The sequence below is a fragment of the Bradyrhizobium sp. AUGA SZCCT0177 genome (assembly GCF_018130125.1).
Lineage (GTDB): Bacteria > Pseudomonadota > Alphaproteobacteria > Rhizobiales > Xanthobacteraceae > Bradyrhizobium.
In genome coordinates this window covers 1-57,671 of record NZ_JAFCMA010000037.1, presented here as the reverse complement: position 1 = coordinate 57,671, position 57,671 = coordinate 1, and the positions used below count along the sequence as shown (strand labels likewise).

Here is a 57,671-nt window from a genome sequence, read left to right as displayed (position 1 = left end):
CACCGAACGATAGTCGCTGGCGATGGTATGCCCAGTGTTCGGCAGCACAGCGAACATTTCGGCATGGCTGTTCCGGCCATCGGCTGTAAGCCGCAACCCGCCTTCGATCGCGACATAGATGTTGAACGCACCCGAGCAGCGTTCCCGCGGCCGGCCGAGCAGGCCCGCGTAGAACACGCGTTCCGGAGTGATCAGCATCAGATGGCCCGATTTCCGGCCCATGTCATCCAAGGCGTCGTCCATGGTGCATCCTCCTCGCGCGGCTCTCTGGCCGCTGCGATAGGGGCAACCATAGCGGAAAATGGGGGTCTGTCACCGACAGAACCACCGTCATTCCGGGGCGATGCGAAGCATCGAACCCGGAATCTCGAGATTCCCCGATGCGCAATTGCGCATCTGAGGTTCGCTTCGCGCCCCGGAATGACCGCTCAATCAATTCCGTATCCGCGGCGCCACATTCTGTTCGATGCCCGCCTTTTGCTCGGCGGCCACCGCCCGCTTATAACCGTCACGCGCCTGCAACCGCGCCCAATAGGCTGCGACATTGGGCCCGAAATCCTTGGCCAGGCCGATATTTCCGGCCAGCCGCAGCGCATAGCCGTTGGCGATATCGGCGGCGGTAAAGCGGTCCGCGCACAGCGTTTCCGCCGTTGCGGTGGCGGCTTCCACGGCCCGCAGCCGGCCCAGGAACCATTTGGCATAGTCCCCCGCAACCTGCGGATTCCGGCGCTCCTCCGGCTCGAGCTGGCTGTATCTCAGCACCAGCGTTTGCGGAAAGGTCAGCGTGGCGTCGGAAAAGTACATCCAGTTCAGGAATGCGCCGTAGGCCGGCTCGTCGGGCCCGACCACCAGCGGCGTCGGGCCATATTTGGTGCCGATGTAGTGGCAGATGCCGGACGATTCCGTCATTTTGGTCTGGCCATCGACCATGAAGGGAATGGTGCCGAGCGGATTGATCGCGAGATATTCCTTGGCGAACACGCGCGGCGGAAACGGCAGCATCTTGAGCTCATAGGGCAGCCCGAGCTCTTCCAGCATCCAGAGCGGACGGAACGAACGTGCCCCGTCGCAGTGATATAGCGTGATCATCAGGCGTTCCCTTTGGTTCCCGGCAGCGTGCCCATCATCTTGCACAATACCGTCAGCATCACCTCATCGGCGCCGCCGCCGATCGAGGTCAAGCGGCTGTCGCGATAGGCGCGGCTGACGTGTGTCTCGTTCATAAAGCCCATGCCGCCCCAGAATTGCAAACAGGCATCGGTGAGTTCGCGTCCCAGCCGTCCGGCCTTGAGCTTTGCCATGGTCGCAAGACGCGTGACGTCCTCGCCCGCGATCAGCGCCTCGGCGGCGCGGTAGATCAGCGCGCGAAGCATCTCGACTTCGGTCTGCATCTCCGCGAGCTTGAAATGGACGATCTGATTATCGAGGATGGTCTTGCCGAACGCTTTTCGGTTGCGCGTGTATTCGATGGTCTCGGCGATGATGTACTCGTGCGCCTTCAGGCACGCCGCGGCGCCCCACAGCCGTTCCTCTTGGAACTGGACCATCTGATACGTAAAACCCATGCCCTCCTCGCCGATGCGATTGCGCCTCGGCACCCGCACATTGTCGAAGAAAATCTGCGCGGTGTCGGAGGAGCGCATGCCCATCTTGTCGAGTTTTCGCGCGACCTCGACGCCCTTGCTTTTCATCGGCACGCAGATCAGCGACTTGTTGCGATGCACCTGCCCGTCGCTGGTATTGGCGAGCAGGCAGATCCAGTCCGCCTTTACGCCATTGGTGATCCACATCTTGCCGCCATTGATGACGTAATCATCGCCATCTGAGCGGGCATTGGTCTTGATCGAGGCGACGTCGGAGCCGGCGCCCGGCTCCGACACGCCGATGCAGGCCACCGCATCGCCCGCGATCGCCGGCGCCAGAAATTCGCGGCGCACTTCATCGGAGCCGAACCGCGCCAGCGCTGGGGTGGCCATATCGGTCTGCACCCCGATTGCCATCGGCACGCCGCCGCAATGGATGGCGCCGAGCTCTTCGGCCATCATCAGCGCGTAGCTGTAATCGAGGCCCTGCCCGCCGAATTCGACGGGCTTGTTGAGGCCGAGGAAGCCGAGATCGCCGAGCTTCTTGAACAGGTCATGCGAGGGAAACTGTCCGACCTCCTCCCATTCATCGACGAACGGATTGATCTCGGCGGCGATGAATTTCTGCAGGATACGGCGCGGTTCGTCGTGGTCGGCGGTGAAGAGCATGATTTGTAGTCCGGTTTTAATTTCGAAAGTGGGTGGCCCTTCTCTTACCCTCCCCTGGAGGGGGAGGGTCGGCTCACATAGAGCGCAGCGATATGTGAGACGGGGTGGGGTGATCTCTCAACACGGGCACTGTTCGAGTGGAGAGACCGTCACCCCACCCCGCCGCTTCGCGTCGACCCTCCCCCTCCAGGGGAGGGTAAGGGCGAACGTCACAACCCCATCTGCCTACTCGCCAGATCCTTCATGATCTCCTCCGTGCCGCCGCCGATCGCGTTGACCTTTACCTCGCGGTAGATGCGCTCGACCTTGATGCCGCGCATGAAGCCGGCGCCGCCGAAGATCTGCACCGCTTCGCTAGCGCAGAACGCCATGGTCTGCGTCGCCTGGTTTTTCATCATGCAGATTTCGGCGACCGGGCTTTCGCCCTGGCCGAGCCGCCATGCCAGCATTTCCAGCATAGCCTGCGAGGCCGCGACCTTCTGCGCCATGTCGACCAGTTTGTGACGGATCACCTGGTGCTGCGCGATCGGTTTGCCAAAGGTCTGGCGCTCCTTGGCGTAGGCGATCGCGTCCTCGACGCAGACGCGCGCGTAAGCCGTGCAGCTCGCCGCCATGCCCATCCGCTCGCTGTTGAAGTTGTGCATGATCAGCTTGAACCCCTGGCCTTCCTCGCCGAGCAGGTTTTCGACCGGAACACGGCATTCGTCGAAATGCAGCGTTGCGGTATCCGACGCCCACCAGCCCATCTTCTTGAGTTTGGTGCGGGAAAGCCCCGGCGTATCGCCCTCGATCAGGAGCAAGCTGACGCCGCCGGCGCCCTCACCGCCGGTGCGCACGGCGACCGTGAGATAATCGGCGCGCATGCCCGAGGTGATGAACGTCTTTTCGCCGCCGACGACATAATGATCGCCGTCACGGCGCGCCTTGGTGCGGAGATTGGCGACATCGGAGCCGCCGCTCGGTTCGGTGATCGCCAGCGCCGAAATTTTCTTGCCCGATAGCACCTCGGGCAGCACCCGCGCTCTTATCTCGGAGCGGGCGGCGCGCGCGATCGGCGGCGAGCCGATGGTGTGGCTCATCAGGCTGGAGCTGACACCGCCGGCGCCGGCACGCGCGAGTTCCTGCGAGGCCACGATTTTCATGAACTGGTCGGCAGCGACGCCGCCATATTCCTCGGGGAAACCGAGCCCCAGCAAGCCGATCTCGGCGGCCTTGGCGTACAGCGCGCGCGGAAACTCGCCGGCTTCGTCCCATTCATGGGCATAGGGCTCGATCTCGCGCGTCACAAAGCGCCGCATCACGTCGCGAAACGCTTCGTGATCCGCGTTGTAAAACGGGCTGTTCGCCTTTGTCCGCTCCAGCATGCTGTCCTCCCGACGGAATCACGATGCCCTGAATCGGCCGGCCTAAACTTGCGTTGAGCGGCTGACGGGCCCCCTCGCCAGCAACTCAACGCAAGACCGGTTCCCCGGCCATGCCCTAACCTTCTGCAAAAAAGCAATAACACAAAATCGGCAAAACGCCGGGGAGATGAAGCATGATCCGTTGGAGCCAATCTGTCCCGGCCATTTTCCTCGCGCTGTCCCTCGCCGCATCGTCAGCTGCCTTCGCGCAACACCCCGGCATCACGCCTACCGAAATAAAGTTCGGCAACATCATGCCGTATAGCGGCCCGGCCTCGGCGCTCAGCGTCGTCGGCAAGGCCTTTGCCGGCTATTTCGACTTGATCAACGAAAAGGGCGGCGTCAACGGGCGCAAGCTCAACATGGTCTCGCTTGACGACGGCTTCTCGCCGCCGAAGACGGTCGAGGCGACGCGGCGGCTGGTCGAAAGCGACAACGTCGCCTTCATGTTCGGCACCATGGGCACCGCGCCGAGTTCGGCGACCGCGAAATACCTCAACAGCGCCAAGGTGCCGCATCTGTTCCTGATCTCGTCCGCGTCGAAATGGAACGATCCGGTCAACCAGCCCTGGCTGATGGCGCTGCCCTGGGCGCCGAATTATGTCGAGGAAGCCGGCATCGACGTGCGCTATGCGCGCGCCAAAAATCCCAACGCACGCTTTGCGATCCTTTACCAGAACGACGACGCCGGGAAGGATTACCTGCGCGGCGTGAAAGAGGCGCTTGGGGCCGACGCCGACAAGGCGATCGCGCTGGCATCGAGCTTCGAAGTCGCCGATCCCAGTGTGGATTCGCAGATCCTGACGCTTGCCAATACCAAGGCCGACGTTTTCCTGATTTACAGCGTGACGCCGCGCGCCTGCGCGCAGGCGATCCGCAAGGCCTATGAGACCGGCTGGCGGCCGATCCGATTCATCTCCTCGGGCTGCGCCAACAAGGAGACGGTCATGGTGCCGGCGGGCCTCGAAGCCGCGAGTGGCATCATGTCGGTCGGATCGCTGAAGCCCTATTCGGCCGACTCCAAAGATCCTGACCTGGTCGCCTACCGCGAATTCATGAAGGCGCGGGTGCCGAATGTCGATCCGGCGAATTTCGCCGCCGGCTATGGCTACATGGTCGCCCAGGCGCTGGTGGTGGTGCTGGAGCAGTGCAAGAACGATCTGAGCCGCGAGAACATCATGGCGCAGGCCGCCAACCTCACGGATGTGCAACTCCCGCTGCTGATGCCGGGCGTCAAGCTCAACACCTCACCGAAAGACTATCGGCCCATCAAGGACGGCTACATGGTCGAGTTTCGCGACGGCCAGTTCAATGTGATCAGCGAACTGCTGCGGGGTTCGTGAGTTCGAGACGCGGACCAAATGTGTGGCGACCCGAACGGCGACAGCCGTCAGATCTCCTGGAGGGTAACGGGCCGGGGCCGAACGCCTCTACCTTGTCAGGCGGTCTTTGATCATGTGAAGCGTGACGATGACGCCCTCCGCACTCCAATCGCACGAAATCGAGCCGCCAAGCTGGATCGTCATGCTGCGATTGAGCAGCTTGCTTCCATACCCGCTTTCACCAGTCGGCGCCGCGACCGGCGGGCCACCGCGCTCAGTCCATACTACGACCACTTCCGTATCGTGGGTGGCGCAGGATATATCCAGCGTACCGGTTGGGGAGGATAACGCGCCATACTTGAGTGAATTGGTGGCTAGTTCATGGACAACGAGCGCTAGCGTTGTAGCTGCTTGCTCGCCGACGCCCATGCGGGGGACTGAGACGCGGACGCGACCGCTAAATGCTCCCAGATCATCATAAGGCGCCAGCAGTACTGTCAAAAGGTCACCTAAGAGCGCAGCTTTTCCACCCTGCCCCGGAAGTGGACGGACAAGATCATGGGCGCGACCCAGCGCCGCCAGCCGCAGCGTAAGTTCCTTCGCCATGTCAGCAGTCGTCTTGGCGGACCGCGAGGTGATGGCTGTGAGACCGGATGCAATCGCTAACAGGTTCTTCACCCGGTGGCTCATTTCGCCCGCCAGCAACTCATGGCCTTCCTCGGCTTGCTTGCGTCCCGTCACGTCGATGAAAATTCCGTGCATGATGCGACCAACAATGCCCGCATCATTTCCTTGGCCGCGGGCCGAAACCCACCTGACCTCCTCGCCAACCATTATGCGGAAATCAATTTCATACGGACCGATGATCGCACGCGTGGCGGCAAACGCAGCTTTTACGCGATCACGGTCGGCCGGATGGATGTGTGACGACAGATCATCGAACGACACGTATTCATTCAGCGGCACGCCCCAAAGATCGAAAGCTCTCTCGTCCATCGTAAATCGATTGGTGTCGACGTTCCACGACCAGAGCGCGACCCCCGCCGCCGAAATAGCCAGACGCAGCTGTTCCGCATCCCAAACTGGCGGGCCCGCCTTCTCTGCCGGGTCCGCGGAAAGCTTCGGGACAGGCACCGATTCAGCGACGCCAACACCTTGCGCTTCCATGTTTTTCCTCAGCATTGGTGAACCTTATCTGGCGCAGTCGATTAGATCAGCAACAACGCCAGGCAGAACATGCCGTAAGAAACCTTGGGTGGAGACCTGCGAATTGCAGCTATGGATACCAACTCCATGGGCCATGAAAGGTTCAAGTCGGTTCCTGACCATAAAAGGCTTGCGACGCCAAATACTCAGTTAGTTGAAAAGATTGACCGATGATTTCAGTAGCGAAACGAGCGGTCATCCTTGTTGTTGAAGATGACGTGTTGATCCGGATGGACGCGGCTGAAATGATTGCGGCAGGCGAGTTCGATGTGATCGAAGCAGCGAATGCGGATGAAGCCATTGATATTCTCGAAACCCGGTTAGACATCACGGTCGTCTTTACCGACATTCAAATGCCCGGCAGTATGGACGGTCTAAGACTGGCTGCCGCGGTCAGGGATCGCTGGCCTCCGATCAAGATCGTTGCCACTTCCGGCCAGGTCACGATCGGTCGTGACGATCTGCCCGACGGCGGGTGCTTTTTGGCGAAGCCCTACAGCCCTGCTCAAATCCTGAAAACACTTCGTGAATTGACGGCGCCCTGACTCGGCGCCGACGCGGAGAGAGCTAAGGGCGTCATCCCGCTTGGTTGTCCAATGCATCATGAGTCCCAGCCGGCGCCCACGCTGGCTTGTGTTCTGATTTTCCGAATTATCGCTTGACGCCGACCCCGACTCAGCAATATATCGATCTGGTCCCGTCCCGGTACGAGGGGCGTTTCGCGATCGTCATAAGCGCGGGATGGGATGCGGTGGACGCCGATGTTGCGACTGACGATCGTGACGGAAGCGTACGGCGAAGTCGTGTGGTCCTGACGCCCCGTATGCTGGCGTCAAGCTCCCGAAGGGCTAACGCTCCAAGGGGGTGACGGTGACAACGAGCCCGGCCCGACCGGGGAGAGCACGATATAAGCCGTAAAGCCATTGCGCAGGGAATGTCGGATGCCTCCGCTGCCCTGTATGCTCATGTGCGCACTTTTTTGCACAGTTTGCACACGAGACCGCGGGTGCAGCGCGCACCCGGCATTCCCTGCACCCTCTGTTTGGAGGGTTAAGGAAATTCGATAGCAAGCCTCGGTCGCTTCGCGACGCGAGATCGCGAAGGTGTCTTCCGTCATTGCGTGCGAAGCGAAGCAATCCATTCTTCCTTTGCGCGGCGAGATGGATTGCTTCGTCGCTACGCTCCTCGCAATGACGGTGGATGGAGCCCGTCGCCCGCCCGAATCGCCCCACCCCAGCCACTCCACGCAAGACAACATCCCCTATGACCGCTCATCTGCTAAACAGAATGCCATCAAGCAAAACCAGCGGCGCAAGAACCGCGGGACGTCAGGAGGAAACCTTGTCCGTCCGCTATTATGACTGGATCGCCCATTTCGGCCGCCGCACGCCGGATAAAATCGCGGCGATCGACCTCGCCAGCCAGCGCCGGCTTTCCTATGCGGAGTTTGATGCGCGAGTCTCGCTGCTCGCCACGCATCTGCGCGACAAACTCAAGATCGCGCGCGGCGACCGGGTCGCGGTGCTGGCGCTGAACACGACCGATACGCTGGAGGTGCAGTTCGCCTGCTTCCGGATCGGCGCCGTGTTCCTGCCGCTCAACACCCGCCTCACCGTTCCCGAGCTGCAGTTCATTGTCGGCGATGCCTCGCCAAAAGTCATGATCCACGACACCGATCTTGCCGAGGTCGCGCTATCGGTCGCCAAACTCTGCAACGTTTCATCGGCACTGCTGCTCGGTCCTGGTGGCTCCTATGAGGCGGCGATCGCGGCGTCAAAACCACTCGATCGCGCGGAGATGGTCACGCTCGATGACATCTCGACCATCATGTACACCTCGGGCACCACGGGCCAGCCGAAGGGCGCGATCATCACCCACGGCATGACGTTCTGGAATTGCGTCAATCTCGGCGGTCCCGCGTACATCTCGCCGTCGTCGGTGCTGCTCACGGTGCTGCCGCTGTTCCACACCGGCGGGCTGAATTGCTACACCAATCCCGTGCTGCACGCCGGCGGCACCGTGCTGATCATGCGCGCGTTCGATCCTGCGCTCGCGCTGCAATTGATCAGCGATCCCTCCCAAGGCATCAACCAGTTCTTCGGCGTACCTGCGATCTACCAGTTCATGTCGCAGCATCCGTCGTTTGCTGCAGCCGATTTCAGCCGGCTCGTGATCGGCGGTGTCGGCGGCGCGCCGATGCCAGTGCCGCTGTTGAAAATATGGGAAGCCCGCGGCGTCGCCCTGCAGCAGGGTTACGGCATGACCGAGACCAGCCCCGCGGTGCTGACGCTCGACAAGGAGGACGCCGCGCGCAAGGCCGGCTCCTCCGGCAAGCCGGTGCTGCATACGGAAGTCCGGATCGTTCGTCCTGATGGGTCGGACGCCGATGTCGGCGAACTCGGTGAACTCTGGGTCAAGGGACCGAACGTCACGCCCGGATACTGGAACCGGCCGGACGCCAACCAATCATCCTTCACCGACGGCTGGCTGCACACCGGTGACGCCACGCGCGTCGACGAAGAGGGTTTCTACTACATCGTCGACCGCTGGAAGGACATGTACATCTCCGGCGGCGAGAACGTCTATCCGGCCGAGGTCGAGAGCGTGCTGCATCAACTGACGGCCATTGCCGAAGCCGCCGTGATCGGCATCCCGAACGAGCAATGGGGCGAGGTCGGCATGGCGATCGTCGCGATCAAGCCCGGCCATACGCTTTCAGCCGACGAAATCCACGCGCATTGCCAGGCCAATCTGGCGCGGTTCAAATGCCCGCGGCTGATCGAGTTCGTCGATGCCCTGCCGCGCAACGCGACGGGAAAGATTCACAAGCCGACGCTGCGAAAGAATTTCAGCGTTTCGAAGCCGACCGACAAGGCCATTGCCTCGTGATCGCGCCGACAAACGAAAAGCCCGCAGGTTCATCACCGGCGGGCTCTTGTCTCAGAGGCTGATTAGAGGATCCCAGTACATCCGTGGTAATCCGTAATCAGCAGCAACCTTCAAAGCGTTTTCAAGCGAAGCGGATACCCGGTTCGCATAGCAATCAAGTTTACGCAGATTGCGTAGACTTATCTGCGGCAGAAAACGCGTCAAAAATATCTTTAGTCGACGCGAAGGTTCTCAGCGCTGGTCTTGCCGCGCATCGGGTCCTTCTTCGCTTCGAACGAGATCTTCTGACCTTCGTTGAGCGAGCTCAGGCCTGCGCGTTCGACAGCCGAGATGTGAACGAACACGTCCGTTCCGCCATCGTCGGGCTGAATGAAGCCAAAACCCTTGGTCGCGTTAAACCACTTAACTGTTCCGGTAGCCATGTAACTATCTCCAAGATGCGCAAATGCGCTTTGCTCACACGACCTCCGCGTGAGCTTGATCCGATTTCAACGATGTCTTGGGGATGGGCCGGTGTCGGCGTAGTCAACAAGGCAAACGACAATTCGAATAGACCGGATATAGGCGACGATTGCGGCAAATACAAGGGCGCAACAGTTAACCGGGTAAAAACATGGCAAACGGCTCGTCGATCGTCCGCCGCAGACGCTCGCTATACAGCGCATAATTGACATTATCGGACGAAATGCGCCCAAAACTCGGGTTTGCGACCATCTTGATCGGCACATAGGCGATCGGAGCAGCAATCGGCGTCAGCATGGAACCGCGCCCCGCCAGCAGCGTGGTGATGATACCGTACATTTCGCCAGATATGGCCACGCGCGCCACCGTGATCAGGCGATGCTGACCGTTCCGGTTGGTGACGAGATAGATGTGGCCGGACTGGTTCGGCACCGCGACTTCGCCGAATTGGGTGTACAAGGCATCCTGCCGCTCGCCTTCGTGGAACACGAGCGACGAGGCCGCATCACTCCAAACAATCTCGGTACGGTAGGCGAAGATCGCGTCCTTGTCGCCGAACGACGGCCGTATCGTGACATAGGCGCCTTCAATCCACGCCACCGCGCGGCGCGAATAGGCGCCCAACCCATCCGGCGCGATGTCGCCATTGACCGGCGCGGCCGGCGCCGGCGCGTCAGGCGTCTTGCGCAGGGATACGCCGAGCGCCTGTTCGAGCCGGACCGTGGTCGCGAGCGTGAACGGACGGCGGCCCCCGAGCACCTTCTCCAGCGTCGAAAGACTGAGTTTTGCGAGCTCGGCCAGCGACTGGCGGGAGATGCGGCGGCGGGCGATCTCTTCCCGAATGGTATCGGCGATCTGCCGGCTTTGTTCGGCGGAAAGCTGCTTGTCCGGCGTCGGCATCGTCACCCCTGTTCGGCCTGTTTGGGCAGTCTACCAGACGCACAATCCATCACAAACCCGCACAAAGCCGCCCCTGCCGTGGCGCACGGCGCTGGCGTCGGGCTGAACAATGCCGATCATTCCGCTCGCGCCAGTCAGCGCGTTACCGGAGATTCCTTCCCACGACGAACACGTCGCACGGGAGTGAAGGAAATGACGATCTGCGGTGAAATCCAGCCCGACAGGCGTGCGCGCCTGTCGCGCAAAATGCGCGTAATACTGTTCTTCGCCTTTGAAGGCGCCGCCGCACTCCTGATCGGATTTGCGGCCTTATTTTTGAGTTTGCCGGCCTGGTCCGCCGAGCGCACGCAGACCGCCTTTCTCAAGCCAGGCGACGCCCGCTCCGGCTCGCTGCTGCTGAAGACCGAGGACGGCTACGCCGACGCCTCGCGGCTCGGCATCGATGTCGACATCACCGTGTCCGGCCCCACGGTCCGCGCCCGCGTCACGCAGGTTTTCCGCAACCCGACGCAAAACTGGGTCGAGGCGGTTTACGTCTATCCGCTGCCGTCCGGCGGCGCCGTCGATACGCTGAAGATGGTGGTCGGCGACCGCGTCATCGTCGGCGACATCAAGGAGCGGCAACAGGCCCGCATCATCTATGAGCAGGCGGCACGTAACGGACAGAAGGCGGCGCTGACCGAACAGGAACGGCCGAACATCTTCACCAATTCGGTCGCCAATATCGGTCCCGGCGAAACCGTGCTGGTGCAGATCGAGTATCAGGAACCGGTGCAACAGAGCGGCAATGAATTCTCGCTGCGGCTGCCGATGGTGGTGGGGCCGCGCTACAATCCCGCACCCGTTGTGCAGAGCGTCGACTTCCGGCCCGGTGGCGGCGGCTGGGGCGCCAGCAAATCCGATCCGGTGCCGGACCGCGACCGCATCTCTCCGCAAGTGCTCGACCCCGCGACCAACGCGCCGGTCAATCCGACCACCATCACCGTGCGGCTGCAGGCCGGCTTCCCGCTCGGCGAGATCAAGAGCCATCATCACGCCATCAAGACCGAAAGCCCCGACGGCAGCACGCGCATTATCAAGCTCGCCGAAGGCGCGGTGCCTGCGGATCGCGATTTCGAGCTGACCTGGAAGCCCGCCGCGGAGAAGGCGCCGTCGGTCGGCCTGTTTCGCGAACATGTCGGCGGCAATGATTATCTGCTCGCCTTCGTGACGCCGCCTTCGGTCGAACAGAACGACAGGAAGCCGCTGCCGCGCGAGGTGATCTTCGTGATCGACAATTCCGGCTCGATGGGCGGCGTCTCGATCATCCAGGCCAAGGCCAGCCTCACTTACGCACTCGCCCGCCTGCAACCCACCGACCGCTTCAACGTGATCCGCTTCGATCATACCATGGAGATGCTGTTCCCGGCCTCGGTGCCGGCTGACCGCGAGCGTGTCGGTCAGGCCACCGCGTTCGTCGGCGCGCTGCAAGCCAATGGCGGCACCGAAATGGTGCCGGCGATGCGCGCCGCGCTCAGCGACACGGCCGCCGGCGGCGATACCAACTATGTCCGTCAGGTCGTGTTCCTGACCGACGGCGCGATCGGCAATGAGCAGCAATTGTTCGAGACCATCAACGCGTTGCGTGGCCGCTCGCGCATCTTCATGGTCGGCATCGGCTCCGCGCCAAACACCCATCTGATGACGCGCGCCGCCGAACTCGGCCGCGGCGCCTTCACCCATATCGGCTCGGTGGAACAGGTCGAGGAGCGCATGCGCGGGCTGTTTTCCAAGCTGGAGAATCCCGCGGTGACCAACCTCACTGCCAAATTCTCCGATGCTGCGGCCGACATCACGCCGTCGGCGATCCCGGACCTCTACCGCGATGAGCCGCTGATTCTTGCCGCCAAGCTCGACAAGCTGGCCGGCTCGGTCGAGATCAAGGGCCGGATCGGTGACCGTCCGTGGGTGGTGACGCTTCCGCTGGCGAATGCGGCCGAGGGCAAGGGCCTGTCGAAACTATGGGCGCGGCGCAAGATTACCGATGCCGAAGTTGCGCGCACCACGCGGCAGGAGAGCCCGGAGGATGCCGACAAGACCATCCTCGCGCTCGCACTCGATCATCAACTGGTGACGCGGCTGACCAGTCTCGTCGCGGTCGACAAGACGCCGAGCCGTCCCGAAGGCGAACCGCTGAAAGTCTCGGAACTGCCGATCAACCTGCCGGCCGGTTGGGATTTCGCCAAAGTGTTCGGTGAACGCCCGCTTCTGCCGGTCACGCCGATGGAACGTCGCGCCGAGGCCGGCGAGGCCAGGGTTCAGGTTGCGGCATTGAAACGCGCGGCCCCTGCGGTCACGGCAGCGCCGAGCACGGTCCAGCTCCCGAAGACGGCGACCGACGCCGAGCTGAAAATGATCCTGGGTGTGATCTTCCTCATATTCAGCTTGGTCCTGTTCGCGTTCAATCGGCGCCAGGCGTTGATCCCCTGACGCCCCCTTGACGGAGGAGGCCCCCCAAGCTCCTCCCGAATGCGCGCGCGGCCCTCCGTCCCCCAGGGTCGCGCGCGCGACTTTTTTCGAACCGTCATTGCGACGAGAACACCGAAGAATGCGCCGCTTCATCCTCCCTCTCCTCCTCGCCGTCACCGGCCTCATCCTGTTCGGCCAGGGCGGCTACATCCACGCCAAGGCGTTGTTCGCGCAAATCCTGCTCGAGCGCGCCTTCACCGAAACCATCGCCACCGGCCGCGAAACAAAACCGTGGTCATGGGCGGATACCTGGCCGGTGGCCCGCATCGAGGTGAGGCGGATCCATGCCAGCACCGTCGTGCTGGCCGGCAGCAGCGGCCAGGCGCTCGCGTTTGGGCCGGGTCATGTCGAGAACACACCCGATGCGGGCGAGCGCGGCGTGGCCGTCTACTCTGCGCACCGAGATACGCACTTCCGCTTCCTGCAAAATGTCGCCGTCGGCGACGAGATCGACGTCACGCGCCGCGACGGCAAGAAATTCCGATATCGCGCGGATTCGACCTCGATCGTTCGTTTCGACGCTTCGGGCATCGATCCGTTGCGCGACGGATATGAGCTGGTGCTGTCGACCTGCTGGCCGTTCGAGGCGTTGACGCCGGGGCCGGATCGCTATCTCCTGCACGCCATCTTGATCGGGCCTGTTCCCTGAGTTCATCCGCCCGTCAATCCCGGGGCGACGATGAATACTCCGCCTGCCGGGATATCGTGCGCTGCGCGAAGGGCGCTATCGGGTCAACGCGTGTTGCCACCCTCCTCAAGTCTCAATAAAAAGAATGAAAACGCATGGCCGAAGCGATCGCTCGATCGCCGTCCGCCAAAGGAAACAACAAGGTAAGGGCACGCTCCATGGAAGCTCGGGTAGTCAACGCGTCGCATTCGGCCGAAACCTGGTCGCCCTCGTCCGACGCCAGCGACATCGTCAAGAGCATCCATGCGATGCTGCACCCGCGCAACATCGTGCTGGTCGGCGCGACCGACAAGCCCGGCAACTACGCCGAGCGCATCTGGAACAATCTCGTCCAGTACCAATACAAGGGCAAGCTGTTCCCTGTTAACGCCAAGCGCGAAACGATCTGGGGCGTGCCCTGCTACAAGGATTTCGCCAGCCTGCCGGAGAAACCCGACCACGTGCTGGTGCTGGTGCCGGCCCGTTTCGCGGTGCAGGTGATCCGCGACGCCGCAGCCGCCGGCGCCCGTTCCGCCACCATCGTCACCTCGGGCTTCAGCGAGTTGCAGGACGCGGAAAGCCAACGGCTGGCGGTCGAATTGAAAGAGGCGGTGCGTGAAACCGGCCTTGCCGTGACCGGCCCGAATTGCCTCGGCAATCTGAGCGCGGGCGAAAACCTGTTCACCAATATCGATGACCGCATCGTCACCATGGAAGCGGGCCCCGTCGCGATCGCCGGGCAATCCGGCGCGATCGTGATGGCGATCCGGCAGGCGCTGGAAGATCGCGGCGTGGGCGTCGGCTACATGGTCACGACCGGCAACGAGACCGGGCTCGAGACGCCGGACCTGATGGCCTATTTCGCGGCCGATCCTTCGATCCGCGTGATCGTGGTCTATCTCGAAGGCGTGCGAAACACCAAGGTGTTCCGCGAGGCCTGCAAGGCCGCACGCGCCGCCGGCAAGCCCGTGATCGCGCTCAAGCTCGGCGCCTCCGAGGGCGGCCGTGCCGCCGCGATGGCGCATACCGGCGCGCTCGCCGGCTCCATCCAAACCTTCGACGCGATCTCGACCCGCGAAGGCGTGATCCGCGTTCGCGGCCTCGATGAACTGATCGAGACCACCGAATGTTTCGTGCATGCCGAACCGCCGAAGAGCAATCGCCTCGCCGCGGTATCGCTATCGGGCGGCAAGCGCGGCCTGCTGATCGACGCGTTCGATTCAGCCGGGCTCAACTTCGCGCCGCTGAGCGCGGACGCGACCGAGAAACTCACAAAGATGCTCGGACCGGGCAGCATCGTCGGCAATCCGCTCGACGCCGGATTTGCCGCCGTGGTCGATCCCTCCGTCTACATGCAGTCGATCAAGATCATGATCGACGATCCCGACACCGATATCGTCATCATCGACGCCGAACTGCCGAAGGCGCCGCATGAACTGCGCGAGCGCAATCTGCGCATCGTCAACGACATGGCGGGCGCCGCCAGCAAGCCCGTGGTCTACATCAGCGCGATGTCGATCGGCTTTACCGAGTTCACCAAGGGCTTGCGCAAGTCGCTGCCGAACATCGCGGTGATGCAGGGCCTCGACCGCGCGGTGGGCGCGATCAAGTCGTTGATCGAATATGCCTCGCTGCGCAAGGTCGTGCCGGAGATCGCGTCGAGTTCGAAGGCTTCCGCCCGTGCCGTGCTGGAGAAGACGCTAAGAAGCGCCAACGGCGCCGCGGCGCTCGACGAAGTCGCCTCGAAAAAACTGCTGAAGGCCTATGGCATTCCCGTCTCAAAGGAAGAGATCGCGCAGACCGCGGCGGACGCGGTGAAGATCGCCAAGAAGATCGGCTTCCCCGTCGTCGCCAAGGTGGTCAGCGCCGAGATCCTGCACAAGTCGGACATTGGCGGTGTCGTGCTGAACATCAACAATGCCGCCGAGGTGAAGAAGGCGTTCAACGACATCACCGCGCGGGTCAAGAAGCTGAAGAACAAGCCGAAGCTCGAAGGCATTCTGATCGCGCAGCAGGTCAAGTCCGACCTCGAACTCGTGGTCGGCGCCTCGCTTGATGCCGAGATGGGCCCCGTGGTGCTGTTCGGCACCGGCGGTGTCGATATCGAACTGATGAAGGACGTCGCGCTTGCCGGCGCGCCGCTCGATGCAGAAGAGGCGAAACAGCTGATCGGCAAGACCAAGGCCGGCGTCAAGATGAAGGGCTATCGCGGCAAGCCCGCGCTGCACGAGGCTTCCGCGGTGAAGGCGCTGGTTGGGCTATCCAATCTGATGGCGGACGCGGGAACCCGCATTGCGTCGATCGACGTCAATCCGTTCCTGATCAACAGCAAGGTCGGCGTCGCCGTCGACGGATTGATCGTGCTCAACAACGCCGCGGCGAACAAGGCGGCGGGGCATTAGGCTCCCTTGTCATGCGCGGGCTTGACCCGCGCATCCATCAAAAATGAATCGCTTGAAGGGGATGGATTGCCGGGTCAAGCCCGGCAATGACAGTTGGGCTCACAACCCCGCGCCCCATTGCCGCGCGGTCTGCACCAGCCAGTCGCGGTAGAGCGTCAGCGGCGTGACGCCGGTGAGCCCGCCGCAACCGGCCGAGCTATTGGGTCCGGTCGACCAACTGACGACGCCGACGATGGCCGGACCTGATGGCTTGTCCTCGAACACCGGCCCACCAGAGTCTCCCGTGCAGGCGCCAAGCCCGTCGCGCGTGCCCTGGCCCACCGGATCAACCAGCCGAATCTGCAGCGTCCCCGGCTTGCCGGTTGCGACCAAACCGGCGGCGCGGATGGTGCCGCCACTCTTGCCGTCGCCGCGCGTCGTGACGCCGATGCCGGCGATCGTAAAGCGGCTGCCGACGATGATGGGAATGGTGGGCATGCCGAGCGTCGACGGCGTCTTGCCTTTGACGGGTGAACCCAGTTGCAGCAGCGCCACATCCGCCGTCGCCCGATGCGCCAGCATCGCCTGCATCTTGAAGCCGGGATGAATGGCGACGCTCTTGACGTCCTGCAACGATGGCTGCTTGTCCGCGCCATATTCGACGATCTTGTAATCGGCGCCGGGCTGCACGCAGTGTGCCGCGGTCAGCACGATCTTGGGCGCGATCACCGCGCCGGTGCAGAAGTTGCCGCGGGAACCGACAATGGTGACGACCGAACGACCGACGCCGTCGGCAGATGGCGCGCCACCGCCCACGATGGCGTGAGCGGGCGCGGCCACCAGCAACACGAGACTGGCAATTATTCGAGCGAGGACTTTCATGGCCGCATGCAATACCCCGCCCAACCGACATCGCCAAGCCGCGGATCGGACTGGCCCCGAAGGGCATTCCGTGTTAGCCGCTCCCCCGTCGCGTATTGATATGGCGGGGAAATAATGGTCGAGGCGGTGATCTGGGATTTCGGCGGGGTGCTGACCACTTCGCCGTTCGAGGCATTCTCGCGGTTCGAGACCGAACGCGGGTTGCCCGCCGACATCATCCGGCGCACCAACGCGGCCAATCATCTGGAAAACGCCTGGGCGAAATTCGAACGCGCCGAAGTCGACATCGAAACCTTTGATGCGCTGTTCGCGACGGAATCGAAGGCGCTGGGCGCCGAGGTCCGCGGCAGGGATGTGTTGCCTCTGCTCTCGGGCGATCTGCGCCCCGAAATGGTCGAGGCGCTCAAACGCGTGAAGGCCAAATTCAAGACCGGCTGCATCACCAACAATCTTCCGGCCAACGCGATCGGGAGCCGCAGCGGCCGGTCGCTCTATGTCGCCGAGGTCATGGTGCTGTTCGATCACGTCATCGAGTCCGCCAAGATCGGCCTGCGCAAGCCCGACCCGCGCATCTACCAGATGATGGTCGAGGCGCTGCAGGTCGATCCCAAAAACTGCGTCTATCTCGACGATCTCGGCGTCAACCTGAAGCCGGCGCGGCAGATCGGCATGACCACGATCAAGGTCCTCAATGCGGCGCAGGCGATCACGGAGCTTGAGGCCGCGACCGGGCTCACATTGCGCTAGGCGGAATTAGCCGAATTTGCCGTCTCCGTATGACCAAACGAGGCTTGTTCTTTGCCGGGAACGCAGGCAGAACACTCTGAAATCCAGTGCATTTCGGAGTTGAAACCCGTGGCTGAAAAAGGGCCGACCGCCTCGATCGAGGCAGTGGAAAGCGGCCTCGCCGCGCAGGGCTATATTGCGAGCCGGCAGATCGCGACCGCGGTCTATCTATCGCAACAAATAGAAAAACCCATCCTGGTCGAAGGTCCCGCCGGCGTCGGCAAGACCGAGCTTGCGAAGGCAATCGCGGCGTGGCGCGGGCTGAAGATGATCCGCCTGCAATGCTACGAGGGCCTGGACGAAGCCAAGGCGCTCTATGAGTGGAAATACGCCAAGCAGCTTCTGTACACGCAGATCCTGAAGGACAAGCTCGGTGAAGTGCTCGGCGGCGCCGAAACGCTGCATGACGCGCTGGCGCAATTGCATGATTTCGGCGACGTGTTCTTCTCCAAGGAATTCGTCGAACCGCGGCCGCTGCTGCAGGCACTGGAGCAACCCGCGGGCTGCGTGCTCTTGATCGACGAAATCGACAAGTCGGATGCCGAATTCGAATCGCTGCTGCTGGAAATCCTCAGCGACTTCCAGGTCACGATTCCGGAACTTGGCACCGTTACCGCGGTCGCCGCGCCGACCGTGATCCTGACCTCGAACAGCGAACGCGATCTCGGCGACGCGCTGAAGCGGCGCTGCCTCCATTTGCACATCGGCTTCCCCGAGCAGAAGCTGGAGGAGCGCATCGTCGAAAGCCGGGTGCCCGGCATCTCGCAGACGCTACGCAAGCAGATGGTCGGCTTCATCCACGAGGTTCGCTCGCTGGACCTGAAGAAACTGCCGTCGGTGAGCGAGACGATCGATTGGGCACGGGTGCTGGTGCTGTTGCAGGCGCCCGAACTCGGCAGCGAGATCGTCAAGGATACGCTCAACGTGCTGCTGAAGTACGAGGCGGATATCGAGGCCACACTGCCCCAGGTATCCACCTTCATCGCCAAGACATCGCGGCAGAGCGTCGTCTTCGGATAAAGCGGATGAGAGAAAACCTGCATCGCTTCTTTCGTGCGGCGCGGGGCGCAGGCGTCAGGCTCTCGCCGGCCGAAAGCATCGATGCGATGCGCGCGGTTTCCAAGGTCGGCTTCAGCGACCGCACAGTGCTGCGGGACACGTTCCTCCTCACGCTCGCCAAGACCCAGGACGAAAAGAAGGCGCTCGGCGCCTGTTTTGATCTGTTCTTCGATCAGCCTGAGCCGGCGCCACCACCTTCCGACGAGAGCGAGACGGATAAGTCCGACACGCCGGAATCCGGTGCAGCGTCCGATGCGCAAGGCGACGCCGAAGGCGGCGACCAGGCGCAGGATCTCGGCCAGCTCGCGCAGATGCTGCTGTCGCAGGACCGCAACGCGATGGCGGCTGCCATCGCCAACGCTTCAAATGCCGCGTCGCTGTCCGACATCCGCTACTTCACGCAGCGCGGCATCTTCTCGGGCCGCATTCTCGACCAGATGGGCATCCAGCGCCTGCGCGACGACCTCGACGCGCTGACGGCGACCAACCCCGCACTCGCGGAACGGCTGCAGGCAGCACTCGACGGCTTGCGCGACACCGTGCGCGAGACCGTCTCGCAGGCCTTGATGCTGTACGGCCGCGAGGAAGCCGAGAACCTGCGCAACGAGATTTTGCGCAACGCGCCGCTGTCCCGGATCGAGCCGCGTCAGGTCGAGCAGATGCGGCTTCTGATCCGCCAGATCGCTCGCCGCCTGCGCGAGCGTTACAGCAAGCCGCGCAAGCGCCAGCGCCGCGGCCATCTCGACGTACGCCGGACCATCCGGCGCAACGCCGCCTGGGGCGGCGTGCCGTTCCTCACCGCATGGAAACGACGCCACCGCGACAAGCCAAAAATCATCGCACTCTGCGACGTCTCGGGTTCGGTGGCGCGGGTATCCGATTTCTTTCTGCTGCTGATCCACAGCCTGCACGAAGTGGTCTCGGACGTCCGCTCGTTCGCCTTTTCCGGACACCTGATCGAGGTCAGCGACATCCTGGAATCGAAATCGCCGGAAGAGGCGATGGCCGAGATCATGTCCAAGGTCGGCTTCGGCTCGTCGGATTACGGTAATTCCTTTGCCGATTTCGAGCACGAATGGATGAACGCTATCACGCCGCAGACCACGGTGATCATCCTCGGCGACGCCCGCAGCAACAATCTCGATCCTCGCGCGGATATCCTTCGCCGTATCGGCGAGCGATCGAAGCGGCTGGTGTGGCTCAACCCCGAAGGGCGCATGGCCTGGGGCTGGGGCGACTCGGAAATGCCGCGTTATTCGACCTTCTGCACTGTGGTGCGGCAATGCGCGACCGCGCAACAGCTGGAACGCGCAGTGTCGGATATCGTGGCAAGTTACCAGTAGTTCCACCCTCGGGCGCCGGAATCCTGTATTGTTCGTCTCGCGCACCCGATTCCCGCCTGTTCACCCCGTTTTGAAGCCGATATGGAAGCAGCCCTTAACCGCAAGCCGGACAAAGCCCCTGACGCGCTGTCCGTGCTGAACTCTGTGTTCGGTCTGCCGGCCTTTCGGGGCGAGCAGGAAAAGATCGTCCGGCACGTCACGGACGGCGGCAACTGCCTGGTGCTGATGCCGACCGGCGGCGGCAAGTCGCTGTGCTATCAGCTGCCGTCGTTGTTGCGCGAAGGCTGCGGCATTGTGGTGTCGCCGCTGATCGCATTGATGCGCGACCAGGTCGCCGGCCTGCTCGAAGCCGGCGTCAAGGCAGCGGTGCTGAATTCGACGCTGTCGTATGAGGAAGCCAATGCCGTCGAACAGCGGCTACTGGCCGGCGATCTCGACGTGCTTTACATCGCGCCCGAGCGGCTGTTGACGCCGCGCTGCCTCGGCCTGCTTGCCCGCGCCAGGATCGCACTGTTTGCAATCGACGAGGCGCATTGCGTGTCGCAATGGGGGCACGACTTCCGCCCCGAATATATTGGTCTATCCGTCATCGCCGAGCGTTTCCCCGATGTGCCGCGCATCGCGCTAACCGCCACCGCCGATGACCTCACGCGCCAGGAGATCGCCGAGCGGCTCAAACTTACCGATGCGCCGCGCTTTGTCGCCAGTTTCGACCGCCCGAATATCCGCTATGAGATCGTTGACAAGCAGAACGCGCCCGCCCAGCTCAAGGCCTTCATCAGCGAGCGACATGCCGGCGACGCCGGCATCGTCTATTGCCTGTCGCGCGCCAAGGTCGAGGACACCGCCGCGGCATTGAACAAGGCCGGCGTGCCGGCGCTGCCGTATCACGCCGGCCTCGACGCCGGTCTGCGTTCCCGCAACCAGGATCGCTTTATCAACGAAGACGGCGTCGTGATCGTCGCCACCATCGCGTTCGGCATGGGCATCGACAAGCCCGACGTGCGCTTCGTGGCGCATCTCGATTTGCCGAAGAGCATCGAGGCCTATTACCAGGAGACCGGGCGCGCGGGCCGCGACGGCAAGCCTTCCAGCGCCTGGATGGCCTATGGCCTGTCTGATATCGTGCAACAGCGCCGCATGATCGACGAATCCACCGGCTCGGACGCATTCAAGCGCGTGTCGGTCGGCAAGCTCGATGCGCTGGTCGGCCTCGCCGAGACCGCGGGCTGCCGGCGCAGCCGCCTGCTCGGCTATTTCGGCGAAGCGGTCAGCGCCGGCAATTGCGGCAATTGCGATAATTGTCTTTCACCGCCACAGCTTCTCGACGGCAAGGTGATCGCGCAGAAAATATTGTCCTGCGCCTATCGCACCGGACAGCGCTTCGGCGCCATGCACCTGATCGATGTGCTGGTCGGCCTCATGACGGAGCGTGTCACGCAATTCGGCCATGACAAGATATCCGTGTTCGGCATCGGCGCCGAACTCAACGAGAAGCAATGGCGCGCCGCGATCCGGCAAGTCGTCGCCATGGGCCACCTCCATGCCGACAGCGAGGCCTTTGGCGCGCTGAAGCTGACGGAAAGCGCGCGCGGCGTGCTGAAAGGTGAGACCGAGGTGATGTTGCGCGAGGCGCCCGCCGGCACCCGCCTTCGCGCCAGCCGAACCAAATCAAGGCGCGGCGATCTGGCGCCGCGGGCTACCGGAGAAGGTGCGCCCGCCGATGCAGGCCTGCAGGCCGCGCTGCGGGCCTGGCGCTCCGAGATTGCGCGTAAACGCGGCGTGCCAGCCTATGTCGTGCTGCACGATTCGACCATCGACGGCATCGCCGCTTCCCGCCCGGCGACGCTGAACCAACTGCGTAACATTCCCGGCATCGGCGACAAGAAGCTCGAGCACTATGGCGACGAGTTGATCGCGCTGGTGAAGGCCGCGGAGCACTAAGCACTCACGGCCGCGTTAGCCATTGCGGAACGTGTAGGCGTACCCGTTGATCGCGGGCGCGCCGCCGAGATGGGCGTACAGCACCTTCGATCCCTTGGGAAAATAGCCCTTGTTCACGAGATCGATCATGCCCTGCATGGATTTTCCCTCGTAGACCGGGTCGGTGATCATGCCTTCGAGCCGCGCGCAAAGCCGGATTGCTTCCTTGGTCTCTTCCGAGGGAACGCCATAGGCGGGATAGGCGTAGTCTTCGATCAGCACAACGTCGTCCTCGACGATCTCCTTGCCCAGTTCAACCAGGGAAGCCGTGTTGCGGGCGATGTCGAGCACCTGGGCCTTGGTCTGATCGGGCGTGAACGAGGCGTCGATGCCGATCACCTTGCGCGCGCGGCCGTCCTTGGCAAATCCGACCAGCATGCCTGCATGGGTCGAGCCGGTGACGGTGCAGACCACGATGTAATCAAAGGCGAAGCCGAGTTCCTTTTCCTGGGCGCGGACCTCTTCAGCGAAACCGACATAGCCGAGTCCACCATATTTGTGCACGGACGCACCGGCCGGGATCGCATAGGGCTTGCCGCCCTTGGCCTTCACGTCTGCGATCGCCTCTTCCCAACTCTGGCGAATGCCGATGTCAAAACCTTCATCCACCAGCTGGACGTCGGCGCCCATCACGCGGCTGAGCAGGATGTTGCCGACGCGGTCGTAGACGGCGTCTTCATGCGGCACCCAGCTTTCCTGCACCAGGCGGCATTTCATACCGATCTTGGCCGCGACCGCCGCAACCATGCGGGTGTGATTGGACTGCACGCCGCCGATCGAGACCAGCGTATCGGCGTTGGAAGCGATCGCATCGGGCACGATGTATTCGAGCTTGCGCAGCTTGTTGCCGCCGAAGGCGAGCCCCGAATTGCAGTCCTCGCGCTTGGCGTAGAGCTCGACCTTGCCGCCGAGATGCTGCGTCAGCCGCTCCAGCTTCTCGATATGGGTTGGCCCGAATGTCAGCGGATAGCGTTCGAATTTTTCCAGCATGCGTCATCCCCGTTGATGTCTGATCTTGCGGGAACGCCTATCATCAGACGACGGAAAGGTGCTCTCTAAGTTGTTTCCGGATTTTGACAGATTGGTTGCTAGATGGATCATAAATGGTAGTTTTCGTCCATCCATTGACGATTTTATGAAAGATTCTTCCGTGAGCAACCGACTGGACCGCATCGACCTCAAGATGTTGCGTTTGCTGCAGAATAACGGGCGGCTCAGCAATGCCGAACTGGCCGAAGCGGTCGGGGTCAGCCCGGCTACCTGCCATCGCCGCACCCAGCGCCTGCTCGACGACGGCTTTGTCAGCGCGGTCCGCGCCATGGTGGCGCCGCGCAGGGTCGGCAAGGGCGCGCTGGTCATGGTCGGCGTCGTGCTCGACCGCTCCACGCCGGAAAGTTTTGCGTCGTTCGAGCGGGCGATTGCGCAACTGAAATTCGTTCTCGACTGCCATCTGGTGGCCGGCGATTTCGATTATTTCCTCAAGATCCGCGTTGGCGACATGGAGGATTTCAACCGCATCCATGGCGAGCAGCTGATCGCGCTGCCCGGCGTGCGCCAGACGCGGACCTTCTTCGTCATGAAGGAAGTCGTCGACAACGCGCCGCTGGATTTTTGAGAAGGCGTTTTGGCGAGGAGCGGATCACTCGTTTGATTTTTTCGCGCTCGCGCTCTGTTCGGTCGCCGTGCAGGAAATCAGCAGCGTGAACGCCCTTGCATTGCGCGCGATATCGGACGTCTTCAGCTCGGCCTTTGCCTCGACGGCGGTCTGGTAGGGCACGACGCTGTTGTCCAGGAAGTCCCGCAGCGCGCCGGTCTTGATCGCGAAATTGATGTTCTCGGGGATGTTGCCGGTGGCCCTGGCAACTTTCAACGCATTGAGTTTTGCTGCCACCATTCCGGCGATCGTGCCGCTGGTGTCCAGCAGCGGCCCGCCACTGTTGCCGGGCTGAACCGCCGCGCTGATCTGCAGGAAGCGGGTATCGTTCATGATGCCGCTCAGGGAACTTACAATCCCGGTGGTTACCGTGAAATCGGAGGACAACAGGCCGTGGAACGGATAGCCGATGGCAACGACGGTGTCGCCCGAATGGATCGCCTTGCCCCGAATTGTCGCCACTTCCTTGAAGGCGCTCGGCGCCTGCAGCAGTGCGAGATCGTTGGTTTCGTCGCTCGAAACGAGACGCAGCTTGAGCGGAGCCTCGCCGGTCAAATTTCCGAGGATGTCGCCAACGCAGCCATTGATCACGTGCTGATTGGTGACAACGTGCCCGGTGGCGCTGACGACGAAGCCGGTACCCGTTTGGTTGACAGATCTGCTGCCCTTCGGCGGCGCTGCGTTCGGTTGTGCCGGCCCGGCCGCCGCAACTTGCTTCGGGGCGACCGCGAACTCGCCGGCGGCAGCAACGCCGCCTTTCTTGACGGTAGCCACGCAATTGGCGAGCGCGGGCAACAATTGCGCGGTCTGATCGAGCTTGAACTGGAAAAGCTGCCCTTGCGTAAAGGCCGTCATCGTCTTGGCCTTGCGGAATTGCGCAATGAGCGCCGAGTTATCCGGCATCGGCACCTGGAGCAGTTTGTCGGAGAGCGGAACGCCATGGACATTGAACGGCGTCTGACCATCAAACGTCAGGACAATCGGAAATGCCTGTCCGTTCGCAAACGCCCACCCTTCGTGGGCAAACCCCAGACTCCATCCCGCTTTATTGTCGATCGTGACGGCAAAATAGATGCCGCTGGCGTATTGCGCCCCCGCCGCGCAATGCGTGAAAGCGCCACTCTGGTCGTGGGTATAGGCTCCGCCCTTCCAGTTACCGACATTGATCGAGCCGTAAGGGCCACGCGCATCCGAGGTTGAAGGCGTCGCAATCAGGCAAGACGCCGCAACAATCGCTCCGATTGCAAACTTCATCACCATCCACTCAAATGAAGGTCCATCATAGGAGGCTTTGAAATTAATCCGCAAGAGCTGCTCGAATCTTCAGCGCCGCGTCACCGCGACCGGCGAAGTGCAGCCCAAAACCCCACATGTTCCTATTTTGTTCTTTCAACTCCCGCGTGTCAATCCGGAAATTGAACTGCGAGGCGCGCCGCCCTACTTCGCTTCGCTCGCCTTTATTCCCGAGCTTTCAACGAGCTTTGACACCCGTGGCAGGTCGGCGGCGAACAGGCGCGCATGGGCCTCGGGCGTCAACTCGTTCTCAGGGAATGGCAGCGTGCCAAGCTGCGTCAGCTTCTCCAGCAGGACCGAGTCGGACAGCGCCTTGCGGAGCGCCGAATTCAGCGCGCCGACGGTTTCCTTGGGCGTGCCCTTGGCCACGTAGAGGCCATGCCACATCGTGTAGCTGACCTCGGGCATGCCGAGCTCGGCGGTGGTCGGCACGTCTTTCAACTGTTCAAGCCGTTTTGGCGACGTAATGGCGATGCCGTGCAGCGTTCCGGCTTGAATCTGCGGCAGCGCGTTGGTCACCTGATCCCACAGCAGATCGATCTGCCCGGCCAGCATATCGCCAATGGCCGGACCTGACCCGCGATAAGCCACGACGGTCGGTTTGAAGCCGAGCACATTGCCCATCATCACTGCGCACAAATGACTGTTGGTGCCGATACCACCATGCGCGAAGTTCGCCTTGTCGCCCTGCGCCTTGATCCAGGACACATAGTCCTTCGGTCCCGCGCCGGGGATCGACTTGCGGCCGATCAACACCATCGGCGCGTTGTTGACGAGGCCGACCGCCTCGAATGCGGTTGCCGTGTCGTAGCGCAGATTGATGAACAGGCTGGGCGCCGCCAGCAGCGCGACGTGATTGATCAGGATGGTGGAGCCGTCAGGTGCCGACCGGGCAACACGGTCATTGGCCAGCGTGCTGCCGCCTCCGACCACGTTCTCGATGATGACGGTCTGGCCTAGCGTGCCCGACATCCGCTCGCCGATGAGACGTGCCACGGTATCGGTGCCGCCGCCTGCCGCATAAGGCACCACCAGCGTGATAGTCTTGGAGGGCGATTGCGCTTGGGCCTGCGTCGCAAGCGCGCCAAGCAAGAGGCCAAAGCCCGTAAGCGCGCTTCTAAAAAGCCGATTGATCACAACGGCGTCCTCCCTGGTTTTTCTTGTCATGCCGCATGTTTGCGGTCGTGCACGCGCTTGCGACGCCGCACTGCAGCAGGCAGCGCCGCCTCGCATGGCGTCAGATCATGCTGATTGTGCGTCAGCAAATCAAATACAAAGCGATGCGGGAATTCCTAGTGCGCCGGGCTCAATGTCGGACGCTGATAGCGAAGCCATATGACGGCGGCGGCGGCGGCCAGCATCAGGAGAACCGAAAACCAGTTGAGCGGATGCCAGCCCCAGCGATCCTGCAGAAACCCAGCCATGAAGCTCGACGTCGCGGTCGTGCTGAAAACCAGGAGATCGTTGAGCGCCTGGGTCTTGCCGCGCTCGCTCGGGCGGTAGCAGGTCGTCACGACAGTTGTGGCGCCGACGAACAGGAAATTCCAGCCGACGCCGTTGACGGTGAGCGCGATCCGGAAATTCCATTCGCTCAGCCCGGCGAGCGCGGCAGCAACGCCGGCCAGCATCAGCATGACGCCCCAGGCCATCACAGTCGTGGCGCCGTACCGGTTGATCAGATTGCCGGTGAAGAACGACGGCACGAACATGCCAAGCACATGCATGAAGATGACCCAGTGGGCTTCCGCGTGCGGAAACCCGCAGCCGACGATGGCCAGCGGTGAAGCGCTCATGATGAAGGACATCGTGCCGAACGCCAGCATGCCGGCGATGACTGAGGCGATGAAGCGCGGCTGGCTGGCAATCACCCACAGCGGACGCGGAGGCGCTGAAGAGACGGCTGTACCCTCGGCAGCGGCCGAAGCCGAGACCGAGGGGAAGGTGATGAAGGACATCACCGCAAAGACGATCACATGCAGGCCGAGAATGGCGGCATAGGTCGCAAGATACAGCGGCATCACCAGATCATGCGTCACGCGCACGAGGCTGGGGCCGATCACCGCAGCGGCGACGCCGCCGGCCGTGACCCACGAAATCGCCTTGGCGCGGTAATGGATCGGCACCAATTCCGCCGCGGCAAACCGGTACATCTGCAGGCAGGCTACCGCGTAGCCGAGGATGAGGCCGCCGGCGCACATGACCATGAAGTTGGCGGTGTATAGTCCGGTGCACATGATGATGGCGCCGGCCATGCCGAACAGCGAGCCGACGCGAAAGCCGATGCTGCGGCCGACCCGCTGCATCAGGAGCGCCGCCGGGAATACCCAGATCATGACGCCGAGGTGCTGCATCGTGACCGGCAGGTTGGCGAACTCTGGATGGTGATAGAAGGTGATGACGGACAGCCCCGTCGCCGCAAACATCATGGTGTTGCAGGACTGGCCGACCGCCTGGCAACAAGCCAGCAGCAGGAGATTGCGACGTGCGCGCCGGTCGAGGTCCTGCGCGGGATCCGCTTCCGGCTTGAGCCCTGATTGGGGGTTCAGTGCGTCCATTCTTGTTCTTGCCCAACTGACCTCGGGGCGCCGCGCGTGACTGCCCGTCACCTTCTCTAGGAAAAACGACTGTTTCTCAAGGGCCGGGTGGAAGATTTTGCTGCCTGCAGCCGCATGGGAGGCATGAAAATCCCTTCGGCGTTGCTGCCCCCGCGAAATCGCGTAAGCTCCGTGGCAGGGGAAACGAATGTCCGATGATCTGAAATTCACGGTCCAGCGCCCGCCGGCCTATGGCGAATTGACCGATGTGCTGCCCGGATTGTTCTGGGTGCGGCTGCCGATGCCGACGATTCCCAATCACGTCAATTGCTGGCTGCTCGACAACGGTCCGGGATGGACGCTGGTCGATTGCGGGCTGAACACCGACGACACGTTTGAGATCTGGGACAGGCTCTGGCGCGGGCTATTGCGCGCCCGTCCGTTGCAGAACCTCACCTTCACGCATGCCCATCTCGATCATTTCGGCCTCGCCGGATATCTGGTGAAGGAAATGAAATGCACGGTGCGCATGCCGCTCGCCGAATGGCTCAGCGGCTGGAAGATGTGGCATGAGCGCGAAGAGGCTCCGGACGAGCATTTTGCCGCCTTCATGACGCGGAACGGTGCCTCCGACGAGGACGCCGTCAGGATCATCCAAGCGCAGCGCCCATCGAAATATCTTGGCCTGCGGCCGCCGCGCGAATTCATTCGCATCCGGGACGGCGATGTGATCGCCATGGGGCAGCGCGAGTGGCTGACGATCACGGCGGGCGGCCATTCGCCCGAACATGCGATGTTCTATTGCGAGAGCGACAAGCTCCTGATCGCCGGCGACCAGATCCTGTCGCACATGGCGCCGTCGGTGATCGTGCCATCGGCGCAGCCGGAAGCCAACCCGATGAAGGAGTACCTGGAAGCGCTGACGCGGCTCGAGGCGCTGGCGCCGGATACGCTGGTGCTGCCGTCGCACGGCCTGCCATTTCGCGGACTGCATGCCCGGCTCGCCCAGCTGCGCGAACATCACCAGGCGCGGCTCGACGACGCGGCATCCGTCGTGTCAGGCAAGACGAATGCGTTTGCGATTGCGCAGGAAGTATTCCCGCGGGTGCTGTACGCCAATCCGCGCCAGGCTTTTGGCGAGTCGCTTGCGCATCTGAACATGCTGGCTTCGATTGGCAGATTGACGCGCGATGTCGATGCTAATGGTGCGATCACCTTCGCACCGGCGTAACACAACGTGCCATCAGCAACCGAACCAAATCCTTCCAACCCATCAGCCGGCCTGCTCCACTCGAAGGGGTGGCAGATCGCGATGATCGGGCTGGGCACCGCGACGGCGCAGCTCGACACGTCAGTCAATATTGCCTTCCCTGCCATCACCCGCGGCTTCGAACTTTCGATCGGCGACATCCAGTGGGTGGTGATCTGCTACGTCTTGACCTACGCCAGCCTGCTGTTGGCGCTCGGGCGCATCGGCGACACCATCGGTCACGCGGTCGTCTACCGGGCCGGCCTGATCTGCAGCGCGGTGGCGTTGCTTCTGGTCAGCTGTGCGCCCAGCTACGGCGCGATGCTGGTGTTTCGCTGCCTGCAGGGGATCGGCGCGGCACTTGTGATGAGCTGCGGCGTGGCACTGGTGACGTCGCTCTACGGCGAGGAGCGACGCAGCCGGGCGCTCGGTATTTACACGATGATGATGGCATTGGGCTGGATGCTCGGTCCCCTGCTCGGCGGCGCTTTGACGGCGATCTGGGATTGGCCGGCGGTGTTCTGGTTCCGAATTCCGATCGCGATCGCGGCACTGCTGCTGTTGCGCGGCCTGCCCATAGCGCCGCCGCGCCTGACAAGCGAACGCTTTGACATTCCGAGCGGCATCGCATTGGCGCTGGGCCTGGTGACCATGCTGATGGCGATCAATCGCATCAGAGAGTTTTCCGCCGTCTGGCTCGGATTGTTATCCGTCGTGGCGTTTGCAGGCTTTGCCTTCCGCCAATCCCGCGCGGAGCGTCCGATCATCGCAATGGACGTTCTCAAACTGCCGGGCTTTACGCTGCTCAACCTTGTCAGCGTGCTGGCCAATCTCGCGGCCTTTTCCGTCTGGCTGCTGGTGCCTTATTATCTGGCGCGAATGCCCGGCTACACGCTGACGGAGGGCGGCGCCATCCTGGCCGCTGGAGCGGCCGGCGCTGCACTGGCAGCGCCGATCGGCGGTCGCCTCACCGGGCGGCTATTCTCATCGGAGCGGCTGGCCATCGCAGGTGCCGCCATCATTGGCGCCGGGCTTCTGCTGCTGGGCGCATGGACGGCGCAGACCCCGACAGCGCTGCGGGTTACAGGGCTGATCGTGCAGGGTATCGGGCTCGGCCTGTTCCAGCTCGCCTATTCTGATATCGTGACTGCAACACTTCCGCTGACGGAGCGCGGCGTCGCGGGCAGCCTTGCGCTCCTCACGAGAACGCTGGGCACCGTGACCGCGGCGTCGGTTTTCTTTCTGGTGTTCGAAATCCTGCAAGCGACGCATGGCTTCTTTGAAGCCTTCCAGCAGACGTTTCAGCTGGCAGCGGTACTGGCATTTGTCGCGGCGGGGCTGTTGATGCTTGCACCGCGCAAGATCGGCAAGGCGTAGGCCACGCTCAGTCCGGCGACACCAGCAGCCACGCCAAATAGCCGTAATAGCCGGTCGCGCCCAGCGCGATTGCGAGCGCAAGGCCGGCGATGATATCGGTCGTGGCAGACTTCGACGCCTTCATCCGCCAATAAGACGAATGCTCCGGCGTTGGTTCCTCGGCATTGCCTGCGCATCGCGGAAGAATCAGCCCGCCGTCGCTGCTCCGCAGCTATGGCGCGGCACCCACTGTCGCTTGCGCTCATCGCGGGCATGCCGCGCCGAAGCGAAGGCGGCTGGCGGAGAGAGTGGCCGCCTTTCTAGCGTTCGGCAAGCCCCGAAGAGGCCCGAAAAAGACCGGCGGCTAGACTACAAAAACCCCTGCGCTGCAGTGATTTCCTCCCTTGCAGTCCCCCGTTTTTACCCGATATTGGTCGGTAAGCACCGGCATGGCTGAGCCGGGAGTCGAGCCGGGGGTCTGGAACCGAGGCGGGAGGGGCAATTGCGATGGCATTGACCACGAGGCAGGTCGCCAAACTGACTGAGCCAGGCCGTTACGGTGACGGTAAGGGTCTCTACCTACAGGTTACGCCAACCGGCGCCCGCTCTTGGCTGCTCCGCTACGAGCGCGGCGGACGCGAGCGGGCTATGGGCCTGGGGCCGGTCAGCGACTTCACGTTGGACGAGGCCCGCGAGCGCGCGCGCAAGGCGAGGCAGCTGTTGACGGACGGGATCGACCCGCTCGATGCCCGCAAGGATGAACGCGTCAGGCAGACTTCGGAGAACGCCCTGGCAGCTGCCGCGAACGTCACCTTTCGGGAATGCGTAGAGCAATACTACAAGTTCCACTCGCGCAAATGGAACAATGCCAAACACGCCGCGCAATTTCTCTCGACAATGAAGATGTACACCTATCCGGCGCTCGGAAAGCTGCCGGTCGCAGCGATCGACAAGGCGTTGGTTCTGAAAGCGATCGAGCCGATCTGGTACAGCAAGACGGAGACGGCGAGCCGGGTGCGCGGCCGTATCGAGGCTGTTCTCGATTTTGCGAAGACGCGCGGCTATCGCAGCGGAGAAAATCCCGCCGCCTGGGACGGCAACTTGATCCACGCCCTGCCTGCGCGCAATACGATTGCGAAGGTCGAACATCACGCAGCGCTGCCCTTTACCGAACTACCCGAGTTTATGGTTCAGCTCGCAGCTCGCGATGGCATCGGCGCGAGAGCTTTGGAGTTCACGATCCTGAATGCCGCCCGCACTGGCGAAGTCATCGCCGCCCGCTGGCCGGAGATGGATCTGGACGCGAAGCTGTGGAGCATCCCGGCCGGGCGCATGAAGGCCAAGAAAGAGCATCGCGTGCCCCTAACAAGCCGCGCCCTCGAAATTCTGGAAACTCTACCGCGTAAGGGGGATTTTGTATTCCCCGGTGGGCGCGAGGGTATTCCGATCTCCAATATGGCGATGGCCGAGGTACTGAAACGGATGGGCCGACTCGACATTACCGTCCACGGCTTCCGATCAACATTTCGAGATTGGGCAGCGGAACGGACCAGTTATCCTAATCATGTGGTCGAAATGGCATTGGCTCATGTGATTGGCAACAAGGTGGAGGCCGCCTATCGACGCGGTGATTTGTTCGCCAAGCGAGCACGGCTCATGGCCGATTGGGCGCGGTATTGCGCTGCCAAACCGACCGACGCGGCAACCGGTATCACGCCGTTGCGGAGGGCGATTTGACCTTACCGCGGCCTCCTTGGCAGTTTCGTTCGAAGAGCGACAGCCTAAACTTCAAGGCATGGATGAACCGACAATTGGATGAGATGGACGAGCCGACCGCTGAAGACATCGACCGCTACATCGAGATGAGTTGTGACAATTCCTATAATGACGCCGTCGCGCGGCGCAACGGGCGAATACTTCAGCGCGGACTCGTCATAAGTGCGGCGCGTGATCGTAACGTCGAGGCGATTGACCGTTTGACCGCAAATGACCCGGAATTGAAGGACTTGGCAGTCCGGGAACTCGCGCACGTTCACGGTCGCGGCCGCGAGAAAGGGGAGGCACGCCCTCGCGACATTTCTGCGATCGAAAAGGCCCTACTCGGATATGCGATCCGCGATCTGGATGAAATACGGTGGGTTTGCAAAAAACATTGGCAGGGGCGCTGGAAGGGGAGCGGGTCCATCGCGATTGAGATTGCTGCGGAACGGTCGCACGTTGGCGTCGATCGACTGATCGGTTTCAAAAAAAACCGCACCCGGAATGCACGTCCCTGAAGACCGGATACATTCTGCATCTTAAATCATCGATTTGGCGAGGACGACCCGATCTCTGGTCGTCGCTATAAAAGCCGCTCCACCGGCAAATCCCGTCGAACTTTTTCGGAGCGTAAAGATGGCAGAGCTTCAGCTAAACCGGATGTACAGGCTGCGAGACCTCCCGCAGTTCGTTGGCCTTCGCCGAACCCAGATCAGTGAACTTGTGAAAGCCGGCGAATTTCCCAGACCGATTCCGCTGAGCCACGGCGGTCGCGCCGTGGCGTGGCTCGAAGCCGATCTCGTGGCCTGGCAGACCGCACGCATTGCGGCGCGCAATACCGCGGCGTGATCGGCGGCGAAAATGTCAGCAATTACAACTCGCAGTCTTGGCCCCATCCAAGCGCAAAAACTATCCGGCCTCAACATCGATACCGCGATCGCCGGATGTCGCTATAAAACTCTGGTCACCGCCTACGCGGATGCATGGGAGAAACGAATCGCTTGCCGCTGGCGCTGTTGGGGACTGGTTTTCATTGATGCTGAAGGCCTGACGAGTGTGTTCGACACGAGCTGCGGCCGCACGCCGCAACCGCGTACCTACCCCATCCAGCTGCGCGAGATGGCGACGCCACGAGGGGGAACATAATGCCCCAACGAGCGCGTTCCCTGCTGAACTGCGATAAGGCGGAGGCTGTTCGCTTCCTTCACGCACTCGATCCTTTTGCGGCGCGTTTTACCTTCCAGACGTTCGATGATTCAAAATTGAGAAGGCCAGCGCTCGCCAAGACGATTGAAGGTACGCTCGACGACTCCTGGGAACGACTGGTCGCCCTCAACAACGGAGGCGCTGGTGTCTTCGTCACCATTAATAAAACCGACCTGGCGGGTCGTCGCAAAAGCGATAACGTTGTCGCCATCCGCGCCGGATTTGTTGATCTCGACGGCGCATCGCTTGAGCCGGTGCTCAATGACCCGGTGTTGCCCAAGCCGCACATCGTCACCCAGACATCTCCCGGCAAATGGCACTGCTTTTTTCTGATGCGCGGCATCGAGCTGACGAAGTTCACCTCTATGCAAACAGCATTAGCGATCCACTTCAGGTCCGACCGAAGCGTTAACGACCTGCCGCGCGTGATGAGGTTGCCGGGCTTTTGGCATTGCAAGGGCGAACCATTCCTGAGTCGGATTATCAGCGTGACTGGCGAGCTGCCTTACGACGGTAAGAAGTTCCTGAACATTCTCGCCAATGTAACGGCCAGTGACGCAACCGCTCCCTCCGCGGCTGCCGCTGAGACGAAAGGCCAAGCCGACGACACGCCAAAGGGCGACTTCGACTGGTCCGAATGGCAGAAGAACAGACCGTTGGGCCACGATCTTGAAGCGAGGCAAGTCAATGATCTTGCAATCCGACAATTCGAAAAGTGGATTCCTTTTCTCTTTCCTTGCGCTAAGAAAACCAGCGCCGGCTATCGCGTTCGCAGTGCCGACCTTGGCCGTCCCAATGAGGAGGATTTATCATTCTACCATAACGCCGCTACCGGCGAAATTGGCATCAAAGACTTTGGAGTTCATGATCTCGGTGACCGGTACAAGGGTGGAAGGGGGCCGATTTCTATCGTCATGCAATGGGGCAACGATGGAAAGGGCATGGACTTTAAAGAGGCACTTTACTGGTTGGCAACACAGCTAGGAATAAATCCGGAAGGTCCGAGCAATTCTGACGAAAACGAAAACGACGGTCCCGGTACATCGCCGCCCGGTGGTGGACACAACAAGAGGCCGAAGCCAGACGACTATTACATTTTCCTGGCCGAAAATTATCTGACGATGCTGGAGAAGTGCGACGAGGACCTAAGGATCGTGAAGGATGAACACAACAACGAGGCACTCTATAAATATGAGGATGGAATTTGGACGCTTTTGAAAAATGCCGAGGCTACGATCGAGGGCGCTCTCGAAAGAATTGCGCGCGAGGAGAACATCAAAACCACCTCGAAAATCGTAATGGAGGCGCGCAAATATATTCTGCGCAGCCCCAATGTACGGCGGAATGATAACATCAGGCTTGATGCGCACGGAAAAATTCCGGTGCGCGGGCATCTAATCGATCCCAAGACCCTCAAGCTGGAGCCGTTGACCCAGGAACACTACGCAACTTGGACCCTGGATATCGAATACGATTTGCACGCGACCTGTCCATGGTGGGACCGCGCTTTGCTGGATGCGTTTGCCGACCGCCCTGACAACGTAAGGCAGCAAACCATTGCACTAGTCCAGGAGATGGCCGGGATGTCATTACTTGACGAGAGGCCAAAGGCGCTATCGAAAGCGCTGATTCTCGTCGGCAAGTCTAACAGTGGCAAATCGACGATCATCTACACAATATCGGGCCTGCTAACGGACCGCCCTATTGCAACGTCGCTTGATGCGATCGGCGGAACTCACGGGCTAATGGAGTTCGTGCGACGTGCACCATGGACCCTGCACGAGGCGTTTGACGGCGGTAAGTGGCACGCGTCAGCAAGGGTCAAAGCCATCATTTCGGGCGATCCCATCGACATCAACATTAAGAATGGCCCGATAATCACGAAGTGCATCAACCAACCAATCTTTTGGGGAAGTAATTCACCGGTACAAATCCGGGAAGCAACCGACGCTGTGCGGAATCGAATAATCATCATGGAGTGCCGCCGTGAGTTCAAAGAGGATATGCTGATCGGTCTCGGTGCCGAAACCAAAAAGCGCGGCTTCGAAAAACCTCATGAGTTTTTGCTAAAATGCGAGAAATCTGGCATTTTCAATTGGGCGCTGGCGGGCATGCAAAGTGCCATGAAGCGCGGTTACTTCAAGAATACTAAGGAGGGCGAAGCCGCTCTCGACGAGTTTAAGCAATCGTCCAATCTCGTTGCATCATTTCTGGATGAGTGTGTGACGTTTGGACCCGAATACATGATTAGGATTGCCGACTTTTCCGCTGCCTTCGATGTGCATTATCAACATAACAAGCAGAACGACCGGTTCGCGCCAAGCAACGAGTCGATCAGCCGCGCCTTGCAAGCCATGGGTGACCCCTGCATCGGCGTCGGCAAAGACCTCCGTGACAAAACTTTTCGATATTATATCGGAATGCATCTCAATACCGCCGGCCTGAACGTTTGGGAGGCGGCAAGGGGGAAGTCGCCGCTCGCGCTCATTTCCTACCGTGTTGCCGACACCAATCGCTTCATTCCCAAGGGCTGGTTCAATAAGGACATCGTCAAGCGTGTCCAAAGTGCGGATTTTGCAAACCATCAGAAAAGAGAGCGGGCGCGCGAGGACGATGCCCACGGCATTGAGGAAGATCAGAAATGAGCGCCGCTGCTACAATGACGGATGTCGGGCCGGTGATGGCTGGGTGACGGTTTTAAAGGGAGATCCGTCACCAGCCAGAAGTCGTGGAGCCCCAGGGATTTTCTCACTCGGATGACAGTATGACGGTTCTCTTAGAAACAGTTAAGGAAACAACCGCTACTTCAGCACACCTGCTGAGGTATCTCCCTCCAGTTTGATTTCGGATAAAACCGTCACGCCGTCATCCTTCAATTTTTGTCCTTTTGTACAATCCCTTAGCAGGATGGCGGTTCTAAAATTCCACCGAGCAGGAACCGTCATGAGCCCCCGAACCTGGTTTTAAATTGCGGACGACTAGAATTGGAGCATATCATCGGGGAAGCCGGCCAGAGCGCCGAACAGGTACAAGGCGGCCCGCTCCCCTCATCAATCGATGTTTTCCGGTCTTTCGGACAAGTTCATCGTGATTCATCCGATAGTATTTATTTATGCGACCGGGACGACGTCGCCCTCACCCTCCACAGGTGCTGAATCATCCGCAAGCAGCAACATCTCGGGATCGTTGACCAGCGCCAAGTACAGGGACGCCGCCTGATCCACATCCATGCCATCTTCAATGAGCAGGTTTCGGTCGACCTTGATGTTGGCATTGACGCTGACGGCGCTGAGGTGGGGGTGAAGAAATGGCGCCGCGTCGACCGCGCATTTCTGGGCCTTCTCCTTGAATGAACCCAGTTCCTTCATGGCGCTAATCAACTCTTCCGGCGTCTTGCTGTGCTCAGCAAGGTCCTTGAGCAGATCGGCCAATATCGTCTCCGCCTCCGAGTGATAGAAGCGCATGTTCTGGAGCATGACCTCAAGCGGAGTGATTCCGGCGGCTAAGGCCTCGTCTGCGATGTTCCGCAGAGCTGCTGTCCTGGCGTTGATGCCGCCTTTTTTGCGACCCGCATTTGGTTGATAGCCACCAAACGTTCCCATTAGTTTTTCCTAGATTGGTCTTTCTTCAGGACGGAGGCGAACCCGCGCGGGCACCGCATCGGTAGCATCACTGGTCGGCTAGCAGGTTTAGCCGCCCGCACTTTAGCTTAATTCTCCCGTATCTAACAGGGACCGCTTCCAGTCGTCGCGACCAACCTGCTGCCGCTGCCAACAACGGAAGGCGGAGAAGTGTTCGACCACCTCGTCGACGAGCGCAAGCAGGCCTGCCGGTACTCAACGGGTCAAAACGCTGCACTGATTGCCCCGAAATCCAACTTCCGCTTTACACCCGAAAGCTGACTCCACCCGGGCATCACGCCATGTCTGAAAGGTGCCACAAGCGGACTCATGCACCGCAGCAAAGACCGGCTTTATTCGATCACTTCGTCGACGATAGAGTATACCCTTGGCGGTACCCCGATGCGCTTGCGCCGAAACACACCCGTGGAGCATCTGGTCGAAGCGGCACCCGTCCCGCCAGGTTCGGATGTTCCGTGACCTGTTTCTGGATCGCCGAGCTTTGGGATTTCAAGGCCGAGAGCGACGATGTCGGTTCGGAGCGGAGTTGGCTCGGATGTCCTGTCAGATCGAGCGGGCTTTCCGGTTTGTTGAGGTCCTCAAAAACGCCGCCGCTGATCCATCAAACCGAAGCTCGATTGATCCGCCGCTATTCCGGCTATCTAGGTCGGGGTCGAACTCATGCTGCCAAAGCTCATTGAGCATCGTTTCATGAATTGTATTTTTTACACGCTGAGCTTCTTCTGCATTTCCTGATGCCGTGAAGTTAGCGATAGCAGAAATGAACCTGTTGATTTCGCCAAATGGCAGCAATCGAGCGTACTGCAACTCGATTTCGGTTCCGACCTGTGGATCAGCGGGGCCGTAGTGATGGCTCGCAAAAATCTGCAGGTTTCCAACGCTATATTCGTTATAGAAAATCTCGTAGCGACGACCGTACTCCGGTTCCTCGCGGCCTGTGAGTTCAGCGTCAGATCGTTCTTGCAACCGCCATGGCTCGTTTGGCTCGAACCTGTGGTTTAGAGCGTCGGCAAACATCTCGAAATCGGAGAAGAACCGTCGATCCTCGTCGGTGATTCGTAGCTCGATGCCGTTTCGTAACGAAGACGGTGTATGATTGGGCGTGATGGGCTTGCCATTTAGCAGCTTACCTAGAAATTTCCGCTTAGGGCCACGCCCGACCCGTTCTCCAGATGTAGCTGGTGAAGCCCAAATTTACCAGAACCAGCAATATCAGAACTTCGTACATGTTCGCCCCCTAGTCGCTGTTGACGGCGCTTGAGCGATAGCTGACCCGAGGAAAAAACTGCAACCCCAACCCGGTTAGCACTTTTGTGGTCGTTCACGTGGTACACTTTTTCAAGGCGTGTCCAACGCGAGTGCTGATTATTGCACGGGAGTACGCACGACGGTAACCTTGCCACTGCAATGCTTGCGATAATGGATTCTTGTACCGCTAAGGAGAGTAACAAGCCAGTTCGGAAAGTGATTTGATTGAAACTCAACACCACATTTGCAGCCATTATGGCGGCCCTTGCTGTGTGCCCGACCGGAGCCGTGGCCGAGGTCTATTCGTGTGAAATTAAGGAATGGGTGCGGGTAAATGACGAGGGACTTGTTCGGCCCGCGCCGAGTGCGTCTTTTAAACGCCAAGTATCGATAGACAAAGAAACCGGCAATGCCGTCGGCGATGCGTTGTCGGCTGCAAATCGATGGGAAGTTGCTCAAAAGGGTTCGCAAGAAAGCGCGTTCGTGACCGTTGGCTACGTTGGGTCGCGGCTCCTTTATGAAGTTGCAGTCTACGAATTCAAAATAGGACGCGAGAAGCCCCTGATCATTGCCGTTCGGTCGCATCGCGGGCTTTTTTCAGCCCTCAGTGGAATCTGCCGATGATGTTTAGCATGTCGTTGGATGTGTAGGTGCCGCGTGATCGTCAGAAGCAAGGTCGGCAGCGCGGATACCCTCGCGTATCGAGCGACACGCCAAGCTTCGCGGCTTTCACACCCGTCGCACCTGGTGTTCACTTCAACGCCTGCTCTCCCTTTGAGTATCGCCGTTCTTGGAGGCATTTGGGCATTTCTCGCGCTCGGGCCCTTGAGTGGTTTCGTCCTCGTGTGGCCGGGCTTCATTGGCTGGGTGCTTCTTCCACAGCGGCACCAACAACAATGCACTCGTTAAGACGATCGTCGGCAATGCCTATGGTGCGCTGGTCGCATGTGTCGCTCTGTTGATCATCGTCAACGTCCCGGTCCCTGGCTTGGAGCGGTCTGGCCAGCGATCGTCGTCGGCGTCACTGTTTTCTTCCTGGTCATCGTCGCCTCGATCGATCTGCTGTCCGTGGTACCGGCCAACGTCTACGGTTACGCTGCGCTTGTGGCGTACTCGCTGCACCAGCCATCCGCCGCGCCGGCCACCGGCCCATAGCAGAACCTGATCTCGCCCTCGTTCGCCAACCCGCTGGTCTTGCTCATTGTCTCGATGGTGATCGGGAGCCCTGTTCGGCTATGCCTCGGACCAGCTCGCGAAGGTGCTGCCCACAAAACAGCCGACCACGGCGGCGCACGCATAACCGAAGCACCGCGTTTTGTGCCCGGTCCCAATTCCGTCATCGACTCGGTCCCAAGGTCGATGGATAACCGAACGCGGCGTCCGGTCGATTTCCGATACATGGCTAGCGCCCGCAAAGCGCCCCCTAATTGATATCGCAATGTCCGCGATCGCAGCGCCAACTATGTCCTGTATGTTCGGCAATGCCGCGAAGGGAATTGCCGGAGTTCAGAAAGACGGCAAACTAAAGGCCGCCACTATAGATGGATCTTTCTCCGTAGCCGCTCCTAATTGTTTTTGACAGGTTTAGCCACTCACGCCGGCATCAAGCGCCTTAGTTCTTTCTGGGCAGCGGTTCGTTCGCTACTTCCTCTGCCAGTAGCTTTAGAAGCTTCTCCTGCCGCGCGTCAGCTTTCGCTGCCGCCGCTTCCGATGCAGCCACGAGACTGCGATAGAGCTTAAGGTTTTGCTGGCGAATGAAAAATTGATGTTCCATAGCTACCTCCTCTGAGGGCATGGACCGAAGCGCATCGTGCGCTTGAGAATGGAGAATGGGAAGTGTCGCGCACGTATTGTCTGCCGGAACGATCGAAGACGACGACAAGCTGGGGCAAGCCGTCACCAACATCGCACTGACATCGCGCAAGCGGTTAGTTTGGGCGGCAAGCAGTCATTAAGACGGGCACAAGCCGGGATACCGTCTGGCTTGCCTACGCTTACGGCGTTGTAAATACGGTCAGCCTTTACGTCGAGCACGGACAAGAGACTTTTCATGCCATTCACGTCGAAGCGAGCAGTTCGTTTCCATTAGCGTTGCGGATCTCTTTGTTAGCCGCCGCTCTGCTAGCCGCTCTGGTTTGGATTTTGCGCCTGTTGGCCAGGCGTCTAATTCGGGTTCTGGCCGGACTTAGCGGACTAATCGCCCTGTCGATTCTGCTGACCAGACTTGTTGGGATCATTCTGTTTATCATCCCGTCTCCTTAATGGTCGGGAACATATGACAACCGAGCATTCGGAGGTTCGTTCCGGCAAATCAAAAAGAAAGCCGTTCAATTGCCGCGCGGGCCGCGCGGGCCGCGCAGTCAAGTCGCCGAGCCTCAGAATGTGCTCAGGTGCGCTCCCACCGCAATTGCTTCAGTTGAATTAGTGCAACCGGAACACGCCGTCGATAGCGTGCAGCTCAGCAGGCTTGATGAGTTTCGAGTGCACAACGGTAACTGCGAACAGGGGTCCTTCGAGTGATTTTTCCCAGAACGCGAGGAAATCCTTCAACGCCGGGAAATCCGGAAACATATCGTAGTCCTGCCAGACGTAAGCTTGCAGCAGCCAGCGCCGATCGGGACGGCGATAAACGATTTCCGCTGTTGTCAGTCCGTAGCCTAAGACCTGCTTCCTGAAATCCTTGGAAACCGCATCTTGCTCGACCATGCCAACCTCCAGCCCAACTGAAGAGTAATGCGTGATTCTCAATTCGCCAAAAAGGGAAACGTTCAATAGGTCATAGCAATCAACACGCTAGCAGCATGTTACTTCACTTGCTAGCAGTCGCCCCTCCTCCAGAAACTCAAGCCGCAGTCAAACATCGTGGGCCGAAGCCCTTGCGCCCCAGGGTCACAGGCTTATGTGAAGAGCGGCTAGCACTCGCTCATTGCGACTGCCAATCCAGAAATAATCACAAAAGCCATAATAATCACAAAAGCCATGGAGGATCGCATGAAGTTCCGTCCGCTCCACGATCGCGTCGTGGTCAAACGCATCGATGCCGAAGACAAAACCGCAGGCGGCATCCTCATTCCGGACAGTGCCAAGGAAAAGCCCTCGCAGGGCGAGATCATCGCCGTTGGTCCGGGCGGCCGTGACGAAGCCGGCAAGCTGATCCCGATCGACCTCAAGGTGGGTGACCGCGTGTTGTTCGGCAAGTGGTCGGGCACCGAGGTCAAGCTCGATGGTCAGGAACTTCTGATCATGAAGGAAAGCGACATCATGGGCGTTCTCACCGACGTTCCCGCCGCCAAGAAGAAGGCCGCTTAAGCGCTTTAGCCCGTTCCCTCATCCTGAGGAGCCGGCGCAGCCAGCATCTCGAAGGAAGAGGTCTGCAATCCAAATCTCATCCCCCAGGAATCCGCCCAGTCGCGCGCACCTTGGGATCTGGGAATACGGAGATCATTATGTCAGCCAAGGAAGTCAAATTCGGCGTTGATGCCCGCGACAGGATGCTGCGCGGTGTCGAAATTCTCAACAACGCGGTGAAGGTCACCCTCGGCCCCAAGGGCCGCAACGTCGTGCTCGACAAGTCGTTCGGCGCTCCCCGCATCACCAAGGACGGCGTCACCGTCGCCAAGGAAATCGAACTCGAAGACAAGTTCGAGAACATGGGCGCACAAATGGTGCGCGAAGTAGCCTCCAAGGCGGCCGATGCGGCCGGCGACGGAACCACCACTGCGACCGTGCTGGCGGCAGCTATCGTCCGCGAAGGCGCCAAGTCGGTTGCTGCCGGCATGAACCCGATGGATCTGAAGCGCGGTATCGACCTGGCGGTGGACGCCGTGGTCGCCGACCTCGTCAAGAACTCCAAGAAGGTCACCTCGAACGAGGAAATCGCCCAGGTCGGCACCATCTCCTCCAACGGCGACGTGGAAATCGGCAAGTTTCTTGCCGACGCCATGAAGAAGGTCGGCAATGAGGGCGTCATTACGGTTGAGGAAGCCAAGTCGCTCGAGACCGAACTCGAGGTCGTCGAAGGCATGCAGTTCGACCGCGGCTACATCTCGCCCTACTTCATCACCAACGCCGACAAGATGCGCGTTGAAATGGATGATGTCTATATTCTCGTCTACGAGAAGAAGCTCTCCAGCCTGAACGAACTGCTTCCGCTTCTGGAAGCTATCGTGCAGACCGGCAAGCCGCTGGTCATCGTCGCGGAAGACGTCGAAGGCGAAGCGCTCGCCACCCTCGTCGTCAACCGTCTGCGCGGTGGTCTGAAGGTCGCGGCCGTCAAGGCGCCGGGCTTCGGCGATCGCCGCAAGGCCATGCTGCAGGACATCGCGGTACTGACCGGCGGTCAGGCGATCTCGGAAGATCTTGGCATCAAGCTTGAGAACGTCACGCTCGCCATGCTCGGTCGCGCCAAGAAAGTGATGATTGACAAGGAGAACACCACCATCGTTAACGGCGCTGGCAAGAAGGCCGACATCGAAGCCCGCGTTCAACAGATCAAGGCGCAGATCGAGGAAACCACCTCGGACTACGACCGTGAGAAGCTGCAGGAGCGTCTGGCCAAGCTCGCAGGCGGCGTCGCGGTGATCCGCGTCGGCGGCGCGACCGAAGTCGAAGTCAAGGAGCGCAAGGACCGCGTGGACGACGCGATGCACGCGACCCGTGCGGCGGTGGAAGAAGGCATCGTGCCGGGCGGCGGCGTCGCCTTGCTCCGTGCCTCCCTGCATCTCAAGGGGCTGCGCACCAAGAACGATGACCAGAAGACCGGCGTCGATATCGTGCGCAAGGCGCTATCCGCGCCAGCACGCCAGATCGCGGTCAACGCGGGCGAAGACGGCTCCGTGATCGTTGGCAAGATCCTAGAGAAGGAGCAGTACTCCTACGGTTTCGACTCGCAGACCGGCGAATACGTCAACCTGATCTCCAAGGGCATCATCGACCCGACCAAGGTGGTTCGCGTGGCGATCCAGAACGCGGCTTCCGTTGCGGCGCTGCTGATCACCACCGAAGCCATGGTGGCCGAAGTGCCGAAGAAGAACGCGGGCGGCGGCGGTATGCCCCCGGGCGGCGGCGGCATGGGCGGCATGGGAGGTATGGACTTCTAAGTCCAACCATTCAGAGCACAACAATAAGAAAGGCCCGGCAGCGATGCGGGCCTTTCTGCATTAGCTACACGTCCACACGTCCATCTCGACAACGATAGCTGCATGGAGGTGACCGCTCTCAAGGGATCGAGCGGAGACGTGCAGCACTTCGCCGATCGTATTATCGCCGAGCGTGGCGTCCGCTATGGCCGCGTGGCAATGATCCCAACCTCGGCTAAGACGAAGCGCCGCCCAAACGCATCTTGACGAGCGAGACGCCGGTATTTCCGAAACTCAGGCTATGCCCAATCCTAAAAGCATCATGCTCTAGCTAGTCTTCGTCCGGCTCGCGCACGACCGGCGGTTCGTCGGCGCGGTCCTCGTCCTCTTCGTCGTCGTCCTCTTCGTCTTCATCAGGATCTCGGGGCGGCATCGTGTTGCCCATGATCACGAAGGAACTCCAGTCGATCAACCTGGTGGAAAATTCCTCGGGGATGTGTGGGGTCATGTTGTTGCTCCTCGGGTGTGGACCCTAGGAGATTTTACCCCTTCTGCTGTCATTCGGCATGCAAATTTGACCCCCTTAGCCGGGGGATCGGTCGATCGAAGTGATTAGTCGGACCGGAAGCGCTCGATGGCGCACTAACTTGGATTTCCTGCGACATCACGGGTGTAACGGGCGGTTATGCTGCACGGCCGCTTCGGATCAAGAGCCGACGTTGTGGTCCGCTCTGCGCCAAAAGCTGTCGGTCGAGGAATGTCCGGGTTGGGTGTGCGCCGTGCAAAGGCGGCGCTTTCCAGTGCGTGCAAATCCCATCCGGCAACCGCTCCAACCGAAAGCAATCGGAGTAGTCATGGAGGTAACAAAGTGGCTGAAGCCTTCGATTAGCGTGTCACAAATTGGCGGTTCTCAAGGCTTTTGCTGCCCGGATTCTGGCGCCGATCGACGATGTGCATAACCACCCTTGCATTTGCCTCAGCCGGCTTGCTTCACCCGCATGTACCATTCGACGAGGCGGCGAACCTGACGCTCGGTATAGCCGCGTCCCACCATGCGCGCGACAAACTCGCCGTGCTTCTTTTCGGTATCGCCGTCCTTTTTCGAGCCAAACGAGATAACCGGAAGAAGGTCTTCGACCTGCGAAAATATCCGTTTCTCGATGACTTCTCGAATCTTTTCATAGCTGGTCCAGGACGGGTTTTTGCCGCTGTTCTGTGCCCTCGACCGCAGCGAGAACTTGACGACCTCGTTGCGGAAGTCCTTCGGGTTCGTGATGCCCGCAGGCTTCTCGATCTTGGTCAGTTCCTGGTTGAGGAGGTTGCGATTGAGCATCTGGCCGGTATCGGGGTCCTTGAAGTCCTGATCTTCGATCCAGGCATCGGCATAATCCACGTAGCGATCGAACAGGTTTTGACCGTAATCCGAATAGGATTCCAGATAGGCTTTCTGGATCTCGTGGCCGATGAATTCCGCATAGCGCGGCACGAGCTCGGCCTTGATGAATTCGAGATAACGCTTTTCGACTTCCTCAGGAACCTGCTCACGGCGGATCGAATGCTCGAGCACATACATCAGATGGACGGGATCGGCGCCAAGTTCCGCCGTATCGTGATTGTAGGTCGCGGCTAGGACTTTGAATGCAAAGCGCGTCGAGACGCCGGCCATGCCTTCGTCGACGCCGGCAGCATCCTTGTATTCCTGGACGCTGCGGGCCTTCGAATCGGATTCCTTGAGGCTTTCACCGTCATAGACCCGCATTTTCGCGAACAGGGTAGAGTTTTCTTGCTTGCGAAGACGGGACATCACCGAGAAGCGCGCGAGCGTTTCCAGGGTTGCCGGCGCACACGGCGCGGAAGCGAGTTCCGATCCCTGGATAAGTTTCTCATAGATCTTCTGCTCCTCGGTCACCCGCAAGCAGTACGGCACCTTGATCACGCAGATGCGATCGATGAAGGCTTCGTTCTTTTTGTTGGCCTTGAAGCTTTGCCATTCGGCTTCGTTCGAATGCGCGAGAATGACACCGGTGAATGGAATGGCCCCGATATTCTCGGTACCGATGTAGTTGCCTTCCTGGGTCGCCGTTAACAGCGGGTGCAGCGTCTTGATAGGCGCCTTGAACATCTCGACGAATTCGAGGACGCCCTGGTTGGAGCGATTCAAGCCGCCGGAATAGCTATAGGCATCAGGGTCGTTCTGGGCGAAGGTCTCCAGCTTGCGAATGTCGACCTTGCCGACCAGCGAGGCGATGTCCTGATTGTTCTCGTCGCCAGGCTCGGTTTTCGCGACCGCGATCTGCCGCAAGCGCGAGGGCTGGATTTTGGCGACCCGGAATCGTGAAATGTCGCCGCCGAATGCTTCCAGCCGTTTGTAGCACCACGGACTCATCAGTCCATGGAGGCGACGGCGCGGAATGCCGTACTTTTCTTCGATCATCGGCCCCAGCGATTCCGGATCGAACAAACTCAGGGGGCTCTCGAACACTGGACTGAGTTCGTCGCCGGCCTTCAGCACGTAGATGGGATGGACTTCCATCAACGATTTCAGCCGCTCCGCCAGCGACGATTTTCCACCGCCCACCGGCCCCAGCAGATAGAGAATCTGCTTGCGCTCTTCCAGACCTTGAGCTGCGTGCCGGAAGAAGCCGACGATGCGCTCGATGGTTTCTTCCATACCATAGAATCCGGCGAAGGCCGGATAGGCGCGCATGGTCCTGTTCAAAAAAATACGGCCAAGGCGGGCGTCCTTGGCCGTATCAATCATTTGAGGCTCACCGATCGCAGCCAGCAGGCGCTCGGCCGCATTGGCATATCGCATCGGATCGCCTCGACACGATTCCAGATACTCCGCCACCGACATGTCGGTTTCGCTTCGAACCTCAAAGGACCGAGCGAAAGCATTGAACAGAGAATCGTTGTACATGATCCCTCCTCATGAGGTAATCTGCTGGAACGCGCGGCCAAGTCCGACGGCCGACCGAACAGATCGTCCGACTGCCGGAATCAGTTGGGATCGCGCGGCATCAACTAGTCAGCGACTTGGCGCTTGGCCGTGGCCGCGCGAAAATCCCGGGGTGGTTATCTTATGGCCCGAGCAAATCTAATCGACGTAGGCCGCCCTAGCCGCGATCACTTTTGGCCTTCGGGCGCTTCGACCCGTTCTCCGCGCTGGGCTGCGTGTTGCGGACGGCCTCGGTCAGCATCTGGCGCAGCTCAGCCTTCGTCTTCGGCGGCTCCCGCCTAAAGCTAGATTTTTGCCATTGGGTCACCGCCACTATGTGGGGATGCCCGAGGGAAAAGTAAATGCCACTGGGGCCGCAAAATCAGGGGCAGCCGACATCAACTATTTTGAGGAAAATCCACGTCCGCTCCGGAGCGCTTAACGGACTCAACTGAGACATCGCGCTACGTCCGAAATGTGCGCCAATAGGCGACGTGGCGCGATTATCTGGAAATGAAATGAGGCCGCCAAATGACGCGACCTAATGAGAGGATCGCATTATGTCGCTACGGCGTTTGGATGCTTGTCAGTCATCGCCACGGCCTCGTCTCACCGTTGCGCAGGCTAAAAGCCGACGACGTTCGCTTCCGCTGGAAGGATAATCTGGTCAATTTTTATGGTCTATAGCATCACTCAGTCGGCGACAATTCCAACAACTTCTTTTCCGCAGCGTCGTATACCTTGACTTGGAGCATCGGAAACTCGGCTTTGAGATCCCTCGCCCTTTTCTGCGCCGCTTCCAGTGTTGGAAATACCGTCTTCATCCGGCCATCGACTTCCAAGCCAAACCCCTCGGTCATCACAAGGTCAGCGCGTGTGATGTTGCGGGGTTGCGACTCGTCCGGTATCGTCAGAGGCTTTTTCATGGCAACTCCTTGGGTTGCCCCCTCCCTATCTAATCACTGCCCTCCCCGATAGAAGAGCAACGCCTTTCGCGAGATTTTCCTGGTCGTTCAATTTTCGACTTTTTCAGCGTGTCGGTCGGCCATCAGATCTCGTCAACGCAGAGTCCACTTTTCCCCAACAGTGGACGTTGGTTTAGCGACTGCGCGGAACAAGTTGATGTCTGAAATACCAGGGCAGAGCGGACATGCTCTGCCCACCCTTTAACCGCCGATTTGTGCCATTACCCGACTCGTGCACCGCAGCAGACCGCATCGCCAATCGTCCGTGACGAGGATGCCACGCTGTAACGAAGCCTTTCCATCGACAGCCATAGCGATTTGCCGAAAAATTGCGGCCATCACGTTTCGGGCGGGAAGCGATTCCGTTATGCTGAGCACAACGCCAGTTGCTTATCCGCAGCTAGGCAAGCCCCCACGTCGAACCCTCGAAGGCGGTTCGTCGAGAGCGCGCGTCAGTTTGGTATTCTTATCGGTTAAATCGAGCCATTCTCGCGGAGGACAAACCGATGGGCAGTTTGTACTTTGAAGACGTGGAAGTCGGTGACAGCTGCACAGCCGGACCCTATCTCGTCACCAAGAGCGAAATCGTTCAGTTCGCCAAGCAGTATGATCCGGTGCCCGAAAACATCGATGAGGAGGCTGCAGCGCGTTCAATTTTCGGGGGACTAACCGCCTGCAGTCCCCATACTTTCTCGATCTATATTTTGTTGACGACCCAGCTTCAGCCAAGACTCCATTTCCTTGCCGGACTGGGCTGGGATGAGCTGAGGATGCCGAACGCAGTACGCCCGGACGACGAGCTCGATCTCGACTTGAGGGTCCTGGAAAAACGCGAGTCGAAGTCCAAATCCGATAGGGGAATCCTTCGCCTCCGGATCCTCTTGCGCAATCAAAGGCGAGAGACGGTGCTGGAGTGTATCGTCACTGTTCTGATTGCGCGGCGGCCGGACGCGAACGCGCCGACCCACCTTGAAAAGACTGGCGACCCATGACTGCCGCTTAACAGCGGTGCCATATCAGTAAGCCGAGGGCGCCCCATAGGCCGAATAGAACTTCATCGCCTACCTTTCGCGGACCAATGACAAAAGGAACCGATGTCCGCGTTGGGTCTGGCTCGGACATCGCGGCCTGGCTGCGGAATGTCCATTCTGCCCCAAGGAGCGGACATCGTCAGGCCGCCCCGGGGTCGAAGCGCCAAAGGCAGAAGCTGAAGTCGCTCAACCGACCTATACGGCAGCCTCCGGATTGAGTAGCTTTGGCGCTATTGACGTTGTTGCAGCGTTCCTGGACCGGAGCGTCCAAATGGCGAAGCGCGGACACGCGGTACGTGGCTCTCCGACTGGAGGCAAGGCGCCGACGAAGCGCCAACGTGAGCCTGAGAACGTCGATCTAGAGAGAGAAAACGCAGCTCTTAAACGCGATCTGGCCGAAGCGCTAGAGCAGCAAACCGCGACCTCCGAGGTGTTGCAAATCGTCAGCTCATCTCCGGGCGACTTGGAGCCGGTGTTCAAGAGTATGCTGGAAAACGCAACGCGTATTTGCGGCGCAAATTTTGGTCAGATGAATCTTTATGAGGAGGGTCGTTTCCGTCCCGTTGCGCTCTGCAATGTGCCAGCCGCCTACGCCGCTTGGGTGGCGCCCACGCCGTTCCAACCGCATCCGCAAAGTGGTCTCGGCACCGTCGCCCGAACCCACGAAGTAGTCCACATCGAAGATATTAGAACCCTGCCGCCCTATCTGGAGGGCAATCCTTCCGTTGTTGCAATAGCCGATCTTGCGGGGGCCCGGACATATTTTGTCGTGCCGATGCTCAAGGAAAACGAATTAGTCGGTGCAATCACGATTCACCGCCAGGAGGTCAAGCCGTTTACTGAAAAGCAGATCGAACTCGTCGCCAACTTCGCCAAACAAGCCGTCATCGCCATCGAGAATACCCGACTGCTCAACGAGCTACGGCAGCGCACCGACGATCTAAAAGAATCACTGGAGCAGCAGACGGCGACGTCCGAAGTCCTTCAGGTGATCAGCAGCACGCCTGGCGAGCTGGAGCCGGTGTTTCAGAGCATGCTGGCAAATGCAACGCGCATCTGCGAGGCCAGCATCGGGATTTTGTTCCGATACGAGAATGGAGCCTACACTGCTATCGCGACCCTCGGCGTGACGCCGGCGTACGCAGAATACCTCAACCTAAGGCCGATCCGGCCCGGTCCGACGACCGGCCTGGGTCGCGTTGCTAGCACGAAACAAACGATCCACATCGTAGATACAAAGGCTGATGAGACGTATGCGGCCGGCGAGCCGCTAAGGCGTGCAACCGCCGAACTTGGGGGCGCGCGCAGCCTGTTGAACGTGCCGATGCTCAAGGGAGACGATCTGATCGGCGCGTTCGGCATTTTCCGACAGGAAGTGAAGCCATTTACCGACAAACAGATCGAGCTCGTCACGAACTTTGCAGCCCAGGCTGTCATCGCCATCGAGAATACGCGACTGCTCAAGGAACTGCGCGAATCTTTGCAGCAACAGACCGCGACCGCCGATGTGCTCAAGGTCATCAGCCGATCGAGAATCGATCTGCAGACAGTGCTTGACACTCTGGTAGAGTCGGCCGTCCGACTTTGCGAGGCCAACATCGGACAAATCGCCCTTCCAAACGAGGCGGGCTATTTTCAAACCCGGGCGCACTGTGGCTTTACGGCGGAGCTCAGAGAGGAATTGGAGCGGATACCCTTCCAGCCGGGGCGTGAAAGTGTGACCAGTCGAGCTCTGCTCGAGCGCAAAACTGTCCAAATCCTCGATGCCCAAACCGATCCGGAGTACAAGCTGAGCAAAGCGCAGAGACTTGGCGGTTATCGCAGCCTGATCGGCACGCCGCTGCTGCGCGAGGGAGTTCCGATTGGCGTGTTCGGCTTGTCGCGTAATTCCGTGCGCCCCTTCACCGACAAGCAGATGGTGCTGCTCACCACGTTCTCAGATCAGGCGGTGATTGCGATCGAGAACGCCAGGTTGTTCGACGAAGTTCAGGCAAAGACCCGCGACTTGTCCGAGGCGCTGACATACCAGACCGGGAGCAGCAAAGTTCTCGGTGTGATTGCATCCTCGCCGACCGATGTTGGACCGGTGCTGAAGGCCATTGTCGAGAGCGCTTGCGAGCTTTGCGAGGCATATGACGCCGTAGTACGCCTGAGGGACGACGACAACCTGCGTCTTGGCGCGCATCACGGCCCGATACCGATAACTTTAGAAAAATGGCCGATCAGCCGTGATTGGGTCGCGGGGCGCTCGGTCCTCGACAAGAAACCGATCCATGTGCGCGACATCCAGTCCGCCGAAGGCGATGAATTCCCCGGGACTCGGGAGTTGGCGCGCCACACCGGCAACCGCAGCTTTCTGTGCGTACCCTTGTTACGCGAGGGCGAAAGCATCGGAACCATCGTGCTGCGCCGTACAGAAGTACATCCATTCAGTGATAAACAGATTGCCTTGCTGCAGACCTTTGCCGATCAGGCGGTGATCGCCATCGAAAACGTTCGACTGTTTGATGCGGTTCAGGCCCGGACTCTGGAGCTGTCGGAATCCCTTGAGCAACAGACGGCAACGTCGGAGGTGCTCGAGGTCATCAGCGCCTCGGCGGGCGATCTTGAGCCCGTCTTCCAGAAGATGCTGGAGAACGCGACGCGTATCTGCGGTGCGAATTTTGGCACGATGGGTCTGTTTGACGGAGACAGCTACCAAAACGTGGCGCTTTACAACGTTCCGCCCGCGTTCGCTGAGACTCCGCAGAAATTTAGACCTCATCCGAAAAGCGGTGTGGTAACGGCGACCCGAAACAGGGAAGCCTTTCAAGTCGAAGACATCAGGACTCAGCCTCCCTATCTCGAGGGCGATCCCGCCGTTGTCGCGATTTCCGATCGCGCAGGGGCGAGGACTGTCGTCAATGTCCCGATGCTCCGGGAAAATGAACCGATCGGCGCCATCACGATTTACCGGAAGGAAGTGCGGCCATTCAGTACCAGGCAGATCGATCTGTTGGCGAATTTTGCCAAACAAGTGGTGATCGCCATCGAGAACACGCGGCTGCTGAAGGAATTGCGGGAATCCCTCCAACAGCAGACCGCGACCGCCGATGTGCTGAAGGTCATCAGCCGCTCGGCGTTCGACCTGCAGACTGTGCTGGACACTTTAGTCGAATCGGCGGGCCGCCTGTGCGACGCCGACGAGGGAACGATCTTTCAGCCCAAAGATGACGCCTACTGCCTGACGGCAAGCTGTGGGCTCTCTCCTCGCAGGAAGGAGTTTCTTGAGAACTGCTCGTTCCAACCCGGCACGGATACCACGATAGGACGGGTCTTGCTCGAAGGCAAAACCGTTCATATCGAAGACTCTCAGACCGACCCAAATTACCAATTTCAAGATCCGGAAGTGCGTACGCGGCTCGGTGTCCCTTTGCTGCGCGAGCGCGCGCCCATCGGCGTGTTCGTGTTGACACGCCGTGATGTCCGCCCCTTCAGCGATAAGCAGATCGAGCTCGTGCAGACCTTCGCCGACCAGGCCGTGATCGCCATCGAAAACGCGCGGCTGTTCAACGAGACCAAGGAGGCGCTGGAACGGCAAACCGCGACGGCCGACATCCTGAAGGTGATCGCCAGTTCGCCCGACGATGTGCAGCCTGTTTTCGAAGCCATCGCGGAGCGATCCAACCGGCTGGTCAACGGCCTTTCGACCGCCGTTTTCAGCGTAGTAGACGATGCGGTGCACCTGATGTCATTTACGTCGATCAATGCTACCGCCGACGCTGCCCTCAAAGCGATTACGGATGTGCCGCTGTCGGCGTTCCCGGTCGGCGAGGCGATGCGCAAAGGTGAAATCGCTCAGATTGCCGATACGGAAGACGAGGCCACGCCTGACTTTCTGCGCGATGTCGCACGGCTGCGCGGCTGGCGCAGCTCGCTGACCGTTCCAATGCTTCGCGAGGGCATACTCATTGGCATCATTGCCGTTACTCGGGTCGTGCCAGGTCTTTTCGACGATCACCACGTCCAGCTGCTGAAGACCTTTGCCGATCAGGCCATGATCGCCATCTCAAATGTCGGGCTGTTTAATGAGGTGCAGGATCGCACGCGGAAACTCTCGCAATCTCTCGACGATCTCCGCGCCGCGCAGGACCGCCTCGTGCAAACAGAGAAACTCGCTTCGCTTGGCCAACTCACCGCAGGCATTGCCCACGAGATCAAGAACCCGCTCAATTTCGTCAATAATTTTTCCGCACTGTCGGTGGAACTGGTCGACGAACTGCATGATGTGCTCAAGCCCGCGCCGCTCGACAACAAGACGCGGGTGACGTCGGACGAGTTGACCCACATGCTGAAAAGCAATCTCGAAAAAGTCGTTCAACACGGCAAACGCGCCGACTTGATCGTCAAGAACATGCTGCTGCATTCCCGCGAGGGTTCCAGCGAGCGTCGGCTGGTCAATCTCAACGGCCTTGTCGAAGAATGTCTCAACCTTGCCTATCACGGAGCCCGGGCCGAGAATCAGCAATTCAAAATGAACTTGGAGCGGTTTCTTGACCCAACGATTGGCAGGGTCGACCTGTTTCCGCAGGAGATGACGCGGGTCCTCCTCAACCTGATTTCGAACGGCTTCTATGCGACAACGAAGCGCAAGGCGGAAACGAAACTTGATGGCTACGAGCCTACCCTCGCCGCTGCGACCAGGAACCTTGGCGACCGCGTTGAGATCAAAATTCGGGACAATGGCGGCGGCATTCCCGCCGAGGTGATGGACAAGATATTCAACCCATTCTTTACGACCAAGCCACCAGGCGAAGGAACCGGTCTTGGTCTCTCGTTGAGCCACGACATTGTCGTCAAGCAGCACGCCGGTTCGATCGAGGTTGATACCCGGCCCGGCGAGTTCACCGAGTTCAAGGTCATTCTTCCGCGCGTGGCAGCCACGAGCAAGGCAGGGGCAGACAAATGAACTTGCTTATTCTTGTTGTTGACGACGAACCCGATGTTGAGGCGCTGTTTCGCCAGCAATTCAGACGCGACATCCGTGACGGCCGCTTCACGATGGATTTTGCACAATCGGCAGACAGCGCGCTTAAACTGATCAGTGACGTGGCAGGTGCTTCGTTGATTCTGATCCTTTCCGACATCAACATGCCTGGAATGACCGGTCTTGAGCTTTTGCCGAAGGCCAAAGCAGCACGACCTGACGTGCCCGTCATCATGATCACCGCCTACGGCGACGCGGATACCAAGCGAAAAGCCCTGGAAGGCGGAGCCGAGGCGCTTCTGACCAAGCCCATCGATTTTGTTGCGCTTCGCGGCGAGATCGATAACCGAGTGGCAGGGGCTGGAGCTGAGGTCCGTTGTCATTAGCTAACATCAAACGCTACCCGAAAGCGGGGCCTAGCCCGCGGAGCAGTCCTTCAACCGGCCCCTGAGTACGCTCTCGCCCTTCGGTCCCTGCACCTTGAGAACATATTCGCCCCGATAGCGGCCCAGATTGCTATCGCCGCTCTTCGCTCGCATGGCAATGATCGCGAGGAATACCGAGACTTCATCGACGCTCTCGGGGGAGATACCGATCCGCAACTCATTTCCGAAGCTCCATTTTCCCGAGATGTGTTCGGGGGTAACCTTGAATTCGCGAGCATTAAATTTCCCACGTAGGGACTTGAGCTTGATCTCGCCATCGATCAGTTGGATCGCGCCGCCGTCGCCGCTGCCGATGTTGCCCAACAGATCGAAGCTCAGATTGTGGTCGTCGGCTGCGCACGTGAGACTTGCCGTGGCCCCGGCCGGAACGGCAGCCGCGAAGCAAAGAGCGGCCGCGAGGGACAAGATCTGGGCCAGTCGAAGCAGCGCAACCATGGGTGCCTCCGATTACAGGGCGCGGAATGTCCCTCATTCCGGGCTGTGCGGCAAGGCGTCGGTCCAGAACGGAAGTCGCCGATAAAGAAGTCGGCTCCGGGTAAAACCCGGAAGTCGGCGGTCTTTCGAAGTCTGCTTTGCCCCCGTGAACGGACATCGCCAGGCCAACCGGCCAGGTCCGAAAAGTGCCACTTCCGGACTCATGCACCGCAGCAAAGTGGGGCAATTATTCGATCACCTCGTCTGCCCGACCGAGCAACGCGAGCGGAACTGTAAGGCCAAGCGATTTTGCAGTTTTCGCGTTGATGACAAGCTCTATTTTTGTAACCTGCTGTACAGGCAAGTTTTCAGGTTTATCGCCCTTCAGCACGCGCACAACAAACTCTCCGACCTGCCGATAAGCATCGGTGTAGTTCGTTCCGTAGCTTATCAAGCCGCCATCGGCGACGTATTCGGCGATGGAATACATAGCTGGTAATTTGTGGTGTGCCGCGAGCGCGATTACCTTCTGACGATTGTTCTGGAATAAAGCATCGCTGTTGACAATAAGCGCGCCTGCGCCTGCGCCTTCAGCCCTTGCGAAACTCTCATCCAAGTCAATGGGGTTGCTTACGCTGAACAGGAGCATCTTCACACCGAGGGCTTCCGCTGCTTGTTGCACACTCTTATGGGAAGTATCTTCTGATGTGATGCCGGTTCGAGTGTAGAGGAATGCAATGGTCTTTGCTGCCGGTACCAGCTCGTGAAGGAGCTCTAGCCGCTTGAAATTCAATTCTGGCGTGAGAATAGAGACGCCCGTGACGTTGCCGCCCGGTCGGTTCAGGCTGTTCACAAAGCCGCTTGCCGACGGGTCAAAGCCGGTAAAGAAAATAATCGGGATGGATGTAGTCGCAGCCTTGGCAGCAGAAACAGCCGGCCCCGAGAAGGCAACGAGGGCGGCCACCCGCCGCTGAACCAGGTCTCCGGCCATCCCGGGCAGCCGATCTTGCTGATAGTCGGCCGCGCGATATTCAATCGCTAGATTCTGTCCTTCAATGAAACCCACTTCGGCCATGCGAGTCTTGGCGGGCGCAAAATTCGCGCGAACGGCGTCTTGGGATCCAATTCCGAGAACCCCTACGATCCGTGAAGCCTGCTGCCCTCGTCCCGTTGATGACCACAGGGCAGCACCAGCAGCCGCCAGGATGAGATCGCGTCGTTTCATATCCACTGCCCAGGAATCCGGCGAATAGTATCCGTCCAAATTAATCTGGCAAGCGCTGCGGCGAGAACCCCGGCGCATGTCCGCTCCGGGTCAGCCTCGGACGTCGCGGCACGGTGAGGGATGTCCGCCCTACCTTCGACAGCAGACATCGACGGGCCATGGCGACAAGTCCGAAAAGTGCCAAAAGCGGAAGTGTTGAGGTATCTGAAGGCTTGGACGTCACGCATGGACAACACCCGGCGCACCGTTAGAGCATTTTCAATGCTCTGTTGTGAAGTTTAGGACAGTCTCGCTGACGGCCTTTGGGTCTTGAGCATTCATTCCATGACCGACGCCCGGAATAATGACAGGTGGTTTGAAATTCCCCCGTATTTGCATCTCGGCGATCAAAAGACCGTACATCGGCGGCGATTTCTCGCCAGTTAACAGTAGGACCGGGAAATTGAACTTCCTCAGTTCGTCGTCTCCTGTAAGAGGAAGCGGATCTTCGACGAGCGCCGTCCAAGCGTTCTGAAGAAATCTCTTCTGGCGATCCGTTGTCATACTCTTCCAAGAGCCAGGCCCACCCATACCATCTATAAACCGCGCCATTCCGTCTTCAAGGTTTCCTTCGGCTACGTCTTGGCGAAAGTCGGCAAATAACTTTGACCGGAAAGCAATCGTCTTCTCGTCCGTATCCGCAAGCTCAAGCCTTGCAGCTGCATCCTCCAGAATAAGAGTTCGGATGAGACTTGGATATTTCTTCGCCACTTCGATAGCGACCGCACCGCCGCGAGAATGACCCAGCAAATGGACTGGACCAATCGATAATTGTTGAATGAATGCACCCACATCATGAGCGTGTTGGACGCATGAAAAATCGCTTCCAGCACCATCCCACAATTCAGGAAAGTAATGCCTGAGACTGACGTTGAGCACTCGGTGCTTTTTGGAGAACACTTCGAGTTCGACCACATTCGATAATCATGGAGCGATCCGTGGATCAAAACGAGTGGCTCCCCCGCTCCGTTGTCCTGATATGCCATAGGATATCCATTGATTTCGATCCATTTCACATCAGAAGGGATTGGCCACTTCGGCGGAACATAAGACATCTAGAATGCTCCAACTCGCTTGTTGCAGTCAGAATATCCGTCTCACAGGTTGGAAGCGTACCACCCGGCGACCGGGCCGCAAGCGGAGAAGCCTGGCAGCTTGAGGAATAGATTTGAGCTGTTGATGTCCGCCATGGGTCATTAGCGTCACTATGCCGGTCTGCCCATGACGTCTGGTCTGCCCCCGGAAGCTGACATAGTCACGGCCGGTCGGCATGTCTCAAAAGTGCCAAACTCAGAAGTCGCGGCTACTATTCGATCACCTCGTCGACGCGGCCGAGAAAGACTGTGGGAAGCTGCAGTTTCAGTTGCCCTACGACGCGAAGGTTCACAGTAAGATTAAAGCGGTCCGGCAGTTGGATGGGAAGATCGGCAGGGCTCGCACCATTAAAGATTTTTGCCACGTAATCGCCTGTGAGCCGTCTCAGCCCAACCAAGTCGGGTCCAAATCCCAACATGCACCCCGCTCGCGCCATGTGGTCCCACTCGCAAATGGTTGCCATTCCACGCTCCATCGCAAGCTGGGATACAATCGGTGCATCGGCAGCAAAGATTGTCGACGCCATGACAAGCACTCCGGTTACACCCTCAGCGTGGAACGCATCAAACGCGGCCACGTAGTCAGCGGGACTTTGAACCACACGCGTCGCCAGCGAAATGTCCAGCTTGGCGGCAGTTCCCGCGAGAAGCTCGGAGCGCTCGGGCTCCAGCGTCGGTGTCGCGAGAAAGCCGAACGCGCGTGCGGCGGGAACAGCCTCGCGAAGGATCTCGAGCCGCTTCGCGTCTGTCTCAATACCCCGAAAAAAGATACCGGTGACCAATCCGCCGGGACGGGCCAAGCTAGCCGCGAGGCCGCCCTGCACCGGATCGTCACCGGAAAAAGACAGAACGACAGGAGTGCCTGGGGACGCTCTCATGGCGGCGCGAGCCGCCAACGCGCCTACTGCTATGATTACGTCGACACGCTGCTCAGCAAGCATTTTGGCGAGCTCAGGGAGGCGCGACAAATTTCCATCGGCTCCCGCAGGCAAGTAGACAAGGTTACGTCCCTCACTGAACCCTCGATCCGCGAGCACTTTCAGGGTTGTTTGTCGCACACTCCCGGGGTTATTGGTCTCGGCTGCTCCGGGTGTGAGAAAGCCAAGCCGCCATGTCTTCCCCTGCGCACGCGCGACGAGTGGGCAAACAAAAGGTGACGCAACTACGCCCCCTAGTAAGGTAATGAACGCGCGGCGTTCCATGTAGCCGGTCCAATGCTGTGGTTAGAAACATACCACAGTACATTATAGGACGGTATGGGGCGTCGGAGCACAGTTTAGGTTAACAGTTGCCATCAGAATTCTATTGCCGCGGATGGTCCGAGATGAGTCATTTTCGTCGGTTGACGGTCGGCCGGCCACTTCCGGTCTTCTCCCGGACGCAGACATCGTCACGGCCGGTCGGCATGTCCTAAAAGTGCCAAGAGCGGACTCGCACGATTATTCGATTACCTCATCAACTCGAGCGCTTATTAATTGTGTGATTGTCACGCC

At 60.0% G+C, this 57,671-nt stretch carries 48 protein-coding genes and 1 pseudogene (1 of these 49 running past the window's edge); 26 read left to right on the top strand and 23 right to left on the bottom strand.

Going from position 1 to position 57,671, the window contains the following annotated elements; all coding sequences use genetic code 11:
• The 4 genes from JQ597_RS31890 to JQ597_RS31875 all read right to left on the bottom strand — a co-directional run.
• Positions 1-231: the 5' portion of a helix-turn-helix domain-containing protein gene (locus JQ597_RS31890; protein ID WP_212269408.1), read on the bottom strand. It extends 588 nt beyond the left edge of the window; the window shows 231 of its 819 coding nt (coding positions 1-231); it begins with the start codon at positions 229-231; its stop codon lies beyond the left edge, outside the window.
• Positions 232-432: 201 nt separating this feature from the next.
• The gene (locus JQ597_RS31885) at positions 433-1,089 is read right to left on the bottom strand and encodes a glutathione S-transferase family protein (protein ID WP_212269397.1); all 657 of its coding nucleotides are present in this window, start codon (positions 1,087-1,089) and stop codon (positions 433-435) included.
• Positions 1,089-2,252, bottom strand: coding sequence for an acyl-CoA dehydrogenase family protein (locus JQ597_RS31880; protein ID WP_212269396.1), 1,164 nt, complete (start codon positions 2,250-2,252; stop codon positions 1,089-1,091). Before JQ597_RS31880 ends, JQ597_RS31885 begins: the two co-directional genes overlap by 1 nt.
• A 209-nt stretch (positions 2,253-2,461) precedes the next feature.
• Positions 2,462-3,616 (bottom strand): acyl-CoA dehydrogenase family protein, encoded by a 1,155-nt coding sequence (locus tag JQ597_RS31875; protein WP_212269395.1) that lies wholly within the window; start codon positions 3,614-3,616, stop codon positions 2,462-2,464.
• Between the two features lie 173 nt (positions 3,617-3,789).
• On the opposite strand from JQ597_RS31875, the gene JQ597_RS31870 reads away from it, so the two are divergent.
• Positions 3,790-4,998, top strand: coding sequence for an ABC transporter substrate-binding protein (locus tag JQ597_RS31870; protein ID WP_212269394.1), 1,209 nt, complete (start codon positions 3,790-3,792; stop codon positions 4,996-4,998).
• Positions 4,999-5,085: 87 nt separating this feature from the next.
• On the opposite strand, the gene JQ597_RS31865 is transcribed toward JQ597_RS31870, so the two are convergent.
• Positions 5,086-6,144: a sensor histidine kinase gene (locus JQ597_RS31865; protein ID WP_212269393.1), complete on the bottom strand. Its 1,059-nt coding sequence runs from the start codon at positions 6,142-6,144 to the stop codon at positions 5,086-5,088.
• A 209-nt stretch (positions 6,145-6,353) separates the two neighbouring features.
• Between JQ597_RS31865 and JQ597_RS31860 the strand changes: the two genes are divergently transcribed.
• A complete protein-coding gene (locus tag JQ597_RS31860; RefSeq protein ID WP_212269392.1) occupies positions 6,354-6,728 on the top strand; it encodes a response regulator in 375 nt (124 codons plus the stop codon).
• Between the two features lie 796 nt (positions 6,729-7,524).
• Positions 7,525-9,072, top strand: a complete 1,548-nt coding sequence (locus JQ597_RS31855; protein ID WP_212269391.1) for an acyl-CoA synthetase — start codon at positions 7,525-7,527, stop codon at positions 9,070-9,072.
• Between the two features lie 212 nt (positions 9,073-9,284).
• On the opposite strand, the gene JQ597_RS31850 is transcribed toward JQ597_RS31855, so the two are convergent.
• On the bottom strand, positions 9,285-9,494 hold the full coding sequence (locus JQ597_RS31850) for a cold-shock protein (RefSeq protein ID WP_192735591.1): 210 nt from the start codon (positions 9,492-9,494) through the stop codon (positions 9,285-9,287).
• 175 nt (positions 9,495-9,669) lie between these two features.
• On the bottom strand, positions 9,670-10,434 hold the full coding sequence (locus JQ597_RS31845) for a helix-turn-helix domain-containing protein (RefSeq protein ID WP_212269390.1): 765 nt from the start codon (positions 10,432-10,434) through the stop codon (positions 9,670-9,672).
• A gap of 246 nt (positions 10,435-10,680) precedes the next feature.
• Between JQ597_RS31845 and JQ597_RS31840 the strand changes: the two genes are divergently transcribed.
• The 3 genes from JQ597_RS31840 (at position 10,681) to JQ597_RS31830 (ending at position 16,011) form a co-directional block, all read left to right on the top strand.
• Positions 10,681-12,903, top strand: a complete 2,223-nt coding sequence (locus tag JQ597_RS31840; protein WP_249148368.1) for a marine proteobacterial sortase target protein — start codon at positions 10,681-10,683, stop codon at positions 12,901-12,903.
• 118 nt (positions 12,904-13,021) lie between these two features.
• Positions 13,022-13,591 carry a class GN sortase gene (locus tag JQ597_RS31835; RefSeq protein ID WP_212269388.1) on the top strand — a complete coding sequence of 190 codons (570 nt, stop codon included), beginning with the start codon at positions 13,022-13,024 and terminating at the stop codon, positions 13,589-13,591.
• Positions 13,592-13,788: 197 nt separating this feature from the next.
• Positions 13,789-16,011 (top strand): acetate--CoA ligase family protein, encoded by a 2,223-nt coding sequence (locus tag JQ597_RS31830; protein WP_212269387.1) that lies wholly within the window; start codon positions 13,789-13,791, stop codon positions 16,009-16,011.
• Between the two features lie 99 nt (positions 16,012-16,110).
• Here the strand turns inward: JQ597_RS31830 and JQ597_RS31825 are convergent, their stop codons facing one another.
• Positions 16,111-16,872, bottom strand: coding sequence for a S1 family peptidase (locus JQ597_RS31825; protein ID WP_212269386.1), 762 nt, complete (start codon positions 16,870-16,872; stop codon positions 16,111-16,113).
• A gap of 114 nt (positions 16,873-16,986) precedes the next feature.
• Between JQ597_RS31825 and JQ597_RS31820 the strand changes: the two genes are divergently transcribed.
• The 4 genes from JQ597_RS31820 (at position 16,987) to recQ (ending at position 22,004) form a co-directional block, all read left to right on the top strand.
• Positions 16,987-17,619, top strand: a complete 633-nt coding sequence (locus tag JQ597_RS31820; RefSeq protein ID WP_212269385.1) for an HAD-IA family hydrolase — start codon at positions 16,987-16,989, stop codon at positions 17,617-17,619.
• A 108-nt stretch (positions 17,620-17,727) separates the two neighbouring features.
• Positions 17,728-18,678 carry an AAA family ATPase gene (locus JQ597_RS31815; RefSeq protein ID WP_212269384.1) on the top strand — a complete coding sequence of 317 codons (951 nt, stop codon included), beginning with the start codon at positions 17,728-17,730 and terminating at the stop codon, positions 18,676-18,678.
• Positions 18,679-18,683: 5 nt separating this feature from the next.
• Entirely contained in the window at positions 18,684-20,060 is a 1,377-nt protein-coding gene (locus tag JQ597_RS31810; RefSeq protein WP_212269383.1) for a vWA domain-containing protein, read from the top strand.
• A gap of 81 nt (positions 20,061-20,141) precedes the next feature.
• A complete protein-coding gene (recQ, locus tag JQ597_RS31805; protein WP_212269382.1) occupies positions 20,142-22,004 on the top strand; it encodes a DNA helicase RecQ in 1,863 nt (620 codons plus the stop codon).
• A gap of 15 nt (positions 22,005-22,019) precedes the next feature.
• Here recQ and JQ597_RS31800 read toward each other — a convergent pair whose 3' ends face one another.
• Positions 22,020-23,033 (bottom strand): 1-aminocyclopropane-1-carboxylate deaminase, encoded by a 1,014-nt coding sequence (locus JQ597_RS31800; RefSeq protein WP_212269381.1) that lies wholly within the window; start codon positions 23,031-23,033, stop codon positions 22,020-22,022.
• A gap of 160 nt (positions 23,034-23,193) precedes the next feature.
• On the opposite strand from JQ597_RS31800, the gene JQ597_RS31795 reads away from it, so the two are divergent.
• Positions 23,194-23,658: an Lrp/AsnC family transcriptional regulator gene (locus tag JQ597_RS31795; protein ID WP_212269380.1), complete on the top strand. Its 465-nt coding sequence runs from the start codon at positions 23,194-23,196 to the stop codon at positions 23,656-23,658.
• A 24-nt stretch (positions 23,659-23,682) separates the two neighbouring features.
• Here the strand turns inward: JQ597_RS31795 and JQ597_RS31790 are convergent, their stop codons facing one another.
• The 3 genes from JQ597_RS31790 to JQ597_RS31780 all read right to left on the bottom strand — a co-directional run bounded on the left by JQ597_RS31790 (position 23,683) and on the right by JQ597_RS31780 (position 27,545).
• Positions 23,683-24,951, bottom strand: a complete 1,269-nt coding sequence (locus JQ597_RS31790) for a S1C family serine protease (protein ID WP_212269379.1) — start codon at positions 24,949-24,951, stop codon at positions 23,683-23,685.
• A 183-nt stretch (positions 24,952-25,134) separates the two neighbouring features.
• Entirely contained in the window at positions 25,135-26,127 is a 993-nt protein-coding gene (locus JQ597_RS31785; protein ID WP_212269378.1) for a Bug family tripartite tricarboxylate transporter substrate binding protein, read from the bottom strand.
• Positions 26,128-26,282: 155 nt separating this feature from the next.
• Positions 26,283-27,545, bottom strand: a complete 1,263-nt coding sequence (locus JQ597_RS31780) for an MFS transporter (RefSeq protein WP_212269377.1) — start codon at positions 27,543-27,545, stop codon at positions 26,283-26,285.
• 187 nt (positions 27,546-27,732) lie between these two features.
• Here JQ597_RS31780 and JQ597_RS31775 point away from each other — a divergent pair, with 187 nt between their 5' ends.
• From JQ597_RS31775 to JQ597_RS31745, 7 genes are all read left to right on the top strand, one after another.
• Positions 27,733-28,755, top strand: a complete 1,023-nt coding sequence (locus JQ597_RS31775) for an MBL fold metallo-hydrolase (RefSeq protein ID WP_212269376.1) — start codon at positions 27,733-27,735, stop codon at positions 28,753-28,755.
• A gap of 6 nt (positions 28,756-28,761) precedes the next feature.
• Positions 28,762-30,150 carry an MFS transporter gene (locus JQ597_RS31770; RefSeq protein ID WP_212269375.1) on the top strand — a complete coding sequence of 463 codons (1,389 nt, stop codon included), beginning with the start codon at positions 28,762-28,764 and terminating at the stop codon, positions 30,148-30,150.
• 486 nt (positions 30,151-30,636) lie between these two features.
• Complete coding sequence (locus tag JQ597_RS31765; RefSeq protein ID WP_212269374.1) at positions 30,637-31,866, top strand: tyrosine-type recombinase/integrase; 1,230 nt, start codon at positions 30,637-30,639, stop codon at positions 31,864-31,866.
• 62 nt (positions 31,867-31,928) lie between these two features.
• Positions 31,929-32,405, top strand: a complete 477-nt coding sequence (locus tag JQ597_RS31760) for a hypothetical protein (RefSeq protein WP_212269373.1) — start codon at positions 31,929-31,931, stop codon at positions 32,403-32,405.
• 118 nt (positions 32,406-32,523) lie between these two features.
• The gene (locus tag JQ597_RS31755; RefSeq protein ID WP_212269372.1) at positions 32,524-32,736 is read left to right on the top strand and encodes a helix-turn-helix transcriptional regulator; all 213 of its coding nucleotides are present in this window, start codon (positions 32,524-32,526) and stop codon (positions 32,734-32,736) included.
• Positions 32,737-32,748: 12 nt separating this feature from the next.
• Complete coding sequence (locus JQ597_RS31750; protein WP_212269371.1) at positions 32,749-33,033, top strand: hypothetical protein; 285 nt, start codon at positions 32,749-32,751, stop codon at positions 33,031-33,033.
• Positions 33,033-35,738: a DNA-primase RepB domain-containing protein gene (locus JQ597_RS31745; RefSeq protein WP_212269370.1), complete on the top strand. Its 2,706-nt coding sequence runs from the start codon at positions 33,033-33,035 to the stop codon at positions 35,736-35,738. The genes JQ597_RS31750 and JQ597_RS31745 overlap by 1 nt, the downstream gene beginning before the upstream one ends.
• Before the next feature lie 465 nt (positions 35,739-36,203).
• On the opposite strand, the gene JQ597_RS31740 is transcribed toward JQ597_RS31745, so the two are convergent.
• The gene (locus JQ597_RS31740; protein ID WP_212269369.1) at positions 36,204-36,695 is read right to left on the bottom strand and encodes a hypothetical protein; all 492 of its coding nucleotides are present in this window, start codon (positions 36,693-36,695) and stop codon (positions 36,204-36,206) included.
• Between the two features lie 582 nt (positions 36,696-37,277).
• Positions 37,278-37,751 carry a hypothetical protein gene (locus JQ597_RS31735; RefSeq protein ID WP_212269368.1) on the bottom strand — a complete coding sequence of 158 codons (474 nt, stop codon included), beginning with the start codon at positions 37,749-37,751 and terminating at the stop codon, positions 37,278-37,280.
• Positions 37,752-38,207: 456 nt separating this feature from the next.
• On the opposite strand from JQ597_RS31735, the gene JQ597_RS31730 reads away from it, so the two are divergent.
• Positions 38,208-38,606, top strand: a complete 399-nt coding sequence (locus JQ597_RS31730; protein WP_212269367.1) for a hypothetical protein — start codon at positions 38,208-38,210, stop codon at positions 38,604-38,606.
• Positions 38,607-38,927: 321 nt separating this feature from the next.
• Positions 38,928-39,137 (top strand): DUF1097 domain-containing protein, encoded by a 210-nt coding sequence (locus tag JQ597_RS31725; RefSeq protein WP_212039303.1) that lies wholly within the window; start codon positions 38,928-38,930, stop codon positions 39,135-39,137.
• Between the two features lie 457 nt (positions 39,138-39,594).
• Here JQ597_RS31725 and JQ597_RS31720 read toward each other — a convergent pair whose 3' ends face one another.
• Together JQ597_RS31720 and JQ597_RS31715 are read right to left on the bottom strand one after the other, a co-directional pair.
• Entirely contained in the window at positions 39,595-39,756 is a 162-nt protein-coding gene (locus JQ597_RS31720; RefSeq protein WP_157676382.1) for a hypothetical protein, read from the bottom strand.
• 647 nt (positions 39,757-40,403) lie between these two features.
• Positions 40,404-40,688 carry an usg protein gene (locus tag JQ597_RS31715; protein WP_212039302.1) on the bottom strand — a complete coding sequence of 95 codons (285 nt, stop codon included), beginning with the start codon at positions 40,686-40,688 and terminating at the stop codon, positions 40,404-40,406.
• A 285-nt stretch (positions 40,689-40,973) separates the two neighbouring features.
• On the opposite strand from JQ597_RS31715, the gene JQ597_RS31710 reads away from it, so the two are divergent.
• The 3 genes and pseudogenes from JQ597_RS31710 to JQ597_RS31700 form a co-directional block, all read left to right on the top strand.
• Entirely contained in the window at positions 40,974-41,291 is a 318-nt protein-coding gene (locus JQ597_RS31710; RefSeq protein ID WP_212039301.1) for a co-chaperone GroES, read from the top strand.
• Between the two features lie 137 nt (positions 41,292-41,428).
• Positions 41,429-43,081: a chaperonin GroEL gene (gene groL / locus JQ597_RS31705; RefSeq protein WP_212269366.1), complete on the top strand. Its 1,653-nt coding sequence runs from the start codon at positions 41,429-41,431 to the stop codon at positions 43,079-43,081.
• Positions 43,082-43,156: 75 nt separating this feature from the next.
• Positions 43,157-43,327 (top strand): annotated as a pseudogene (locus JQ597_RS31700) (nickel-responsive transcriptional regulator NikR); the annotation flags it as partial.
• Between the two features lie 64 nt (positions 43,328-43,391).
• Here JQ597_RS31700 and JQ597_RS31695 read toward each other — a convergent pair.
• The 3 genes from JQ597_RS31695 to JQ597_RS31685 form a co-directional block, all read right to left on the bottom strand.
• Positions 43,392-43,568 carry a hypothetical protein gene (locus JQ597_RS31695; protein ID WP_212035576.1) on the bottom strand — a complete coding sequence of 59 codons (177 nt, stop codon included), beginning with the start codon at positions 43,566-43,568 and terminating at the stop codon, positions 43,392-43,394.
• A gap of 468 nt (positions 43,569-44,036) precedes the next feature.
• Positions 44,037-45,980, bottom strand: a complete 1,944-nt coding sequence (locus tag JQ597_RS31690) for a PrkA family serine protein kinase (RefSeq protein ID WP_212269364.1) — start codon at positions 45,978-45,980, stop codon at positions 44,037-44,039.
• 707 nt (positions 45,981-46,687) lie between these two features.
• Complete coding sequence (locus JQ597_RS31685) at positions 46,688-46,924, bottom strand: hypothetical protein (RefSeq protein WP_212269363.1); 237 nt, start codon at positions 46,922-46,924, stop codon at positions 46,688-46,690.
• 545 nt (positions 46,925-47,469) lie between these two features.
• Here JQ597_RS31685 and JQ597_RS31680 point away from each other — a divergent pair.
• From JQ597_RS31680 to JQ597_RS31660, 3 genes are all read left to right on the top strand, one after another.
• Entirely contained in the window at positions 47,470-47,955 is a 486-nt protein-coding gene (locus tag JQ597_RS31680) for a MaoC/PaaZ C-terminal domain-containing protein (protein WP_212269362.1), read from the top strand.
• Between the two features lie 310 nt (positions 47,956-48,265).
• Positions 48,266-52,942, top strand: a complete 4,677-nt coding sequence (locus JQ597_RS37880; RefSeq protein ID WP_249148360.1) for a GAF domain-containing protein — start codon at positions 48,266-48,268, stop codon at positions 52,940-52,942.
• A complete protein-coding gene (locus JQ597_RS31660) occupies positions 52,939-53,346 on the top strand; it encodes a response regulator (RefSeq protein WP_212035464.1) in 408 nt (135 codons plus the stop codon). The genes JQ597_RS37880 and JQ597_RS31660 overlap by 4 nt, the downstream gene beginning before the upstream one ends.
• A gap of 30 nt (positions 53,347-53,376) precedes the next feature.
• On the opposite strand, the gene JQ597_RS31655 is transcribed toward JQ597_RS31660, so the two are convergent.
• From JQ597_RS31655 to JQ597_RS31640, 4 genes are all read right to left on the bottom strand, one after another.
• The gene (locus tag JQ597_RS31655) at positions 53,377-53,841 is read right to left on the bottom strand and encodes a hypothetical protein (RefSeq protein ID WP_212035463.1); all 465 of its coding nucleotides are present in this window, start codon (positions 53,839-53,841) and stop codon (positions 53,377-53,379) included.
• Between the two features lie 226 nt (positions 53,842-54,067).
• Positions 54,068-55,045 (bottom strand): ABC transporter substrate-binding protein, encoded by a 978-nt coding sequence (locus tag JQ597_RS31650; RefSeq protein ID WP_212269361.1) that lies wholly within the window; start codon positions 55,043-55,045, stop codon positions 54,068-54,070.
• 258 nt (positions 55,046-55,303) lie between these two features.
• Entirely contained in the window at positions 55,304-55,999 is a 696-nt protein-coding gene (locus JQ597_RS31645) for an alpha/beta fold hydrolase (RefSeq protein WP_212269360.1), read from the bottom strand.
• A gap of 391 nt (positions 56,000-56,390) precedes the next feature.
• Complete coding sequence (locus tag JQ597_RS31640) at positions 56,391-57,380, bottom strand: ABC transporter substrate-binding protein (protein ID WP_212269359.1); 990 nt, start codon at positions 57,378-57,380, stop codon at positions 56,391-56,393.
• Positions 57,381-57,671: the final 291 nt, after the last annotated feature.

Excerpts from the sequence above, each read along its gene's own strand:
- JQ597_RS31690 (WP_212269364.1), bottom strand. The coding sequence starts at position 45,980 with ATGTACAACGATTCTCTGTTCAATGCTTTCGCTCGGTCCTTTGAGGTT.
- JQ597_RS31710 (WP_212039301.1), top strand. The coding sequence starts at position 40,974 with ATGAAGTTCCGTCCGCTCCACGATCGCGTCGTGGTCAAACGCATCGAT.
- JQ597_RS31840 (WP_249148368.1), top strand. The coding sequence starts at position 10,681 with ATGCGCGTAATACTGTTCTTCGCCTTTGAAGGCGCCGCCGCACTCCTG.
- JQ597_RS31740 (WP_212269369.1), bottom strand. The coding sequence starts at position 36,695 with ATGGGAACGTTTGGTGGCTATCAACCAAATGCGGGTCGCAAAAAAGGC.
- JQ597_RS31755 (WP_212269372.1), top strand. The coding sequence starts at position 32,524 with ATGGCAGAGCTTCAGCTAAACCGGATGTACAGGCTGCGAGACCTCCCG.
- JQ597_RS31720 (WP_157676382.1), bottom strand. The coding sequence starts at position 39,756 with ATGGAACATCAATTTTTCATTCGCCAGCAAAACCTTAAGCTCTATCGC.
- JQ597_RS31765 (WP_212269374.1), top strand. The coding sequence starts at position 30,637 with ATGGCATTGACCACGAGGCAGGTCGCCAAACTGACTGAGCCAGGCCGT.
- groL (WP_212269366.1), top strand. The coding sequence starts at position 41,429 with ATGTCAGCCAAGGAAGTCAAATTCGGCGTTGATGCCCGCGACAGGATG.
- JQ597_RS31835 (WP_212269388.1), top strand. The coding sequence starts at position 13,022 with ATGCGCCGCTTCATCCTCCCTCTCCTCCTCGCCGTCACCGGCCTCATC.
- JQ597_RS31870 (WP_212269394.1), top strand. The coding sequence starts at position 3,790 with ATGATCCGTTGGAGCCAATCTGTCCCGGCCATTTTCCTCGCGCTGTCC.
- JQ597_RS31865 (WP_212269393.1), bottom strand. The coding sequence starts at position 6,144 with ATGGAAGCGCAAGGTGTTGGCGTCGCTGAATCGGTGCCTGTCCCGAAG.
- JQ597_RS31850 (WP_192735591.1), bottom strand. The coding sequence starts at position 9,494 with ATGGCTACCGGAACAGTTAAGTGGTTTAACGCGACCAAGGGTTTTGGC.
- JQ597_RS31680 (WP_212269362.1), top strand. The coding sequence starts at position 47,470 with ATGGGCAGTTTGTACTTTGAAGACGTGGAAGTCGGTGACAGCTGCACA.
- JQ597_RS31745 (WP_212269370.1), top strand. The coding sequence starts at position 33,033 with ATGCCCCAACGAGCGCGTTCCCTGCTGAACTGCGATAAGGCGGAGGCT.
- JQ597_RS31760 (WP_212269373.1), top strand. The coding sequence starts at position 31,929 with ATGAACCGACAATTGGATGAGATGGACGAGCCGACCGCTGAAGACATC.
- JQ597_RS31715 (WP_212039302.1), bottom strand. The coding sequence starts at position 40,688 with ATGGTCGAGCAAGATGCGGTTTCCAAGGATTTCAGGAAGCAGGTCTTA.
- JQ597_RS31640 (WP_212269359.1), bottom strand. The coding sequence starts at position 57,380 with ATGGAACGCCGCGCGTTCATTACCTTACTAGGGGGCGTAGTTGCGTCA.
- JQ597_RS31655 (WP_212035463.1), bottom strand. The coding sequence starts at position 53,841 with ATGGTTGCGCTGCTTCGACTGGCCCAGATCTTGTCCCTCGCGGCCGCT.
- JQ597_RS31775 (WP_212269376.1), top strand. The coding sequence starts at position 27,733 with ATGTCCGATGATCTGAAATTCACGGTCCAGCGCCCGCCGGCCTATGGC.
- JQ597_RS31685 (WP_212269363.1), bottom strand. The coding sequence starts at position 46,924 with ATGAAAAAGCCTCTGACGATACCGGACGAGTCGCAACCCCGCAACATC.
- JQ597_RS31695 (WP_212035576.1), bottom strand. The coding sequence starts at position 43,568 with ATGACCCCACACATCCCCGAGGAATTTTCCACCAGGTTGATCGACTGG.
- JQ597_RS31660 (WP_212035464.1), top strand. The coding sequence starts at position 52,939 with ATGAACTTGCTTATTCTTGTTGTTGACGACGAACCCGATGTTGAGGCG.
- recQ (WP_212269382.1), top strand. The coding sequence starts at position 20,142 with ATGGAAGCAGCCCTTAACCGCAAGCCGGACAAAGCCCCTGACGCGCTG.
- JQ597_RS31885 (WP_212269397.1), bottom strand. The coding sequence starts at position 1,089 with ATGATCACGCTATATCACTGCGACGGGGCACGTTCGTTCCGTCCGCTC.
- JQ597_RS31875 (WP_212269395.1), bottom strand. The coding sequence starts at position 3,616 with ATGCTGGAGCGGACAAAGGCGAACAGCCCGTTTTACAACGCGGATCAC.
- JQ597_RS31880 (WP_212269396.1), bottom strand. The coding sequence starts at position 2,252 with ATGCTCTTCACCGCCGACCACGACGAACCGCGCCGTATCCTGCAGAAA.
- JQ597_RS31810 (WP_212269383.1), top strand. The coding sequence starts at position 18,684 with ATGAGAGAAAACCTGCATCGCTTCTTTCGTGCGGCGCGGGGCGCAGGC.
- JQ597_RS31650 (WP_212269361.1), bottom strand. The coding sequence starts at position 55,045 with ATGAAACGACGCGATCTCATCCTGGCGGCTGCTGGTGCTGCCCTGTGG.
- JQ597_RS31750 (WP_212269371.1), top strand. The coding sequence starts at position 32,749 with ATGTCAGCAATTACAACTCGCAGTCTTGGCCCCATCCAAGCGCAAAAA.
- JQ597_RS31735 (WP_212269368.1), bottom strand. The coding sequence starts at position 37,751 with ATGTTTGCCGACGCTCTAAACCACAGGTTCGAGCCAAACGAGCCATGG.
- JQ597_RS37880 (WP_249148360.1), top strand. The coding sequence starts at position 48,266 with ATGGCGAAGCGCGGACACGCGGTACGTGGCTCTCCGACTGGAGGCAAG.
- JQ597_RS31830 (WP_212269387.1), top strand. The coding sequence starts at position 13,789 with ATGGAAGCTCGGGTAGTCAACGCGTCGCATTCGGCCGAAACCTGGTCG.
- JQ597_RS31825 (WP_212269386.1), bottom strand. The coding sequence starts at position 16,872 with ATGAAAGTCCTCGCTCGAATAATTGCCAGTCTCGTGTTGCTGGTGGCC.
- JQ597_RS31800 (WP_212269381.1), bottom strand. The coding sequence starts at position 23,033 with ATGCTGGAAAAATTCGAACGCTATCCGCTGACATTCGGGCCAACCCAT.
- JQ597_RS31820 (WP_212269385.1), top strand. The coding sequence starts at position 16,987 with ATGGTCGAGGCGGTGATCTGGGATTTCGGCGGGGTGCTGACCACTTCG.
- JQ597_RS31860 (WP_212269392.1), top strand. The coding sequence starts at position 6,354 with ATGATTTCAGTAGCGAAACGAGCGGTCATCCTTGTTGTTGAAGATGAC.
- JQ597_RS31725 (WP_212039303.1), top strand. The coding sequence starts at position 38,928 with ATGTGTCGCTCTGTTGATCATCGTCAACGTCCCGGTCCCTGGCTTGGA.
- JQ597_RS31780 (WP_212269377.1), bottom strand. The coding sequence starts at position 27,545 with ATGGACGCACTGAACCCCCAATCAGGGCTCAAGCCGGAAGCGGATCCC.
- JQ597_RS31845 (WP_212269390.1), bottom strand. The coding sequence starts at position 10,434 with ATGCCGACGCCGGACAAGCAGCTTTCCGCCGAACAAAGCCGGCAGATC.
- JQ597_RS31790 (WP_212269379.1), bottom strand. The coding sequence starts at position 24,951 with ATGAAGTTTGCAATCGGAGCGATTGTTGCGGCGTCTTGCCTGATTGCG.